Genomic DNA, 57,671 nt, shown 5'->3' with positions numbered 1-57,671 from the left:
TGTCTGACAGTCGGTGCGGCAGACGGGGTGACAGTCGATGCGAGTTGTGCTCACGGTTGTGGATCCCGTGCGGGGTGTGAGCGCCGACGTGATCGTGGACGCTGAACCTGACTCGAAGGTCGCTAGCGTCGTCCCGCGGCTGATCCAAGCGGTGAGCGGGATCAGCGCCGGACCGGGGACTGCCTCGGTAACGAGTCTGCTGGGCTGCCGGTGGATCCGGTGATCTACGTCGACGGGAAGGTTGTCGGCGCGACACTAACGCTGGCCAATTCGCCTTTGAAGGAAGGGGCGATCGTCAGCATCGGTGACTCCCGCGGATGCCTTCCGCCGGAGCCGCACGGACTCGTGGAGCTGCGGGTTGTCAGCGGTCCGGGAGCTGGTGCGGTGCATCGGATGGGGATCGGAACGTACACGATCGGAGCCGCAGCCGAAGCTGCTATCCGCCTCGGCGGCTCCGGCCTGCCGGACGTGATCGGCACGATAACCGTGTCGACGGTCGGCGAGGTCACCCTGAGGTCCGAGGTACCGGACTCCGCGCTTGGAATGGATCGGCCCGTCGACACCTCGGCCGGACCGATCGTCATTGACACCAAGGAATCCACCCAGACTCTCGAGTCCGGCAAGCGACCAGCCCTGCTCGAACTCAACCGCAAGCCGCTGGACTCCACGAGCAGATGGTCCGGTACGACGTGGCCGCCGGGCGCCCAACTGACGGTTGGCCCGGTCATCCTCGCAGTCGCGACCATCGAACCGCCGGACGCGTCGCTGTCCGCCAGCCCCGTGGGTGGCACTCTCGACTTCAACCGGCCGCCACGCCTGCTGGCGCCACCGCGACTGACCGAGTTCACCCTGCCGGCCGAGCCGCAGAAGCCGCACCGGCAAGGATTTCCGCTCGTGATGATGGCGCTGCCGCTGGTCGGATCGGTGGTACTGGCACTGTTCATGCGACAGCCCTCCCTCCTGCTGTTCGGCCTGCTCTCGCCGCTGATGTATCTTGGCCAGTTCCTGCAGCGCCGGCGCGAAGGGAAGACCTCGTACCGCCAGCAGCTGGCCGAGTTCCGCGAGCGGAAGCTCCGGATCGAAGGCGACGCGATCGCTGCATTGGCCATCGAACGCAACGCGCGGCGGCGCGACCTGCCGGACGCGGCCAGTCTGTTGCTCCTGGCAACCGGCCCGCGCGCACGCCTGTGGGAACGCCGACCAACAGATCCGGACTGACTCGAGCTTCGGCTCGGTACGGCGGACCTGCCGAGCGAGGTCCACGTCGAGGACTCGACCCAGGAGACCCATCTGCGCAGCCGCACCTGGACCGCACCCGACGTCCCGGCAACCGTGCCATTGGCAGCAGTCGGCGTCCTGGGAATTGCCGGGCCGAACGGCGACTCGCAGCGGCTGGGCGCCTGGCTCGCCGGCCAGCTGGCGACGCTGCACAGCCCGCGCACGCTGCGCCTGATGGTCCTCTGTCCGCCTGATGCGGCCGACGCGTGGCAGTGGATGCGCTGGCTCCCGCACACGCGCGGAACCGAGGACGACAGCTACCTGAACTGGCTGGGCAACGATGACGAGACCACAATGCGCCGCATCACCGAGCTCGCCGCGCTCGTGGAGGCCCGCCGCAAGTCCGTGGACAACCCGATGGCACCCCCGGCCATGTTCACCGAGCAGATCGTCGTGATCATGGACGGAGCCCGCAGGCTGCGCCTGCTTCCAGGGGTCGTCGGACTGCTCCGGGACGGCCCCTCCGTCGGCGTGCGTTTCGTTTGCATGGACGCCGATGAACGTCAATTCCCCGACGAGGCGCTGGCCGTGGTGACGCCATCCGGTCCGTGGTGGCGGCTTCGCCGGACCGGGACGACGACCGTGGACGGCATCCGGGCCGACCTCGTCACCGAACGGTGGCTGGATCGACTGTCCAGATCCCTGTCACCGATCCGCGATGTCTCCCGCAACGACGAAGCGACGGCCGTACCCGCCACTAGCCGACTGCTCTCGGTATTGGGTTTGGATCCGCCGCAGCCCGAACAACTCGCCCGAGCCTGGAGCGCCCGCGGCCGGACGACCCGGGCCCTGATCGGTGAAGGGGCCGATGGCAACTTCAGCATTGACATCGTCCGGGACGGCCCGCACGGCCTCATCGCCGGTACGACGGGTGCCGGTAAGTCCGAGCTGTTGCAGACGATCATCGCTTCCCTTGCGATCGGCAACCGCCCGGACGAGATGACGTTCGTACTGGTCGACTACAAGGGCGGCGCGGCCTTCAAGGACTGCAACCACCAGCCCCACACCGTCGGAATGGTGACCGACCTGGACGGCCACCTGACCACCCGGGCCTTGGCCTCACTGGCCGCCGAGTTGCATCGGCGCGAACGTCAGTCGAAGGAGGCGGACGCCAAGGACATCGAGGAGTACCTCGAGCGGATGAATCCCGGCGACGAGCCGATGCCCCGGCTGCTGATCGTGATCGACGAGTTCGCCGCGATGATCGCCGAGCTCCCCGACTTCGTCGCCGGCATCGTCGACATCGCCCGCCGCGGCCGCTCCCTCGGCGTCCACCTTCTTCTCGCGACGCAGCGGCCCGCAGGCGTGGTCACCAACGACATCAAGGCCAACACCAACCTGCGGATCGCCCTCCGCGTCACCGACACCGGCGACAGCACGGACGTGATCGAGGCACCGGAGGCGGCATACGTCGCCAAGTCGACTCCCGGCCGGGCGTACGCCCGGCTCGGGCATTCCTCGCTCGTGCCGTTCCAGACGTCTCGCGTCGGCGGCAGATCGCCCGCACTCGTCGCCGCGTCCGTTACCGCCCGGCCGATGCGCTGGGACGAACTCGGCCGGCCGATCATCGTTGCCTCCATCCCCGAAGAGGCGGACGACGCACTAGCTCCCACCGACCTGGCGCTACTGGTGCAGAGCCTGCAGGAATCAGCGCGCCTGACCGGGGCGACGACGCCTCCGAGCCCGTGGCTTCCACCGCTGCCGGACCGGGTCACACTCGACGAGTTGGAGGTCGACCGGACCGGCGACGACCTGCCACCGATCCCGTTCGGCCTCGCCGACCTCCCGCACGAGCAGGCTCGCGCGGTGGCGACGTACGACCTCGACTCCTCCGGACCACTCGCGATCATCGGCGCCCAGCGCAGTGGTCGGTCGGCGGTCCTCCGGGCCATCGCCGGCTCGATCGGCCAGCTGACCCATCCGAGCGACGTCCACCTGTACGGCGTTGACTGTGGCAACAATGCGTTGCTGCCACTCGTCAGCCTGCCGCACACCGGCGCGGTCGTAGCCCGTGATCAGCTCGATCGGCTGACCCGGCTCACCTCGCGGTTGCGAGCGGAGATCGGGCAGCGACAGCGACAGCTCGCGACGAGCGGCTTCGCGGACATCGCCGAGCAGCGTCGCCGCAGCGCACCCGACGATCGATTGCCCTACCTCGTCGTCCTCCTGGACCGATGGGAAGGCTTCTACGCCGCGTTCGAATCCACCGATGGAGGTCGGCTGGTCGAGGCGTGGTTTCACATCCTGCAAGAGGGCTCCGGGGTCGGTGTGAAGGTGATCCTGACCGCCGACCGGACCGCGATGATCGGCCGGATCTCCGCGCTGCTGGAGGACCGGCTGATGCTCCGGATGACCGATCCGTCGGACTTCATGGTGATGGGTCTCCCGGCCAAGGACGTGCCCCAGCACTTCCCACCGGGTCGCGGATTCCGCTCACGCGGACTCCGCGAAACACAGGTGGCCCTGCTCACCGAGGACGCCGACGGCACGGCGCAAGTCGCCGCACTGCACGAGATCGCGGCCCTGGCCACGCCGGTGACCGAGCTTCCGTTCAGCCGGCGGCCGTTCCGGGTGGATGCCTTGCTCGCCTCGATCGACGCAGCCGCAGCCGTCGCCCTCGGCCCCGAATCGCTGCGGCCCACCGAGGTTCTCGTCGGTGTCGGCGGCGACTCGCTCGGCCTGCGATCCTTCGACGCGTTCGAGCACGGTCCAGGGATCGTCGTGGTCGGCCCACCACGGTCCGGCCGCAGTACGACATTGCTCACAATGGCAGACTCGTTGCTCTCCCGCGGTTGGCAGCTTGCTGTCATCATGCCGAGGCGGAGCCCGTTGCGTGACCTGCTCGGTATCGACGGTGTAGCCGGCGTCTTCGGAGCCGATGCCGATAGCAACGAAGTGACCGCGGTCCTGGACGGTCTGAAGGCGCCGTACGCGATTCTCGTCGACGACGTCGAACTGCTCGGGCAGGACACCCCGATGGCCGAGCTTGTCGAGGCGCGAGTAGCGACGATGCGGGACACTGGCAATCTGATCCTCGCTGCCGGTACGACGGGTGACCTGGGCACCATGTACCGGGGGCCAGTGGCCGCTCTGAAGAAGTCCCGGTCCGGCATCGTGCTCGCCCCGGAGAAGTACGATGATGCCGAGATCTTCGGCATCCAGCTCCCCGTCGGCCTCCCGGCTGGCGCGCCGCCTGGCCGCGCCCTGCTGGTTGCCGCCGGCCAATGGCAACGCATCCAGGTCGCCCGGCCTCGGTGAGGCGCACGAAGTCGCTCCTACGACGACTCTTCGCAGGTCGCCGGGCCGGGGAGGGCCTCACCAGTTCCCGCCATCACCTTCTGAACGTTCCGCGCCCCATACGCCGAGGAGTCCCTCGCGGCTGCACACCAGGCTCTCCACCGCTTCCATGGCCTTCACCCTGATTTCGGGGGCTCGGCACTCCCTGCGCCCACCCTCACGGGCAGACCTGTAACGACGCCGCAGGCTTCGCTTGATGCTACGGACCACTCAGTCGCTCCCCCCTTGAAGGGCTCTCGACGCTGGGCTTCGACGCCGGACGTTTCCCTCCGACGCCGCCAGCCTGCTACCGAGCTTCCTGAAAGCTACCCGGACCGGACTCCCACCGGCAGGCGACGACGAGCTTGTCAACAGCAGATCACCTATCCACGACGACCTCCTGTCTCCTGGTCGCACGAAACGCCGAGCCTAGAATCGATAGGGTCACGCCACATCGTCTTCTGCGAGGTCGGGGGTGTTGCTTGGCCGTAGTGTCTTCACGAGGACGTGGGATCAGTGTGCGCCGACGGGATGGCCGCCGGGTCGGCCTCGTGGGGCAACGCCTTGGTGAAAGAATGTGGTGGGTGTGAGCGTGCGGTCGGGGCTGCCGCGTGGTCGGCCAACACTCCGATCCGTGACCGACCCCGCCGCTCGTACCAGTGTTCGGCGGGACTGCCGGTCTGCGTTTCGAGTATGAGGAGCCACCGGCCGCGCTCGGCCGCCGCCCGCTCCAGCGACGCCATCAGCCGCTGACCAAGGCCGCGTTCGCGCACCTGAGTGTGCACTAGCACCTTGTTCACGTCCGCCCGATGCCGGCCGGTCGCCTCCTGCGCCGGTCGCAACTGGACGACGCCGACTATCCGGCCGTCGTCGTCCCGGGCCACCCAGGTGACGTGCCCCGGGTCGGCCAGCGCGTGCGCCACCACTCGACCGCCTCCCCGAGCGTCAGGTCGGCCAGGAACCTGCACTGACACCGTCCGCCACAGCGTCGAGCAGGAGCGCGGCGAGGTCAGCGACCGCCGTCGCGTGGTCCTGCGTCTCGAGCACGCCCCACCTCGAAGGCCACCTCACCACCCTGACAGCCGGGCAAGCACTGGATGCTCGCTGACCATCCCCAGCGCACAATCGCTAGGGTGGGAGTGGAGCATGCGTGAGGAGGTGTGATGGCGGTCGACCATGAACACGCGGCGAGTGAACGCGACTACTACCTGGCAAGGGTCGGCGATGCCTTCGGCGGCGCCCGGCCCGACGCACGCATCGTCCGCACGGCCACCCTTGATGCGCTTGATGCCGCGCGCTGGGCGGCCGGCGCGGACGGCGACGACGGCCGGATCTCCAGCGCCTTACGGGATGCCGGACAACTGGGCGTCGCCTTGTTGCAATCTGTGCGGGGAGAGGTCGCAGGTGTGCCCTTCCGCGGCACGCTGGCCTCGGTCCCCGTCGGCCTCCCTGCAGACGGTTTTCACGCCGGGCTCTGGGCTGAGACGCTGCTAGCCGCCACCGCCGCCCAGGATGCCGCCAGCGCCGTCCGCCTCTCCCGCGTGCGGTTCGACGCCTTCACGCCCGGAGGATGGCCGGGTCAGGCGGAGATCGCCGCCGCCGTCGCCACGGTCTGGGCTGGGGATGGCGACATCGGCTCACATCTGGTGGCCGCCCTGGAACGCACCGACCCTGAACGACTGCCCGGCGACCAGGCCAACGCCGCGCTGGATCTGGTCGTTCCGCAGGCAGCCGTCCTCGAAGCACTGGCCGGTGACCGGCCCATCGATCCGCCGTTGCAGGACGGCGCGAACCGCTTCGTCCGGTACTGGGCCGCCCGGGACGACGCGGCACCCGAGAACCTACTGTCCGTCCCACTGAGCGGGCTCGCGGTGCTGGGTGAACTGCTCACCGGCGCTGCCGTGACCGGCCACGCGGTGATCCCCCCGGCCGTCGTCGCGCGCGAAGGCGGCAGCATCCTCGCCTGCCCGGCGTGCGCCGAACCCTTCGATCCGGCCCAGCCCGAGTGCGCCTGGTGTGATACCGATCTGACTGCCGACGCGCCGCTGGAAGTACCTCTGTCGCAGTGGCTTTCGGCCCGCCGCGAGCCGTGCCCGAACTGCGCCGTCCTGGTGCACCCGCAGGCGCTGCGCTGCTGGTCCTGCCAGACCCGCCAGGACCGCTGACGCCGCCCATCCGTCCGGCGGTACGCACGCGCTGCGCGTGACATCCTCGCGCGGCCTGGAATGGCGATCTAGGGGGTTACGGTGCCGGTGGTGGGAGCGGCGGCGGAGCCGAAACTGACGTCGAACTCCTTGACGCTGATCTCCGGCAGCGACGAGGTCAGCGTGCCGCCCGCGCTCGCGGCGGTCGACTCGATCGGCGCCGACGCGTGCAGGTACCGTATGGTCTTGCCGTCCTTCGCGGCCTTCTCCAGCAGGTCGGCCGCGTCGCGCAGCTCACCCCCGGACTTCCGCATGTTGCGCAGGATGTCGTCGTAGTACAGCGTGCTGCCCTGCTCGGCGCGCGGCCCGGTCCCGCCCTCGTCGACCCGGCGCGAGCTGAGATCGCTCGAACCGCCCTTGGCCTCGTTGACCAGCCAGACCTCCTTGCCGTCCTTCCCGGTGGCCTTCCAGACCTGGTCGAAGTCCCCGGAGCGGGACGGCGCGCCCGGCTTGGGGTAGATCTTCACCGGCGCGGGCGGACCTGGGTAGGTGCGGCGGACATAGACCGACGCCGCATGCTCGCCCAGTTCCCGGCTGGCCTGGATCATGTCGTACAGCGCGGCCTTGGCCGCCGGCTTGTCGGGCGGGATCTTCGCTTCGGCGGTGTCCCGGGCGTTCCGGGCGGCGTCACGCTTGGCCAGCAGCGACTTCGTGGTCGCCTCGTCGGCCGGGTCAAGCTTGACCTTGTTCGGCCCTTCCAAGGGGATCTTCTCCTCGCCGGGCTTGTACTTGGCCGGGACGTCAATCTGTTCGCGGTTGATGTCGACCAGGCGGCCGGTGTCCGGGTTGAGCCGCTTGCCCATGTCGTACCGCAGCTTGAGGTCGGCCTTGTCCAAACTCGATACGGGGTACCGGTTCTGGTAGGCCCGGAGGAACTCCTCGAAGGTCAGGGTGTACCACGACGGCGGGATCTGCGTGGTGGGCACCGTCTTCTTGGCGAAGAGCGAGGGTGGCAGTTCGAACTGCGGGTCGATCTCCCCCGGCTTGCCCCTGCCCTTCGACACGTGTGCCCGCACGCCGACCATCTCGGCCTCGCGGATCTGCAGGTTGTCCAGGTTCTGAAAGGCGTTGTCCACGAGCACCGGGTCGACCGGCTCACCCGCCTGGAGCTTGGCGTGGTACTCCTGGAGGATCCGGCGCTGGCCGTCGATCTCTAGTTCGAGCCGGGCCTCGTGCGCGCGGACCCGTTCCAGCGGAGTGGCCGTGGCCCACCGGCTGTTGATGTCCACCAGGTCGTTTGTGGCCTTGCGGGTTCGCAGCAGTTCCGCCTCGAGCGCTGGGTTGCCGGCGCTCATCTTCTTGATGTCGGCGGCGCTGCGCTTGCCCAGTGCGAGCTGTTCGAGGTGGATCGCCTCCTCGCGCATGCTGGAGGGGTGGATGCCGTCCACCACAACCACCCGCACCTTGTCGCCGGCCGCCTCGATCCGGGTCAGGCCGATCGACGATCCGGCCTCCTCCGGGCTGACGATCCGCACCCGGTCCGGCGCGAGCGTGGCCTTCGCCTCCGGGCTGAGGTGCTTCTCCAGCTCGGCGGCGTAGTCCCCCGCGCTGGCCCGACCCGGCACCAGCACTTCGTCGCCGGCCTGGATGATCCGGGCACCCGGCTTGCTCAGGGCGGTGTTCAGCTCGTGCAGGTTGCCCCGAACGCCGGCGTAGGTCAGCCCGGCCATCACGCCGAACTGCCCGATCGCCAGCGCGTATGCCTTGAGCTTGTCGCCGTCCGACATCGACGATTTGGCGATGCCTTCCAGCGACTTGATCGTCTGGCCGGTGGCCATCACGATCTGCACGCTGTCGCCTGCGACCAGAGTCATGGTCAGCACCCGCAGCGTCCCCACCGACAGCGGCACCAGCTTGGCCGCGGTGGGTGCCGCCTCGCCCGCGGCGAGGACGGCCTCGCCGGCCGCGATCGCCCTGGTGGCCATCACCATCCGGGCCGCGCCGATCGCCCTCGCGCCGGTTACCGCGCCACCGGCGATGCTGCCGATCAGCTGAGCCATGCCCATCACGATCTTTCCGCCGGTGAGCCGCCCCTGGTCGCTCTCGTGCACCATCTCGGCCACGGCGGACACCGCACCGGCGGCGGCGGACGCCGTCCACAGCAGCGGGATCGCCACCGCCGCTGCGCCTCCAGACAGCACCACCCCGGCGAGCAGGGCGGCACCGGCGAGGCCCAAGCTGATCCAGGTGGCGACCTTCTCGATCGTCCAGCCGTTGTCCCCGGCGGTCGCGACCACCCCGGCCCGGCCGGCCGGGCCGGGCAGCACGTACTGGATCCAGCCCTTGGGGTAGCGCTTCTCGTCGTTGAGCTTGTCGAACAGCTCCTTGGGCGGCTCGGTCTGGCCCGCGGCCACCGGCGCCTCGACGATCCCGATGCTGTCCTCGTTCGTCGGGTGGGTCAGGTCCTGCAGGTACCAGGTGGAGTCCTTCTGCCAGTAGTAGAGCCGCAGCGGCAGGTTGCCCGGAGTGCCTGTCTTCACGTACTCCGGCGCCGAATGGAACACGGCCGTGACCCGCTTGAGTTGCGGCTTGTCGGCAAGCTTCTCCAGCATCGGGGTGAGCGCTACCAGGCCCTGCACCTGGTCGGCCTCGGCTGCGAGGCCCTTCGACCGCAGCTTCAATGCCACCCAGTTGGCGACCCGCATGCCCAGATTGGCCATCAGAGTGCCGGAGCGCCTGAGGTCGCTCGCGCCGACCGCGTCGATGATGTCCTGGGTGACCACGCTGCCGGTGACGAAACCGTCGGTGTCGGAGTAGCCGGTGTAGACGTTCGAGGTGGTGTCGTAGGGTTCCTTGCCGCCGTGGTGCTTGTGGACGGTTGCGGACGCCGTCTCGGCCAGCCAGAGCGTGTGGAAGGCGGTGGCCGCCTCCTTCGCCTTCTTCCGCGCGTCGAGGCGGTCAGCCGCGCCTGCTGCCCCGGCCATGGCCAGCCAGGCCTCGACCAGCCGGTCGTACGCCTGGGAGACGGCGGCGGTGAAGCCGGCCTTCTCGACGGCGGTCTGCCGCAGCTGCTTCAACGTCGTCTGGGTACGCGCCAGGTCGGTCACCAGGTCGGGCACCTTGGCCGCCTCGACCAGGCCCTCGGGGGTGGCCGCGGCCGAGACGACGTCCATCTCGTCGGTGAGATTCACCGTCTCCCGGTCGTACTCGCCCTTGCGCACCTCCCGTCGGGATCCGGCGCCGAACTCACGGTTCCCACTTGAGTCCGTCACCGTCAGGCGCAGCTCGCGGAACTGCGCGGGGTCTTGCCTGAAGCTGCTCCTGTCGTAGTCGGCCAGGGGCGCCATCCGTTCGTATACCCGGATGTCGGTGCGGCCGTCACCGTTGAGGTCCAGTTCGAGCAGTGGTCCCCGGGCGCGGACGACGGCGACCCCGAGCGTTCCCGATGCTTCTACGTCGAGGGACTCGGTGCCGACGGCTGCCCCGCCGGACATCGGGCTGATCCCCACCCGGACCCGGTTCGCCGTCGGATCGGGCTTGTAGAAGGTGAACCGGTAGAGGTCACCGAACCGGCCCATGGTGACGTCGATGGCCCAGATCGAGCCCGCCTGCTGCGGCTTGCCCGGCAGGAACACCGGGAAGATGTCGTTCGGGTCGCGCGAGAACGAGAACGTCTGCTCGGTGCGGGTCTTGTCCTCGCCGTAGTCCTTGACCCGTTCGACGACGGTCCGGTAGTCGGCCTGGGCTCCGTCGGGGGACGGCGGGTGGATCAGCATCGTGGCGAACGGCACGTACAACCCGCCGGCGGCCTCGATCCGAGTCGGGCTGCGACCGTCGGTCCGCTGCTTCAGCTTGGGCCGGATGTTCCGCTCGGCCGACTTCCCGCTGATGTCGAAGGATTTCGTCTGCGCCCCGGTCGCCGAGGCGGCCGCTCCGGGGGTGTTGCCCACTCGGCTGGCGGTGACGTCTAGCTGCTGCGGGTACTGCCAGACGGTGCTGTCCGGCTTGCTGCCACGCATCGCCAGCTCGAGCTCGGCGGACTGGTCGCCGTCGCCGTCGATCGTCGCCCGGAACGCCCCGTCGCGGTAGTCGAACATCCCCAGCGTGTCGTAGAAGCTCTCGCCCTTGGCGCCGGCGTAGACCGGCGCGTTCGTCGTGGGCGCGGGCCCGGTCTGGCTGGTGGCGTAGATCGGGTCGTCGCCGCAGCGCTGCAGCCGTAGGCCCAGCCCTCGGCTCAGCCGTGGCGCGGGCGCGGCCGCGATCGCCGCCGGGTCGGCACCGCGGGCCCGAAAGGCGCTGTCGTGGCGCCCGGTCCGCGCGAGGACCGCTGCCGCGGCATGGTCGGCCTCGTGCTCGTGCCCGCCGTGCCCCGCTGCGGAGGGCGTGCCGGAGCTGAGCCCGGCCGGCGCTCCCTGTTGCACGACGTGTGCCAGCTCGTGCGCGAGAACGGCGTCGCCTTCGACCGTTCCGGGCCGGTAGCCGCTGGCCAGCGCGACCCGGTTGCCCTCGGTGGTGGCGCGGGCACCCTGGCTGCGGACGAAGGCGTCGGCGGCCGGCCCGGTGTGCAGGGTGACGCCGCTCAGGCTCGCCCCGTAGGCGGATTCGGCACTCGTCCGCAATGCGGCCGGAACCGCCTGCCCGGCGCCGAGAACCCGCAACCCGCCGGGCTTCGTCGGCCCCGCACCTGCACCGGAGCCTCGCGCCGGGCGGCGGCGGGCGGCCGATTCCGGTTCGGAATCGGCGCGCACCGCCCGGCCGGCGTGCATGCCTGCGACCTCCGCCTCTTCCGCCTAGCGGATCAGGTAGACGACGGCGCGGTGGCCGGCCGCGCCACCGACCGGCTCGCGGGCGACGGCGCGCCGGCCACCGAGCAGGCTGGTCACCCGCGATGCCCGCCGGACCTCGTCGGCGATCTTCGGCGCGTCGGCGGCCGGATGGACGAAGGCGCCTCGCGGCGGATCGGCCGTGATCTGCCCCCACCACTCGCGCACCTTCTCGGGCTCGGCGATGTCACCGCCGCTGTAGCTGACCTCGAGCACCGGGCTGTCCTGCACCAGCTCCCGCACTGCGGCGTCGTCCAGCGCCGGGTATCCACCCTGGGTCTTCGCGGCCAGGTCCAGCTGGGCCGCCTCGCCCTTGGTCAGGGCCACCAGCAACTGACTGGTGACCTCGATCAGCACCTGGTCGTCGGCACGCACCCAGAGCACGACCGCCCGGTTGTCGCCGGCGTCCGCGATCGGCTCGTCCACCGTGACCGGGGAGGCGGCCCCATTGGGCTGGTTCGCGCGATCCTTCTCCAGGGCGTCCTCACCGGCCGTGGCAACGGCCGCGGTCACATGCAGCACGACCTCGGCCGGTGGCGCCCCGCTGTTCGCGGCCCACCAGGTGTCGATCTCGTCCGGGTTCGTCGGCGTCTCCCCGACGAACCGGGCGGTCACCTGGTTGTTCAGGTCGTCGGTGATCGATCGCAGCTTCTCCAGCGTCACGGCCTTCCAGCCACCCAGCCGCACGGCTAGCCCCTCCAGCTGTTCGCGCTGGGCCGGGGTGACCGCGAACAGGGCCTGGGTGCCGGTCGCGACCGGAGCCCGGTAGCCGACGGTGAAGAGGACGCCGTCGATGCCGGAGCTGACGAAGTCCGGCGGGACGCCGGCCAGCAGCTTGGGTGGTTGCACCTGGGTGGTGTCGATCAGCCCGGCCACCGCACCGCGGTAGGCGGCCAGCCGGCTGGCCAGCACGGTGTCCCCGTCCCCGTTACCGGCGTCCGCGGCGAGCTGCAGCACCAGCGCAGTCCCCCGGTCCTGGACGGCGAACGCGGCCCGGACGGCGTCGATCGGGGTGACCAGCAGGCCGCTGCCTGGGCTGAACTGCACCACCCCGACCCGCTCGAATCCCTGCCCTGCGGAAGGATTCTCGAACCTGTCAAGGTCTTCCAGGTCGTCCACCACCACGTGGTAGACGAGGTAGGAGCGAGTCACCACCGGCGGCGGCGCGTCGCTGACGTAGCGGACGTCGCGGCGGCGGGTGAAGGCGACCCAGTCGCGGGTCGCGGTGATCGTCTGGGGCGCGTCGGGCAGCGCCGGCAGGAGCAGCCCCTGCGCCCGGGCGACGAAGCCCGGGTCCCGGTCGATTCCGGCCAGCCCGGCCCCAATCGACTCGATCACGGCCTCGGCCAGGTCGCGTTCGGTCCGGCCGATCGTGAGGGCTTCGTCGTCCCGGGTCAGCTCGAAGGTGGCCAGGGTCTGGTCCACACCGGGGATGGCAGTCGCCTTCGAACCGGCGCCGATCCAGTTGCCGACGATCCTGATGTTCGGCTGCACCCCGGAGCCGGCCGCGTCGCTGGAGCCGAGGCTGCCGGTCAACCCGAGCGCGGAGCGGGTGACCTCGGCGCCGAGCACCAGGCTGGCACGGGACTTCTGCTCCTCGACCACCAGTTTGGAGACGCCGACCAGCCGGGTCTGGCTACCGGTGCGCACGAAGGTCCAGTCGACCCGACCGGCGATCCCGTCGGAGCTGGTCTGGGTGGTGTCGGCGAACTCGCGCAGGGTCAGCGTGCCGGTGAACCGGGAGCTGATCACGGTGGTGGACGCCGCCCCGAACTGGCCGGCCTGGTCCACCCGGTCGATCACGGTCAGCTGGCCGTCCAGGGTGAACTCGATCGCCGACGGCGTCCGGCTCGCCCGGGAGTAGGCGGCGAGCATGCCCTGGACCCGGGCCTGGTCGCCGGTCTGCGCATCCGCGAGCGGCGCATTGATGGTGAAGTCGAGCCAGAGGTCCATAGTCCGGGCGTCGGTGGCCGCGATCGGCCGGTCGGGTGCGAGCTCCCCGGTGAGCTTGCTCGCCCCGCCGGTGGCGAGGTCCACCTGGGTGCGCCGGGCCCGGGCCAGCAGCCGCTCCCGGTTGAGTCGGAAGGCGAGGCTCGGCCGCGCCGCCGCCGCGTCCAGGCTGGCGTCGGTGGTGACCGGCACCTCGACCGGCCCGTCGCCCGGCTCGCCTCCCGCGACCGGCCCGCCGGCCGGGTCGGCCGGCGTCCGGCCCCGCAGCAGCGCGCTGACGGCCCGGGCGAACGGCACCCGCTGGGGGATCTCGGTGTGCCCCGCGGCCGCCCATGCCACGTTCTTGCTGGACAGGTCACGGGCCACGCCGGTGATCACGGTGACCGATCCGCTGGTGCTGCCGTCGGAGCGTTCCTGCGGCAGGATCCGCACCGACCCCGCATACGTGGGCAGGGTGACCGCGGTCCCGCCGCTGAGCGTGCCGTCGGGCACGATCACGTCGACGGGCGCGCGATCGGCGGGGTCGTCGAGGCCGGCGGTGAGCGAGATCCGGTTCAGATCCTGTGCCTGGCGCATGATCTCGGCCACCTGGTCGGCGGGTGCCGCCGCGTACCGCAGGTCGACGCCGGCGCCGAAGACGCCCGGCAGCTGCTCGGTCACCGGCCGGGCGACGTCGATCGCCAGGAACCCGAACGGCGGGAGCGTGACGATCCCGCCGGCCACCAGCGAGCCGGAACCGGCACCACCCGCCCCGCCGGCCGCCGCGCGGGGAGCGAGCCGCAGCAACTCCCCAGCCTCCAGGCGCAGGCTGAGCAGCTGCTCCACCAGCTCCGGCCCGAGTGCCCGCCGGGTCGCGATCAGCCGGTCCGGGTCGGCCAGAATGCCGCCCAGCCGTTCGGACACCCCGCGCACGGCAGCGGCCGCACGGCCGAAGCTCACCGGCTGGGCCGCGGCGGCGGAGCCGGAACCGGCCAGCTGGCACTGGAACTGGAGCACCTGGGCGATGAACATGTCCCACGGGCGCATCCCGAAGCGTCCCGCCCAGTACCGCTGCGCCGGGCCTTCCATCAGCTCCCGGCGGGCGGTCCAGAGGTCGAGGAAGGTGGTGGCCGTGCCGTTGCGGCCGAGGACGCCGATCGGCACCTCGTCCCCGGTACTCCCGGCCGCGCCGGCGCACCAGACCGAGCTGCGCAGCCCGGCCGCGGACCGGCGATCCGCCACCAGCGCCTGCTCGAGTGCGAAGTAGGCGCCGGCGACCTGGGACCGCAGATGGGTGGCCGTGAACGTGACGCTGGTGGACGACGGCAGCGTCCCGAGATCGAGCCGGTGCGCCTGCAGCCGGACGCCCTCTACCCGCCGGGGCCGGTCGGTCTCGGTCAGGCAGGCGTCGGTGCAGAGCTGGTCGAACCTCTCCTCCTCGCCGCAGAGCGCATCCTCGGTGGCGACGGTCAGCAGGTAGACCGGCTGATCGGTGAGCACAGCATCCGGGCCGGCCGGAGTGACCGCCGCGCACGGGCCGAAATCACTGTTCCCGCCGGTGCTTCCGGGAGCTACGGCGACGCCGTCGGTGCGGGCCAGCAGCTCGGTGATCGAGACGGTTACGTCGCCGGGCAGGTCGATCACCGATCCGGCGGCGCTGACCGCGAGCCCGCCGCGCAGCAGCAGGCCGTCGCCACCGGCCAGCTCGGCCTCGAATCCGGTGACCACGCCGGAGCCGGAGCCGCGGGCGGTCAGCGCGACCAGCATCCGCAGGTAGCCCTGGTCGAGCTGGAAGTCCGCCGCCCGGAGGAACTTCCCGTCGAAGTAGTTGAGCCGGGTGAGCGGCGTGGACGAGGGGACGATGGTCAGCCCAGGGCGGCCGCTGTCGCCCACCAGCACCGGGCCGGCGCCGCCGGTTCCCGCGGAGATTGTGGTCATCGTCAGTTCCTCACCATCAGCACGATGTCGTGGCCGTCATGAATGCTCGCCGGGGGTCCGCCGCGAACTCCGGCCACCAGCCGGCCGTCCGCTCCGAGCAGGGGGTTCGGCCCGGTGCCGGCACCGATCACCCGGACCGGCTGGCCGGCGTCCACCGCGTCCAGGGTGAGCACCACCGTCGTGTCGGCGTTCTCGGTGGCCGCCGTAGTGACGCCGACCGGCGTCCAGCCGCCCGCGCCCAGGGTGGTGACGGTGAACGCCGCCGGGACGACGGTCAGCGGGTCCAGCGTGGCATCCACCGCGAACCGGAACTCGGCCCCGGTCAGGGTGGCCGAGTCCGGGTCGGCGCGCGGGCCTTCCACCGAAGGCACCGGGCTGCCCGGGCTGGTGGCCGCGGCCGCGAGCTCCTGCACCACGGATGTCGGCACCAGGACCGGCCGGTCGTGCTGGTCGACCGCGCTCGGGTTGGCTCCGTCCACGACCAGCACGGCGGCGTCCCCGCTCCCGGCGAGCGTGACCGACACCGTGGCCAGCAGCACGCCCGCATCGTCCGGCACCGGGAAGGTGGCGCCGGGCTCGTCGGGGGTGCGGGCCAGCGCATCCCGGGTGGCGAACCGGTTGAGCCAGCGAACCGTGGCCGCGCCCTGCTCGGCGGGCGGCCTGGCGGCGATGGCGGCGTAGGCGTCGGCCACCGCGGTGGCGAGCTCGGCGTCGTCCACCGGGATCAGTCCGAGGAAGGCGCGCAGTGCGGGGTAGTCCACCGGCGCCGGATCGGGCACGTTGGGCCGGATCTCGAGTCGGGCGGTCTCCGTGCTGCGCGAGTAGGCGGTCTCGGTGCTCGCGCCGGCGCAGGGCTCGGCGATCGAGGGCACCGGCCGCTCCAGGCACTGCCGGGGTGAGGCGATGATGTGCACGACGAACCGGCGCTGGTCACCGTCCACCGTGATCGACAGCGTGTCCGGGGCGAGTTCGTCCAGCCAGCGCCCGATGTCGACGCAGTTCTCCTGGTCCAGGTACACCTCCCGCCCGGCCGACGTCAGTGCCAGCCCGGGAGCGACGACCATCTCCCGCCGCTCGGCGCGCAGGCTGACCTCCAGCCCCCAGACCGTGCCGGCGCCGTGCAGCCATGCGTTGTGCAGCCAGGTCTTGCCCCGGTGGTAGCCCTGATCGGCCTCCAGGTCGTCGACCCCGAGCAGCATCCCGAAGTGATAGTGGTTGGACCGGAACGGGTTCACCGCGACGGCGACGTCGCCGCAGGTCGGGCCTGCGGTCAGGACGACATCAGGACTCACGGTCATGGCGGCCTCCTCGGGCATCCCCGCGCACGTACTGGGCGGTGCGCAGCCCGCCCGTCCCGGCGAGCACCCCGGCGACCGCGGACCGCCGGGCTGCCTCCTGCGACACCACCGCCACCGCCCGGCGCCGCGAGGCGGCGGTGTCGGCCGCCGCGGCGTAGCCGTCGATGGCCGCATCGAGCTCGGTCACCAGCGCGGCCGCCGCCGCGGCGTCGCTGAGGTCGTCGAGAGCCGCCGTCGCGTCGTGCAGGTCGTGGACGGCGGCCCAGAGCCAGGGCGGCACCTCCGCCTCCCAGTCGTCCAGCGCGCCCTGGGCCGCGGCGTCGTAGGCGGTGCGGGCGTCGTCCAGCGGATCCGTGACCGCCGGGTCGTCCCGGGCGGCGATGGCGTCGATGACCGCCTGGACCCCGGCCGGGTCACGGTCCGGGTCGTCGGCCAGGGCGTCGAGCCGGGCGTCGTTCACCGCGCGGTCGAGCACCGCCCAGGCCGCGTAGGCCTCGGCGAGGTCCTTCTCCTGGCCCGCGGCGGTGACCGCGTCGGCCCGGGCCGCCTGGTCGATGGACGCGGCGGTTGCGGAGTCGAGGTCGGGCAGGGTGGCCAGCGCGGTGAGCAGTGCGGAGGCGCGGGCCAGCCGGTCCGGGGCGGTGCCTGCGTAGGCGCGGGCCCTGGCCTCGGCGGCCTCCAGGGTGACCGCCGCGACGACCAGAGCAGCCTCCGGTCCGCCCGATCCACTCGCCTGCGCGGCGGCTTTCGCCTCGGCATGGGTGACCCGGGCCTGCGCCTCGGTGTACGGCTGCGCGGCCTCCGCGTGGCGCTCGGTCGACCGGCTCAGCAGCGCCGCGGGCAGCAGGGCGGCCACCCGGTCGGCGGCGGCGGCATGCACCGGTCCGGCGCGCAGCGCGGCCGCATCGGCGGGCACGCCGGTAAGCGGGGCAGCGGCCAGGGCTGCCTTCAGATCGGTCAACCGCTGCTGCCTGGCCGTGGCCGCGGTGACGGTGGAACCTGCTGCCCGGCAGGCGGTGTCGGCTGCGGCCAAGGCGCCGGCGGTGCGCGCGATCTCGGCCCGGGCGACCCCAGCCCGCTCGGTGGCCGCGCGCAGCTCGACCCGGGCGCCCGCCTGAACGATCAGGTTCTTCCGCAGGTCCACCACCACCGGGTCGGCTGCGTCGGGGGACGGGACGCCGGCCAGCTTGGCCCGCAGCTCGCCCTCCCCGGCACGCGCATCGGCGTCGTCCAGGGTCGCCTGCGCGAGATGCTGCGCGGCGCCGAGCCGGCTGCGGCGCTCGGCCGGTGGCACCGCCGCGGGGTCGGCGACCCGGCGGTCGAGCTCGTCGTGGGCGGCTGCCAGTGCCAGCTGGGCCTCCGCGAGCCGCTGCTGGCACGTGGCCAGTTCGGCGTTGGCCCGGTCCTCAAGGTTTGCGGCCATGGAACTCTGCCTCTCGTGCGCCGGCGGGTGCCGGGTGTGGGCTGATCGATGCTTCGGTGCGCTCGGGTGCAGCGGGTCGGAGGGCCTGCGGGCGGCCGGGGAAGGACCGGCCGGCCTTCTCGTACTCGCGCTGCACGGCAGTGAAGACGTGACCGGCGGTGATCGGACCGCCGCCTGCCGCCGCCATGAACGCCGCGGCCAGGGCGGCGTTGCGGATCACGCCACCGGTCACCGGGTAGAGCTGGGCGAGCAGTTCGAAGCTGACGTCGGGCCCGATCGGCGCGGGCTCGCGCATGTGCTCGCGCCAGAGCCGTTCGCGGGCGGCCACATCCGGCTCATCGAAGCTGATCACGTAGTCGAGCCGGCGACCGAACGCGGTGTCGATGTTGGCCCGCAGGTTCGTGGCCAGCAGGGTGATCCCGGCGAATTGCTCGATCCGGCCCAGTAGGTAGGCGGTCTCCAGGTTGGCCCAGCGCGCGTGCGCGTCAGCCGTCTCGGTCCGGCGGGCGAAGATGGCGTCGGCCTCGTCGAAGAACAGCACCGCCTGACTCTGCTCGGCCGCGTCGAACACCGCGGCCAGGTTCTTCTCGGTCTCGCCCAGCCACTTGCTGACCAGGGCGGAGAGGTCGACAACGAGAAGGTCGAGACCGAGCCGGGCGGCAAAAACCTCGGCGGCATATGTCTTTCCGGTGCCGGGCGGGCCGGTGAAGAGCAGCCGCACGCCGCCTGCGCCGGGGCGGTCGCGCTGCAGGCCCCAGTCCTGCAGCACCCGCACCTGGTGCCGGCAGCGGGCCAGCGCCGCGTCCATCAGGTCGAGGCTGCGCCGATCGAGCACGAGGTCGGCCGCCGGTGCCGAAGGCCGCACCAGCCGCACCGAATGCGGTAGCTGATGGCGGGCCCGGTTGTGCAGCGCCTGCACCACCAGCGCGGGCGTGAGCTCGGCTCCCCCGGCGTTCGCCAGGTCTCGCGCGTCGGCCACCGCTTCGGCGGCGCGCACGGCACCGACCCGGTGCACCGCCAGTTCCGCCGCGGCAGCCGGCAGCCCGGGCAGCAAGGCGTCCCAGAGTTCGACCCGCTCGGCCAGGGCCGGCGACCGGGCTTGGACGGCGATCAGTGGCCGGCCGCCGGCGGCGACGACGGTGCCCGGCTCCCGGCAGACCAGCACCGGCCCGGGATGCTCCGGCAGCGGTTCGGCCACTGTGGTGCTGCTGCCGGCGGGCGCGAGGTCGGCCGCCGCCAGCACCGGCACCTCACCCCGCACCAGGCAGAGCAGCCCGGCCAGGCGCAGCAGGTCCGGATCGGTCAGGTCGCCGCGGACTTCACGGGCCCGCGCACCCGCCCAGCGGCACAGCGCCCCGGCCCGGGCGCGGGCCTCGCCGGCGTCGTCGGCGGTCACCAGCACGAGCCTCGGCACCGCCCCCGGTGCCGTCCCGGTCCGGAGCGCACCGACCGCGCGCTGGACGGCCGGATCGCGTTGCCAGCCGCCGGCTCCGAGCAGCGGCGGGATCGGCTGGGCGATCAGGCCGGGCGGCCAGCAGTCGAGGCCGCGCAGGGTCTCCCAGAGTGCGGGGGGCAGCTCCAGGGTGCGGGTAAAGAACGGCCCCGGGCCGAGCCGGACGAGGCCGGCGCCGATCAGCGGGCCACTGCTCAGGGCGGCCACCAACGCCGGCCGCTGGTCGGTCGCCTGGCAGAGCAGCGCCCCAGCCACGGCCGGGGTGGCGGCGGGCGTGCCGGCCGGGTGCAACTGCCCCAGCACGTCAGCCAGCCGCTCATGCTCGTTCACCAACCCGGCCAACACGATCAGGTCGCGCTCGAACGGCGACAGGCGCAAGCCGGCGACCAACCGCTGCAGGCGCGACACCGGTTGCGGATCGGGGGTGTCCGGCAGTGCAGCCCGCAGTTCAGCCGCGGTCTGGGTCAGCGGTGGCCCGGTGACCGTGATCATCGCTGCCAGCCGCTCGGCCAGATCGGCGGCGATGCTCGCGAAGGTTGCCGCGATGGGCAGGGAGGCGGGGTCAGACATAGCGGAACCTCACGACACATCCCAGGTGCGCCACGGCGCCCGGGTCGAGGTCGAGGCCGGCCCGGCGGATGGCGACGTCCACGCCGTCCAGTGGCAGTTCGGCCTCGATCCAGCCCGGGTCCAGCAGCAGCGGCGCCGTCCGCTGGATCACCGAGCGGCGCAGTTCTGCGGCCGGGAGTGCTCCCGGCAGCCGAGCGGCGAGTTCCTCGTCGCACCGGGCCACCCAGGTGCCGAGCAGCCGTTCGTCAGCGGCGGTGGTCGGCTCGGTGAGGTGGAGTTCCAGCGGCGCCCCGGTCAGCACGGTCGTCGCCAGCCCGGCGAACACCCGGACGGCCGGGTCGGCGGCATCGCATTCGGCCAGCCGGCAGCCCAGCGCGAGCAGGCACCAGGCCGGCCCGCGCACATGGACTGCTGCCCCTGCCGCGATCAGGCGCAGCGCGGCCAGGTTGAGGGTGAAGAGCAGGCCGGCGCGCGTCGTCCAGGCACCGGGTTCCGCGCCGTCGGGCGGATCCGGGGTGGCTGCTGCCGCGGCGGCCGCCGGCTCCGCAGCGGCACTGGCGGTGACTTCGTCCGCAGGACGCGCGGTTTCGATCACGCCGAGCGGTTCGTCGAACGGTTCCCCGGCGGGCCCGACCGGCAACTGCGGCGGCTCGGCCGGTGTGGTGGCCGCCGCGGGTGCCACCGGCCGCGCATCGCGGACCGGGGCGATCGGTGCCTCTGGGGCGAACAGCAGCCGCGCGGCGGCCGGCAGCTCGACCACCCGGACTCCCGCACCGGCGGCGGTCAGAGCGAGCGCGGCGATGGCGGTCCGGCTGCCGGCCGGCGGGTCACCCAGTCGCTGCCGGCTGCGCCGGATCTGACCGGCCAGCGGTGCGGAGGTCAGTGCCGCCCGGACCGGTGTCGGCAAGGTTCCTTCGGGGCGGGCCGGTTCGGGCACGGGTGCGGGCCCGGCGGGTAACCGCCCGGTCGAGGCGAGTTCATTCGCAGCCGGTACGACCGGCACCAGGGCGCGGGCCAACGCGTGCCATCCGGCCCAGGTCAGCGCGAGCGGTTCGAGCCATCCCTGCCCGGCCGCCCAGGCGAGCACGGGGACCGCGACGTCCGGGCCGCGCAGGCAGGCGCCAACGGCCAGCGTGGTCGGGTGGCCGCTGTCGGCGGGAGAGACCAGACCGGACTGCTCCCAGGCCCATCGGCGCCGCAGGTCGCCGAGCGCCACCCGACGGACCAGATCGGTCAGGGCCGCCGCTCGGTTCCGGTAGACCACTACCTCGCCGACGCCGGCATCTGGACCAGAGACAGAAATGCCGGTGGCATAGGCGTTTTCGACCGCCGCACTGATCGCCTCGGCCCAGGCCCGGGCCAGCAGGTCGGTATCCGCGAGCGCCAGCTGCCCTACCCGCAGCCGCACGGACAGCGAGCGCACGCAGATCAGCGTGCTGGGCGGCAGCCGCAGCTCGACCAGGACGCCGGGCAGCAGGCCGGTGAGCAGGTCGATGGCCCGGCGGACCTGCGGGCCGGGATCGCCGGCCCGGGCCAGGGCGGGCGGGAGCACGATCCGGTGCCGGAAGCGGCCGATCGTCACGGTGTTGACGGGCTGTGCGTTCATCGCTCGGCGTCCATCGCTCAGCCCACCCGCGCCTTTCCGGCCCGCGCCGCTTCGGCCACGGCACCCGGCAGTCCGCCGCCCAGGATCCCGGCCCCGCCGAGCTGGACCGTGCCGAGCATCGCGGGATCGAACCCGCCGGTCCGCCCGACCACCGAGGTCAGGCCCAGGTGCATCGAGCGGCCCACCCGCATGCCCGCATCCACCGTGCACAGCTCGTAGGCGGTGTGCGCGGGCCGCTCGCGCTCGAGCACGAGCCGGACGACGGCGTCCTGCACCTCGTCGAGCAGCCGCGGGACGATCACCGAGAACCGGTGCGCCTGCCGGGAGAACGGGGTTTGGCTGGCGTCCACCGCACCGGCCGACGCCGCCCTGGCCGGCGATCGGCCGGCCGTACCGATCGCGCCTCCGACCCGGTACCCGAACCCCACCACCGACTGGGCCCAGCCGGCCTCGGCCAGGCCTGAGCCCGCCGCCAGCCCGCGCAGCCGGTAGTGCTCCACGATCACCGGGGCCACGCCGAGGTACAGCTCCAGGTACCGGGACAGCGCCCCCAGGGTGCCGCGCCGCCGGTACAGGGTGGCCGCCTCGGCCAGCAGTTGCCGCCGGGCCGCCAGCGGCCAGCGCTCGTCCAGCACCATGCCGACGAACGAGGCGAGCCAGTCCAGCGCCTCCTCCGGTGCCGACGCCGGATCGAGCAGCAGCTCCCGCAGCAGCGAGCGCTGGTCGAGGTCGTGCAGTATCCCGTCGAACATGGCCAGGTACCGGTGCAGGAACGACTCCTGGGCCGGTTCGGCCGAGAACACCATGGGCAGGCGGCGCATCAGCGTGTGCGCCTCGGACTCGATCCGGACCGCGCCGACCAGCGGGGTGGCCCGGGTGTTGCCGGTGAGCCGGACCGCGATCCAGGCGTAGCGGCCGGCAGCCGATGACGGGTATCCCTCGTAGCTGGTCATGCAGTCGTCCGCGGCCGGCCGCCACCACGGCACCGGGCTGGACGGGCGCTCCTGCACCGCACCGGCGATCAGCGGGACGTCCAGGTCCAAGCGCGGCGGCGGCAGCGGTGGGGTGAGCTCGGGGCGGTATGGGTCGCAGCCCTGCGGGTCCGCCGGGATCGCCGCGACGGCCGCGACGGCCGCGGCGTCCTCGTCGTCCGAGGTGAGCACGGAGCAGCGCAGCGTCGTTCCCGGAGGCAGGTGGGCGTCGAGGAACAGCCGCCCCCAGCGGGTTCCGTACTCGCCGCTGTCCAGCCGGAAGGTGACCACCCGGCCGTCGCCGGCGTAGCGCAGCCGCCCGCGCACGGCCAGTCGGAACCCGGCCTCGGTGGTGTAGGCGATCCGCCCCTGGTGGGTGAGCGCGATGCCCCCGCCGTCGTAGCCGGCGGCATCCAGCGACTCGGCCGACACGAATCGCCCGGCCAGCACTGCGAATCGCTGCAGCGCGCGGCCGCCCGCCGCCGGGGCCACCACCACCATGCCCTCGGCGTCGGTGGCCAGATCGCTGGCCGGGCCCACCGCGAGCGCCGGGCGACCGGCGGCTACCAGAAGCCCCTCCCCGGAGGGCTTCTGGTAGAGCAGCACAAGAATGTCGCCGGCCACGGTCACGCGGCTGGGCGCCCATGCGCCGGGCACGCCGTCCGGGGCCGGGGTCTGCGAGGGCACCGGCAGCGGTTCGGTGACCGGCTCGCCCCGCCCGGTGAACCGCAACAGCCCGGCTGGGTTCCGGGTCGCCACCCAGACGTCCCGGCCAAAGGCGGCCACCCCCCAGGGTTCCCGCGCCGGGTGGTTCGGGGTGTCCAGCCGGATGGTACGCACGATCCGGCGGCTCCACAGGTCCAGCACGAGCAGCCGCTGCCGGCCGCGCTCGCTGATCACCAGGCGGTCGTCGGCGGTCACCACCACCCCGACCGGATCGTCCAACGCGGTGGCATTGACCGGCTGGGACGGCGCGAAACCGGTGTCTCCGCCAGCCGGTTCAGGCCCGCCGGCCAGCAGTTCGAGGGGCTGCGCCAGCGTGGCGTAGTCAACGCCGGCCCGGGTGTCGCCGAGCAGGGTGCGGGTGATGTTCCCGGTGACGCCCCGATACGCCCGGCAGAACCGGTCGAACGCCAGCCCGCGGGTCACGGCCGGCAGCACCACCCGGCCGTCACCGATGTCGTCGACGGTCCAGCTCAGCCCGACCCGGCCGGTCTCGCCGTCCACCGCCGTGTGCTCGTGGGTCGCCCGGACCCACTGGTCGCACCCGCTCACCCCACGAAGTTGCCTGCCCATCAGCACACCTCCCGTGGCGGGCGCACCGGGACGGCGCGGCCGGTCGGCGCGGGGGCGGTCGCGCCGGAGCCGGGCTCGGGCGCGTCACCCGGGACCACCAGGACGTCGGCCAGTTCCGGCACCTCGTAGCCGGCCAGGTCGAGGGTGGCCGGCGAGGTCAGCTCCGCCCAGCCGTCGTCCGTCTGCACCGCGAGCCGGATCCCGTTCAGGTACTCCAGGCCGTCCACCTGCAGCGCCGCCGCCTCCAGTTCGGGGGCGTGCACCCGGCGTCCCAGCGGCCAGCCGTTGCCCTCCGGCCCGTACGGCGGCAGCGGTGAGAGGTACTGCTGCAGAATCTGTTCCACCCAGCGACGGACCGCTTCGGTGCCGAAGCCGGGCTTGACCGCGATGCCCGCGCTGACCGCGATCCGCCGGTAGGTGGGCGGCGCCACATAGAGCTCGGTGGTCAGCAGCCGGCGCTCGTCGAGGTATCGGCAGACCGCACCCAGCTGCACCCGGTCGGGCACCGGCGCGGCCGGATGCTCCCGGTCGTGCCGTGGCCAGATGATCACAGTGACCGCACCCGGCACCTGCTGGTCCAGCACCGCCGGGTGGAACAACGGCAGGCTCTCGGCCCGGGCGATGTCGGCGCCGGGTGTTGCCTTCGCGAGTTCGGCGAAGTCGGAGGCGGTCACGGCCCGGTCGTGCCGGCGGATCTCGTCCGGGATCCTGGCCACGCCCTCCGCCGTGGTCTCGGCCGCGGCACCGCCGCGGGTAGGCAGCGGATTGGTGACGGTGACCCCGGTGAGCCCGCTCTTGCTGATCGCCCCGGGCGCGACCAGTCCCTGCACGCCGCCGCCGTAGCGGTAGGACCGCACCCGGATCCGCTCCCCCAGTTGCGGTGCCCGGCCGCGCAGCCCGTCGCCGAACCGGATCACGCCCGTTCGCGGTTCGAGAATCGCGTGCGGGTCGTCGATCCCGCTGGCGCGGAAATCGTCGACCAGTTGCCAGGGCACCCAGCGAGGGACGGCGGCCTGTTCCTCGACCTCGGGCACGAACCCGTCGGTGAGCACCGAGCCGTGCACCAACGGGTACTGCTGATCGGGTTGCCCGGTACCGGTGCCGAGCAGCTCGGCCGGTGCGGTGACGGCGTTCTCGGCGCGGGCGGCGTTGACGCCGATCCATTCGGTGGCCGGCAGCTGGCCGCCGCCGGGCCGGAAAACTCTCAGCCAGCATGCGATCCGCGGCGCGAAATCGTCGTCCTCGACCAGCGGTGGCTGGTCGCCGCTGCCGGTCTCGTCCGGATCCTCCGGCACGAACACGCCCAGGTCGTGGGTGTCCTCCGGCATCCTCAGGCGGACGATGCCGCTGACGGTCAGGCCGCTGGTGGTGTCCCCGGTGACGGTCAGCCGCCGCCACACCGGCTCGGTGCCGCCGTCCGCGCCGGTGGTGGGCGCCGTCGTCGAGATCTGCCACTCCATCGGCGGCGTCGCCGGGGCACCCGCCCCACCCGGGCATGCCGTGATGTCGCGCAGACCGGGGGCGGTCTGGTCGGGCACGAAACCGACGCTGAGCTCCCGGCCGGCCAGCGCGTCGAGCACGGGCAGGCGGGAATCCTCGTCGGTGGCCAGCAGTGCCAGGAACAGGGTGCCGTCGATGGAGGTGGTCGGGTCGAGCAGGTCCCCGCCCGGCTGGCTGGGATCGCCGGTGGCGAGGCGGGTCAGGTAGGGCGTGATGTCGCCGACCGAGACACCGAGGGCTGCGCTGGCCCGGGCCAGGTACTCGAACGACTCCTCGTCCTCCGGCAACTCGCTGGCCGCGCGGATCGCGGCCCGGCCGGTGACCGGCAGCACGACGGTCTCGTCCAGGGTCTGGAAGCTGACCGGGCCGACCGGAAGTGCCAGGTGCAGTTCGGCCAGCGGCGCGTCCAGCCGCTGCGTTTCGAAGCTGACCAGCCCGGTCGCGGCGACTGCGGGGCGCGGCGGGATCTGCAGCAGGTCGAGGAAGGCGAGCCGGGTGGCGTCTGGGATCTGGTTGAAACGGTAGAGCAGGTTCTCGCCCAGGAACGCGAACAGCTCAATCAGGGTGATGCCTGGATCGGAGGGGCTGTGGTCGGTCCACTCGGGGGCGTAGACCGGGATCCGGGCGAGCAGCTCGTCCCGCAGCTGCGCGTAGGAGCGGTCGTCGAGGATGGGGGTGCGCAGGGTCATCGGGCCTCCTGCAACTCGACGGGCAAGACGACGGCGTCGGTGCGGCCGGTGGTCTTGTGCTCGTAGCCGATGGTGATGATCACCAGCGCGGGGTCGTCGTCCCTGGTGTCGACCGTGACCGCGCGCACCTCCACCCGTGGCTCCCAGAGGTCGATCGCCCGGCTCACCTCGGCTTGGATCAGGGCCCGGGTGGCAACGCTGTTGGGCAGCATCAGGAACTGGGTCAGCCCGCAGCCGAAGGACGGGCGCATCACCCGCTCGCCGGGCTCGGTCTGCAGGATCAACCGGATCGACTGGCGCACCTTCTCCGCGCCGTCGCTGTAGCCGAGGGCGCCGCGGGCGACGTCCGGTGCGACCGGGTGGTTCCACCCGGCGCCCAGCCATTCGGAAAGCCGCAGGTCTATGGTCATGGGTGCACCACCTGGTCGCGGGTCACCCGTGGGCTGGTCGGCACCGTGGTCGGGTAGGCCGGTGTGGCGTTGTTCGGCCGGGCGAAGCCCTGACCGGCCAGCGCGGTCACCATCGCGCCGTTGCTGTAGGTGGCGCCCAGGGTGGTGCCGAGGGTTCTGCTCGGGTCGATCGTGTTGAACCCGTCGACCAGCGCGTCCCGCAGCTTCTGCTGGTCCACCCCGGGGGTCAGGTCGACGTCGATCTCCAGCGACGCCGCCACCTGGATGCCGCCGGGGATCACTGCGAGCTCGGCCGAGACCTGCGCACCCACCTCCAGGCTGGGCGGGATGCAGAGCTTGAGCTTGAGCATCCACCAGAGCCCGAACAGCAGCATGATGATCGGCAGGAACAGGTTGAGCAGGAACATCGCCACGATCGTGATCAGCGGGATCGCGAAGAAGCAGATCTGCTCGGCCGCCCCGGTTACCGAACCTGTGGTCGGCGGCACCTTGTCGGTCGCGAAGACCAGTCCCGAGCCGGGCGGCGTGCTCACCCGGACGCTGGGTAGCGCGGCAGACGCCTCCAGATCGGCGAAATCCGGCATCCGGACGTTGATCGGGCGCTGCGCCAGACCGGCGGGGTCGTAGAACGACGCCAACCTAAACGGGTCGGTGGGCTCGCTCCAGACCGGCGTGCTCGGGCAGTCGCCGTCGTCCACCGGCCGTGCGTAGCAGCGGATCTCGTAGAGGTCGGCGTCCCCGAACCGGGGCGACCCGTCGGGGGCGAGCTCCGCGCCGCAGGTCGGCACATAGCCGTAGAAGATGGTGCCCGAGCGGGCGGCCGAGTCGGGGTCGGCCGGGTTCGGGACCAGCCGGAACATCGGGTACGTCTCCTCCACGATCACCTCCGGCGCGTCCGGCATCGGCTGCCAGGTGCCGATCACCCCGTTCGGACTGCGGACCCAACCCTGGACAGTGGTTTCGAGCTGCGACTGCGCCGACCAGAGCGCGAGCTTGCGCTGCGCCAGCACCACCTCGCGCCGGGCGGCGACCAGCGCCTGGCCGGGATGGGCGACCTGGCGGCGGGCCCGGCTACCGATCGGAACCAGCCGCCGGGTGCGGTCCCGGGCAACCTCGATGGAGGCCCGCGCCTCCGCCAACTGCGAGCTGGCCGCCGACCGCTGCGCCTGCGCCACGGTGGCGCGTGCGACGGCCAGCCGGGAGAGATGGGAGTTGCCGGCCTTGACCTGATCCGGCGCGATCGGGGTGACCCGGCGGCGGATCACGAACCCGGCCTCGGCCACCGCATCCGGCTGCACCACCGGGAAACCCGGACGGTCGCAATGCAGCTCGAAGGCCACCAGGTAGTACCGGCTGTGCACCGGCAGGAACAGCTTGCGAGTATCGGTCTTGACCCGGGTGCGAGTGATCAGCCGGCGGACCTTGCCGCCGTTCGGGCCACCGACGATCGGGGGCAACGCGTCCAGCGCATCGATGCGGTAGTAGAAGTCCTCCTCGGTGAACGGCTGGGCCGACTGCGCGTCGGCCTGGAAGTCGTCGATGAAGTCCTCGTTGCCGAACTTGTGCAGCGCGGGGCGGCCGGCCAGCTTCGCGCGTTCGGGGTCCGGGTGGTCCTGCAGGTCCCACCGGTACCAGGGGGCGACCGCCCGCCATCTGGCCGCGTTCACAGGATGTTCCCCGCGCCGGTGGTGTAGAGGCTCGACACCGTGGCGTTGGTGATCACGCTCTCGCACTTGACCACACCCGAGCACTTCACCATCGGGCTGTCGATCTTCACGGTCGGCGCCGTGATGGACAGACTGGTCAGCGCGGTGATGCTGACCCCGCCACCGGAGGTGAGCTTGACCGTGGCCTTGCCCTTGGAGGTGATCTCGATGGTGTCCGCGGCGTCGTCAAAGACGATCTTATGGACGGTGTCGCTGGCCGCGCCGGCGACCGACAGGCTCACCGTGGCACTGCCTTTGGTGTCGTCGAAGACCAGCCTGCTGCCGGATCGGGTGCGCAGCACCCGCTGGTTGTTGTCGTCGGAGGGTGCCACCGGCATGGTCGCCTTGCCGGTCCACATCGCACCGACCAGGTAGGGCCGCTCGATGTCGCCCGCCTCGAACCCGACCACGACGGCCGAATCCTTCTCCGGCAGCGCCTGGAAACCCTGGTCATTGTCCGCGTAGAGCGACAGCACGGTGGCCCACGCGCGCACCGTCTCGCCGGCCTTCCCCAGCCACGGGAACCGAACCTGGATCCGTTGCAGGTGCAGCGGATCGCCGGTCAGCTGGGTGACCACGGCCGGGTACAGCCCGTAGTGCCGGGGGCCGCCGTCGGTGCCGCCGTCCCCGATGCCCATCCCCGGGCTCATCCCGGCGCTCATGCTGACACCGTCGCCCGCTCCGCGCTGAACCGGGTCCGGAACCCGACGCTGAGGTCATAGGAGTGGTGCACCGAGGTCGCGTAGTAGGCCGCGCCCTCGAAGATCGGGCCGACCCGCTCCAGCGTCAGCCGGGACCCGACGGTGAGGTCCGGCGTCCCGCTCGTGACGCCGTCCACCCGGACGAACTGGCGCGCCCGGCGCAGGTAGTCGGCCTCGGCCCAGGCGGTTGCCTCCTTGGCGTTCACCGGCGTCCGCCGGGCCCAGGCACCGGCCCGGGAGCCGAGCGCCGGCCCGAGGATGGAGACGCCGGTGCGCCCGCCGGTGACTTCGCGCTGGATCACACCGGCCTCGGCCTTCGACTCGATCACGTCCGCGGCGTCGTGGTCCCAGCCGGTGACCGTGACGACGTCGCGCTGGTGCGCCAAGTCGGCGCGAAGCTGCGCGTCCAGCAGGGTGTTTCCTTGCACCAGGGTGATCTGGGTGGCGGTTCGCTTGATCCGGCTCTGGAAGCACAGCGTCGTCCCCTGCGCCCAGACCTCGGCGTTCACCAGCGCCGCGCGCTCGCGCAGGAAGGCCAGATCGCTCTGGTTCCACTGCTGCACCAGGGAGTACGTCGGACCGTCGGCATCCACCGTCGCGGTCAGGCTGTGCTCCGTGGCGATCGCCTTCGCGATGTTCGCGTCGGTGGTGTCCTCATAGGTGTGCGAGCGCCGGGTCATCCGCAGCTTCATCAGCACGTCCTCGGCGTAGACGCTCACGTACGGCGTGCCGCCCTCGGTGAAGCTGACCTCCAGGGCGGAGATCCGGCCGTCGAAGATCTGGCGCTGCGCCTCGGGCGGGCCGATGGTGACTTTCAGGGTCTGACCGAACGTGACGACCTTGCCGTCCAGATAGGACAGCTGGCCGGTGCTGCCGTCCGACTGCGGCCCGACCGCGTGGAAGTGCCCGACGAAGGTGCGCAGCCCGGCGGTGTTCTCGGCGACGTCGATCCGCAGCACGTCCCGGCCCAACTCGCCACGGTGCGTGCCGTCGACGTCGAAGACCGGCGCGGTGCCCGCGTAGGGGTGCGGCTCAGTCATGGAAACCCCAGGCGGTGGTGCGGGCGCGCAGCTGGTGGGCGCGGCGTTCCTGCGCGTCGTGCTTCTCCTGCTCGGCCCAGCCGGACGATTCGGCCGCTGCCGCAGTGGTTTCGGCTGGACCCTCGACCGCGAACTCGCTGTCGAGCTCGCCGATGCTCACTGACATCCGCACCCACTCCTTCGAGGCGTGGAACCGGTGGCCGGCCGAGCCTTCGGCGCCGCAGCTGGGACGGCGGGCGGGACGGCGGGCGCGGCGGCGGGCGGGGAGACGGGCGTCAGGGTTGCCCGCAGGTCGGCCGCCGCGAGCGAAGCGGGCGCGAGCGGAGCGGGCGCGAGCGCAGCGGGCGTGGGCCGGATGGCCGAGCGGCAGCTGCAACCGCAGGCGTTCGCCGCCGATACCGAGGGGGCCGGGGCCGGCTGACGGGCGCCGATCACCACCCACGGGCTGCCGACGACCCGGACGTCCTCCGGCGTGATCCGCTCACGCAGCGGCAGCCCGGAGCCGTAGGTGCTGGCCCGCCGGTCGGCCGCGGGAGGCGCGGGTTGCGCCGAGGCGGGTGCCGCGGGCTGGGTCCGGGCGCCGGCGGTGTCCCGCAGCCGGGGCCGTTGTCCACCGCTCGCCGGCCCGGCCGGCCGCGCCGGCGCGGCGAACTTCTGCCGGTTCGCGTCGGCGGCCAGGCCAGCGGTGGTAACGGCCGCCGTCTGCACTGCGGCGGTCAGCCCGCCCGCCACCGACAGGGCGAAACCTGCCGGGTCCGGACCGCTTCCGCCGCCGGGGCGGGCGGCGTCAGCGGCCCCACCGGCTCCGCTGCCGGCTCCCGTTGAGACTTCCAGCCCGAGCGACGCCTCCAGTCCGCTGCCGAGCGAGAGTTCACCCCCGCCGATCGAGAAGCCACCCAGCGGCAGGTCGAGGTTGAAGCCGATCGCCTCGCCCGGCAGCAGGTTCAGCACGTCGGAGACACCGTCGGCGATCGAGCGCCACGCCTCGGGCAGCAGGCCCTGCCGTGAGAGGAAGTCGGCAACGCTCTCGCCGTCCATCGCCTCCGCGACCCGGTCGGCGGGGCCGGACCCGCCGCCGGACGTCCCCGGTCCGGCCGGTGCGGGCGTGCCGGAGGGCGGTGCGCCGGTGGACGGATTGGCCCCGGCGCCCTTCTCCAGGGCCTCGAACTTCGGGTCCTGCTCCTTGATCGAGACGCTGACCTTGGCCCGCAGCGGGACGCCCTCGGGTGAGAACAGATCGAGATCCTCGTTGGCGCTGCCCATCACGCCGATCAGCACGAACTTGCCCCAGCTGAACCGCACCCGCGGTGGCGCCGCCTTCGAGCCCTTGCCGCCGGGCAGCACGAACCGGGTGATGTCGGCGGTCAGGGTGCGCACGTCGACCGCCTCACCGTTGGCGTCCTGGTCGGCGGTGTCGAACTCGAGTTCCAGGGTGAGCGTGGTCGAACTGGTCCCGTTGTACTGCTGCACCTGCCGCCCGCGGGACTTTCCGGCGTCGATGCTGTTGCTGCGGTTGAGCTTCAGGGACGCCGGGTTGAACTGGACGGCGACCTCCTTGCTGGCCTTGCCCGAGCCGTCGACCTCGGCCAGCTTCGCCTTCTGTAGCGCGGTCATTGGGTTCCCTCCAGGAAGAGGCCCTCGTGGGCGATGTGCAGTTCCTCGAGCGCGACCTCACCGGACTTGGCGTTGAGCGTCGGACCGACGATCCGGGCGGGCAGGCCGCGGCGGAAGCTCCAAGTGGCCACCACGTTCCCGGTGCCGTCGAGGACGTCGATGGTGCCGTCGTAGCGCCGCACCGGGCGGACCCCGGCCACGACGTCCTGCAGCCACTGCCACAGGTCGGTGTCCGCGCCCGAGCCGGGGCTGAACATGCCGCGCTTGAGCACCAGCTTCTGGGAGTACTTGCCCCGGCCGATCCGCTGCACCACCCGGTCGTTGCTGCCGCCCTCGTAGAACTCCTTGAGGTCGACCTCGACCTGCAGGCCGGTCACCTCGGCGAAGGCGCCGTCGGTGAACGTGCCCGAGCCACCCGCCTCGGTGAGCGTGACCTCGAAGTTGAAGGTCTGCAGGAGCACCGGCTCAGCCATGGCTGCCCTCCAGCTGGACCAGGACCTCGGACTCGACGCTCAGTTGCAGCACCAGGTATTCCAGCGGTTGGCTGGGCGCGACACCGATCTCGGCGATCAGCCGGCCGTTGTCGAGGTCGGTGTTCGTCATCGTGTCGCGGCCGCAGCGCACGAAGTAGGACTGCCCGGGGGTGGCACCGGCGAGCGCACCGACCCGGTGCAGACTGTCGAGGTAGGTGCCGACGGCCCGACGCACCGCACGCCAGGTGGGCTCGCCGTTGGGCTCGAACACCAGCCAGGCCAGCTGCTGCTGCAGGGCGAGCCGGATGCTGGTGAGCAGCCGGACCACGCTGAGCTGCCGCAGGTCCAGGTCACGGCTGAGGGTGCGGGCCGCGGTCAGGCGGATGCCGTCCCGCTCGGTCCGGAAGACGTTGATGCCCACCGGGTGCAGCCGGTCGGCGGCGTCCGGGCTGACCGCCTCGCCCAGCCGGACCGCCCCGGCCGCCAGCACGTTCGCCGGGCCGACGTGGACGCCGTCGCGCAGCTCGCGCGCCGCGATGATGCCCGCGGCGAAGGCGGACGGGTTGATGGAGATCAGCCCCTCCCGGTCGTCGTCCGGCCGGGACACATCCAGCCAGGGGTGGTAGGAGGCGGCGAAAGCGCTGTCCGAACCGACCATTCCGAGCGATCCGCGCCAGGCGAGAGTGCGTTGCAGGCCGAGTCCGGGTGGCACGTCGAGCAGGACGACGAGATCGCCCCGCTGCACGGCGAAGCCGATCAGGTCGGTCTGGGCCGCCGTGATCGCGGCCAGGTCGGCCGGCACCGCGGGGTCAAGCCGCAGTCCGGCGAGTTCGGGCATCACCGGCACGGGTGGCGGCGGCAGCACCGGTTCCACGCAGGCGGCGAAGGCGGGGCCGGCCAGGGTGGGCGGGTCGGCGGGAGCCTCGACCGGCACGAGCGAGGACGGCGCGTACACGTCCGGCGCGAGCAGCAGCCCCACCTCGTCCACCTCGGCCAGGCACTGAATGCCTGAGCCGGGCAGCTCGTCACCGGGCAGCCAGGTGAGGTCGAAGAAGTCGGCGGGCACGATCTGGGCCGAGCGGTCGCCGCCGCCACGCAGCTGGGGTGCCGCGCCGCCGTCCCCGAGCAGGGTCAGGGCGGGCAAGCCCGGGTCGGGCAGGGCGATCGTGGCGCCGGCCCACTCGATCGCGGGCCACACCAGCGCGCTCTCAGTGATCAGCACCCGGGCCAGCCAGCGCGGATGATCGGCCCGCAGGCCCAGTTCGAGCAGTTGCTCGCGGCGGCGCAGCAGCGGGTCGTCGTCCACCACGGTGAGGTCGGCGGTGACCGCCTCGGCCACAACCGGCGCCGCCGCCAGGGGCGCGTCGAAGGTCAGCACCCGGTCGGCGCCACTACGGTCCGGGCGGAGCACGCGCTCGCTGCCGTCGACGAACTGGAGCGCCTGCGCCCCGCCGGCCAGGGTGAGCCGCAGCAGCGTGCCGACCGGCAGCCACTCCTGCACCGGCACGGTCAGCGTGCCCACCGTCGCCACCGCCATCGGCACCGGGCGGAATCGCCAGGACAGGCCGCCCCGCAGCCGGTTTCCCCAGGTGCCCTCGTTGCGAGCCTGCACCGTCACCGGTTGCCCGGCCGTGGTGAGGAGTGGCGCGGCGGCCGCCACCGCGGATGCGGGCCGGCCGAGCCAACCGGTCGCGCAGCCGGCGAGATCCTGGGCGGGGTCGGCATAGTCGTGCACGATCCGGACCACATGCGCCCGCCGCCCGCCCTGGGCGAAGAAGGCCGAGACGGCATAGGGCAGCCGCCCGGCGCCCTCGAAGCCGCCGAAAGTGGCTCGATAGTCCTGCCAGGAGTCCACCGGCACGGCCACGCTGCGCTGCCTGGGCGCACCGCCCAAGAAGGCCATCAGGTCCTCGTCCGCGGCCGGCGGCGTGACCGGGAGCCGGGCCGGCCCGCGCGGCGACACCCCGGCGAACGCCGCGACGTCCCGATGCACGCCGTGCAGCGGCACCGGGGCGACCGTGGTCGCGAAGCGGATCCCTGGCGCTCCCAGGGCGGTGACCGACATGGTTCTCCCAGCTGTCACGCGGTGACGAGATGAGCTGACTGTCAGGTGTATTCGATGCCCTCGTGGACCAGCACGAGCTCCTCCATCGCGACGTCGCCGCCGCCCTTACCACCCAGGGTCGGGCCGGTCCACTTCTTCGGCTGGGCGCGGCGCAGAGTCCAGGTGGCCACCGTCTCGCGGGCCTCGTCGAGCAGGCTGACGGTGACCGTGCGGGCGTCGGCGGTGCCGTCGCGCGCGGTGTTCAGCCAGGCCTTGAGGTCGTCCGAGCCGATCAGCCCGCGCTTGAAGGTGACGTCGTCGTTGGTGTGCGTGCCGGGGATCTTCCGTACCGTACTGACCTTCTCGTTGCCGTTGCGGTACTCGGCGTACTTGACCTCCATGCCGAGGCCGCTGACGTCGGAGAAGCCGCCCACAGTGGCGCCGAGATCGCCAGTCCCCTGATCCCCGCCCAGGGAGACGATGAAATTGAAGTTCGAGTAAGGGTTGTCGCGCAGTTCAGGCACGATCGTGCCTCCTTTCACGAGTGGGTGAGGGTCAGGTGCGGGCGTCGGCGGTCCACTGCCCGATCCGGAACACCACGAACTCGGCCGGCTTGGTCGGGGCGACCCCGATCAGGCAGACCAGCCGACCGTTGTCGAGATCGTTCTGGGTCATGGTGGTGCGGTCGCAGCGCACGAAGAACGCCTCGGAGGGCTTGGCGCCGAGCAGCGCGCCGGACTGCCACTGGACGAACAGGAAGTCCTCCACCGTGCGGCGGATGTTGCCCCACAGGCGAGCGTTGTTCGGCTCGAAGACGGCCCACTGCATGGCCTTGTCGATGGAGTGCTCCAGGAAGATGAAGAACCGGCGGACGTTGACGTACATCCATTCCGGGTCCGAACTGATGGTCCGCGCGCCCCAGACCCGATTGCCGCGGCCCTCGAAGAAGCGCAGCGCGTTGATGCCTTCGGGGTTGAGCACGTCCTGCCGAGCCTTGTTGATGTTGGCCTCAAACCGGGTCAAGCCGCGGACGATCTCGTTGGCGGGCGCCTTGAAGACCCCGCGGGCGATGTCGCTGCGGGCGTAGATGCCGGTGACGAAACCGGACGGCGGGAGCACGATCCGGCGCGGCGGCGCGCCCTGCGAGGGCCGCTCCAACGGGTCCAGCACCTCCACCCACGGGTGGTAGAGCGCGGCGTAGGTGGAGTCGAACTGCCCGCGGAAGCTGCGGATCTCGGTCAGCGACGAGCCCTGCGGCGCGTCGAACACGGCGATCCGGTAGCGCGCTCGCTCGGCGTGGCCGATCACCGCACCGGCCGCGGCCAGCGCGCGAACGTTGTCGTCGTCGATGTAGGTGCCGCCGTCCGGCAGGGCGACGATGGCGATGTCGTCGATCTCCCCCAGCGCCTCCAAGCCGGTGGCTTTCACGGTGGCGACGTCCGGGTCGGCCTCATGCCCGAGCAGGCCCTCCGGGGAGTCCGGCGGTGGCATCAGGCCGTCGTTGCCGCCGTCCAGCCGAATGCTCGCCGGGATCGGCGCCCCCGCCAGCGGCGTCTCCAGCGCGAGCATCAGCCCGATCGCCCGCTCCAGCGTGGCCGGGTCGGTCGGGTCGTCCGGCGCGCCGGTGTCCAGGTAGACGATGGCGTTCTCATCCTCGGGGTCGTCGGCCTGCAGGATCTTGCCGATCCAGCGCCGCTGGCCCGGATGCGCGGCCAGGTCGGTGTAGACGTCGAACCGATCGCCGTCGGGGTCGACGGTCACCTGAAGCACGACCTCCTTGATCACCGCGGCTGGATCGGGCAGGACGGTGCCCCCGCCGGCCTGCCGGAAGGTCTGCTGCCCGGCCGCGTCGGTGTCGACCACCGCCAGCGAGGCGGCCACCAGGTCGGAGCCGTCGGCCGGTGGGGCGGAGCCGCCGGGGGTGATCTCGACCACCGCGCCCCGGGCCAGCGAGCGGGCCTGCACGATCCCGCCGAAGCGCGGGTCCGCTATCGCGATGTTCCGCTTCCGCACCGCCCGCACGGTGATCAGCACGTTGCCGTAGGCGCCGGGCCAGCGGGCCCGCCAGACCGCGCTGTCGGCGGGGAAGTTCAGCACCGACGACGCGATCCCGTTGTCCGCTCCGGCGGTGAACACACGCGAGACGTAGAGCCGGGTGCCGCCGTTGAGGAAGAACGCGCGCGCGGCGTGCGCCAAGTAGTTCTCGCTGATCGGGATGCCGTCACCGCGGTCGACGGCCAGCGGTTCCAGCCCGCCGTAGACGCGCTCGAACTCGGTGAAGCTGGTAATCAGCCGGGGCTCGGTCGAGCGCGGCCCGGGGCGGGCTCCGTCGACGTACTGCACGGGTCCGAAGCGGGTCAGGCCGGCGTACCCGGTCGTGCTGGTGGCCACCCCCTCGATCGACTTCGCACGGAAGCTGACCTCTTCGATGTAGACGCCGGGGGCGAGGTACTCGGGCATGCGTGCTCCTTCAGGGCAGATCGAGGTCGACGACATGCGGCCGACCCTGCGCCAGCGGAATCGAGGCGAACGTGTGGGTGGCGAAACCGGTCGGGAAGGTGCGACCGTCGGTCACCGTCCCGGCAGGGTCGTCGGGCACCGGGAGGGCGAGGACCGGCTCCTCCGGCAGGTCCCAGAGTGGATCGACGACGACCCGCAGCGGGTCGTCGTCCGGTGGCACCGGGGCGGGGTCCTGGTAGCCGGCAGTGAGCGTGACCGGCACCGGGTCCGGGGTGAAACCGATCTGGTGCACCGGGTTTGCGATCGGCAGCAGGTATTCTCCGCGGTCGTCGGCATGCGCCCAGCCGGCCACCTCGCCGGTGCTGGTGAGGGTGGCCCGGACCCGCGCCCAGCGCACAGCCAGGCCGCCCCTGGTGATCCGGCCACGCACCTGCAGCCCGGCCACCTCAGCGGCCGCTCCCGGGTACAGGCTGGGCGTAAAGATCCGCGCGGCCGGGCCGATGTCGGGGATGGTCGGGTCGGTCTCGGCCGTCACCACCGCGTCCTCGTCGGCGATGCTGACCGCGAACCGGCGCGGCACGTACCGCCGTCGCGGATCGCTGATCCGGATCCGCTGCGTGGTGCCGGTCGCGTCGTCCAGAAGGCGCGCGAACCGCCCGGTCCCGTGCCGCTCCAACGCCGGCAGGACGTCGTCCAGCTGCTCGCCGGGTGCCCAGCGGCGCCACGCGCCGAGCGGGTCGGGGTGCTCCTCCACCGTGACCCGCAGCGGTGACAAAGCCCGGCCGCCGCGCGCCACGTCGCGTGGCTCGACACCGAGGGCCAGCCGGACGATCCGTTCGGCGTAGGGCGGCGGCGCGTAGAGGTTCGGCGCGTTGAGGTTCACGGCCGCACCGCCGCCGGGACCAGGCCGCGGACCGAGGTCAGCACCGGTGGGTACGCGCCGTCGTTCGGCTCGGCCTCGATCCGGACCACGCGCGCGAGGTAGGAGAGCGATGGGCGGAAGTCCCCCGGGAGGGTGTCGAAGGTGCGCAGCACGTCCTCGGTGCTCATGTCCTCGGCGGCCAACTGCACGGACTCCCCCGGCGACCAGCGGCCGGCCGGGTGCAGCGCGGTCCCGGTCAAGGTGGGCGTCTGCTCCAGGGTCAGCAGCACGTGGCCCAACAGGGTTAGTTCGGCCTCGGCGTCGCTCTCGAAGGCGGTGAGCAGGAAGTGCACGTCCAGCGGCAGCCGTACGGCGCCGTCCTCGTGCGCGCTGACCGCCGACCAGCCGGGGCGCGTCGTCGGGTCGACCGCGATGTGGTAGCAGAAGATCGAGACGGTGCCGTCGTCGATCGAGCCCTCGGCAGCCGGAGTGCTGCGGTCGAAGTTCTCGGTCTTCACCAAGCGGGCCTTGGGCTTTCGGTTGAACAGGTTCGGGTCGGCCGCGAAGGTCGCGTCGAAGCCGCGGTTCAGCAGGTTCGCGATGCTGAGGCCGACGGCGGCGATCGCGGTGAAAGCGCCCATGCCGGGTACCAAACCAGGACAGACGTCACCGCTGCGTCACGGCGCTGTTCTTCGCCTCCGGCCCGCCGGCGGTGACGTCGCGGTGACGGCAGGCGCCGAGGCTGGTCTCCATGGATCGGATCAACCACTGGTTCGACCAGCTACCGGGTCCCGTCGTCTGGATCACCGGGCGAGAACGGCCGGCCTTCCGGGTCGCGGGCGAGATCGGGCTGCTGGCAGCCATGCTCACCTTCCTGGCGGGCCTGCTGGTGCGCGGGCTCCCCCCGATGGTGGGGGCCGGCGTGGTCGCGGTGAGCGTGACCGGCTTCTTCGCGGAGGCGTTGCTGCGCCGGCTGGTCACCGGCCGCGAGTCGCTGGTGCTGCTAGAACACGTCTGGGTGACCATGGGCCTGGCCGCGGGCTACCTCGCTGCCCTGGGCGAGCCGGTCAGCTCCTGGCTCGACGTACTGGCCGTGGGCCTGACCGTGTTCCTCGCCGCGGGGCGGGTCGGGTGCCTGCTCGGTGGCTGCTGCCACGGCTACCCGTCCATCATCGGCCCGCGCGCGGCGGCGTCCGGCGACGGCTCGTGGCCGGTGATCCGGCTTTTCCCGCTGCCACTGGTCGAGGCGCTTGGGTTGGCGCTGCTCGCGGTGGCCGGTTTCGCCGGGCTGTTGCGGCTGCGCGCGGGCTGGACGGCGATCGGGCTGGGGTTGGCGTACGCCCTGTTGCGCTCGGGCACCGAACTGCTGCGGGGTGACCGACCGTACTCCCGGTTGCGCGTCTCGGCCGCTCGCTGGATGGCCCTGATCCAGCTGATCGCCCTGCTGGTGGTTGCCTCTGTCTGGTCTGGCAGCCGGGTCGACCTGGCCCAGGTGGCCGCTCCCGCGGTCGTTCTCACGGCTGCGACCGTGATCTTCGTGGTCGGGCGACGGCCACCGGCGCTGACCCTGGAGCTGGTCCGCCGGTTGCGGGCCGCGGCCGACCAGGCGTCGCCCACGCCGTCCACGGTGCCGATCGCGCGCGGAGTGACCGCCACCATCGCCCGGTCCACCGCCGGGCTGGAGCTCGCCGTGCACGGGTTGCCGCCCGCCGGCGCCACCCGGCTCGCGGACCTCGCTTTCGGCTCGATGACCGGATCCGACCAGCAGGCCGCGCGGCTCAACGGTTCCCGGATCAGCTACTTCGCGGCTCGCTAGCCGCGAACCAGATTGCGCGACGCCGCGGTGACGGCCAACAGATGGGATCAGGTCATGGTGAGCCCTGGCGAACCCGACGTGGGAGCAATGCCACCCGCACTCGGGATGATCGTGCTTCGGGTCTGGCGCGACCCGGATCAGCCGATCATCCACGGCCGTCTCATCTCCCCTCAGCTGTCCGCCCCCACGACCGGCAGCGACGACGACCAACTGCTGGGGCTGGTGGCGCGGGCGCTGCGCGCATTCCGCCAGTCCGGCGGCTAGCCCGAGGTATCTGCGGTCGACCAAGCTCGCTCTGAACAGACAAAGCCGAGCCTGAATCAACAGAGGAGGCGACGGCATGACTGCTGCCCTACCGATGGAGATGGCTCTTCACCGATCCGGCGCTGCGCCGGCCGTGCCTCGGACCGAGGTGCGCCTGCTGGGGGGTTTCGAGATCATCCACAACGCGCAGGTTCTGGACCTCAAGCCGGGAACGGAACGCCTGGTCGCCTTCTTGGCCCTGCTCGAGCGCGCGGTCGAGCGTCGTTACGCCGCCTTCCGGCTCTGGCCGGACAAGGGCGAGAACCGCGCCATGGCCAACCTCCGCTCGGCCCTGTGGCGGCTGCGACCGCTGCCGGTCACCCTGGTCGAGGCCACCAGCACGCACGTGCGACTGCGCCGCGATGTCTGGGTGGACGCCCGGCACGGTCTCGCCGACGCCGAGCTGAGCATCCTCGACGACCTCGGGCTCACCGGCGAACTGCTGCCCGACTGGTACGACGACTGGCTTGTCGTCGAGCGGGAACGCTTGCGGCAGCAGCTCCTGCACATGTTGGAAACCGCCTGCGAATGCGCCCTCCACGCTGAGCGGTACGGGCACGCCATCGACGTCGGGCTGCGCGCGATCGCCCTCGAACCGCTACGCGAGAGCGCCCACCGCTTGGTGATCCGCGCTCACCTGGGCGAGAGCAACATCCACGAAGCCCAGCGCCAGTACCGCCAGTTCGCCGATCTGCTACGCGGCGAACTCGGCCTCATTCCATCTCCCGGTCTCCAAGCCCTGGTCAGCGATCCCGGCTGAGCCTTGGATCCGGGGTTCGTGAGCTGAGCGACAACGACGGTCAACCGGCGCCATCGAGCAGCTCGAGTCGTCGCTGCTCCGTGGGACGTTGACAAGGGGTGCCGACAAACTCGTGTCGACAACCCTCGAGCAGTACGCCGAGATTGCTCGGATGCCCGCTACATCGGCGAACGCGATGGCTGGGTTGTCGACGAACTTGAGCGCATATAACGGGGCCACGGAGAACTCGGCTACGCAACGGCTGAAGCGGGCCTGCTCATCGACGTCCGGCGCGTCAGGACCGACCGAGTTCAAGAGCCCATTCCGCAGCGCATCGAGCTTCTCTTGCGGGTGCGTCGCTCGAACTGATCCACAACTAGCAAGACTGGTTCACTGTCGAGTTCAGTTAGGGTCGCATCTAATTGCTCGACTGGGTGAGCGCCGGGCGATAGGTACGCCACACTCTCATCAGGTATCTGCAGGGCTGGCACCAATCCGGCCATCACTAACGATGACTTTCCGCAGCCAGAAGCCCCGAGTACCGGCAAGAACGTATTTGCTACAAGCTTCTGCCTAAGCTTCTCGACAAGGGCTTCGCGACCGAAGAATCGCGGCCGAAGCCTACAAACTGACGGTTTTCACCAGTCCACAACCTGACAGTGAGGCAGCAACGAAGGTCGCAGCGATCGACGCCATCATCGTCGCCGCGGGCCACAATGCCTTGTACTACGACAAAGTCGGCGATGCAGCCGGTCAGACCGAGGCCAGACAAGCAGCCTGGGCAGACGATCAGGCCCGGCTCGCGGTACTTCGCGAATTCTACGGCACACTCGCCGGTACCGTGTCCGGTGGGACCACGATGGGCCTAGCTAAGACCGCGTTGACCAAGCTCCTCGACGAGGGTCTTACACTTCCCCAACCCGCTCCCGTTCTGCCAGGCAAGGTGCCGACCGGCGCCGACGCAACCGGCGTCCTGGTCGCCCAAGCCCGCGGCGCCCACGACTTCGCAGAGGCACGTCTCCGCAGCGGCCCGGCGAACCTCCCCAGCGAACTATTCACAGCTGGCGCCAACGGGCATCCGCAGCTCAAAGAACTCGCGACCATGACCGGACAACAGCGAACAATGCTGCGCACTTGGGCGCTAAACAACGGCGGCGAACGATACGTCACCGCCTACGGATCCCTCTTCTTCGACACCTACTCCCAAAGCGAGAAGATCGATGACGGCCAAGCAGTCATGAACGACTTCACAGATAACCCGTCGCAATGAGGTCACGACTCCTGGCAGCCGGTGTACTGGTCACAGCCCTCGCCGTCGTCGGCTGTGATCCCGGCAGTTCGACCAAGAAGCCGACGACGACCCCGCCATCACCGACCGAGGCCCCCACCGCGATGCTGGCGTCGAACGTCGATGTGATCATCAGGCCGCCACGCGGTCAGCTCTCGCCGCAGCAACAGCAGATCCTTGCCGTCTACAGCAAGCTCATCAACGCCCGCTACCGCTTCTACTCACATCCCTTGATCATCGACCCAGAATTCGCACGCGGCGTGCTACCCACCTCGCCCTTCGCGCCAACCGAGCCCGACACGATCGGCTTGATCGGCCCGGTACCGATCGACGGCCTCTCCATCACCTTGACAACAACCAACCAGGCCACGGTCGACACCTGCGAGGACCGTCGCGCCCTCCGGTACCTAGGCCGCGACGGTGCGATCGACATCACCGGCCCAGCCGGCGACCGTCTTCGAGGCGACGTCGGCCGCGAAAGCGTCGAGTTCGAAAAGACGACCGCCCCAGCAGCCGACGGCGCAAAGGCCACGACACCCCGCTGGCTCGCCTCGAGCGGCGGATCGTCGGCAGGCACACCTGAGTGCAAGGCGTTGGCCTCGACAAGTCCCCCCTCCTCCACCCCGCGAGCGCCAATCACCGCAACCCCATGAATCCAACGAACCAAAGATCAGACCGCTCCGCCTGCTTGGTTGGCGCCATGAAACACATCCCCACCACGAGGTATGCCGCGCTCGGGGCGAGGTCAAGTCGACAACACCCGGAGCAGAGCGCACAGGAAGCGCGAGTGAGTCTCGACAGACCGTGCTGAGCCTGCTCGCGCAAGACCGTGCTATTCGGTGCGGGCGGCTTCTACACAAGTTGACTGACAGACGATCAGTTTGCGGCGAAGGTGGCTAGGGATCATGCGACTGGCTGGGCGCCAGCCTCGTCAAGCATCACATCGGGGCCCGGACCGTTTCGGTCACCGTGTTGATAGGGCTCCACCACGTTGGACCGCTGGGCCATCGCCCGAAGGCTGCGACCAGGCGGTCGCGCTCACGGGCTGACCTCCAAGGAAATCTCGCGTTCGTCCGAGTTGTAGCTAGCGACCACCGTCCGCCAGCGCCGCCGCTACGCAACACCTTCTTTCGGCAATACAGACCCGAGAAGGCCTTCCCCCAGACCGAGGGCCTGAGCAAGCAAACCCTTATCGTCGACCCACAATTTGTCGCCAAGATGCTCGTACCAATTCATTTCCTTCGGCAGACGCTGCAAGGCGACTGTGTAGTGCGGATGCGCTCGTGATACCAGAGCGGTTTCCGTGAGGGCCCACTCAGCGCCAACCAGTTGGATGAGCTTTCGCATGGAGTACTCGCCACGCTTTCGGGCATTCAATCCAAAAGCATAAATATCAGCCAACCCCGCGAGCGTAGTTGCGCCGTGAAATTCGCCAACCGTCGGCCAAGAAGCAGTTAATCTCAGCCTACGGGCAATCTCAGTGAACGCATCTGATGGAGCGACACCAGGGCTCCACTCATAAACCATAATGTTCGCAGTGAATCCGTCGTCTATGGCTAACCGCAATACACCGTCCCGTACAAGGTAACGAACATAAAGCTCGCCACCGGCGACACCTACTCTGGCTCCATACGAACTCGCGATCAGCCAGTCCTGGGCGAACGCCACCGCTGCCTTCACGTCCTCCTGACTAGGTGCGGAGCGCAATGCCTCGAATAGTTCAGTCGCCCGGTCAGCGTCATCTGACAACCGGGTCTGAACGCCAGCATCGATCTCATCAAGCGTCTTTTTGAGCCGCTGTTGCGACGCATCGATCTCTGCTTCGACATCTTTGATCTGCCTATTAACCGATCGCTCAATCCTGCGAGTCAGATATATGATTGGCGCCAGAAGCATCACTGCCACGCCAGCATTGAGCAACATGTCTGACAGCCACTGCGAAACTTCTTGCGTCGCAAAAGAGGCGACGATGACAGTCACGCCGATGACCGTGGCTAATGCACCCCAGTGCTCTCGGATTGGAAGAGTCGACATTGGCAGCGATGGCACCTCTGTCTTTGATTCGGTTGCCTGAAGGCGACTCTTGGTTGATCCGGGATAAATACCATTCATGACTCCCCCAACATGGCTGTTGCATCGCAGACTGTCCGCCGACGGACAATCACCGCCGCAGCCGTGACGCTACATTGCGGGCGGGCGAGGCCGCCAGGTTCGACATAGGCCGTACCTCGGCTCCGAACGGCCCGAGGTTGCTGGCAGCCGGGGTCCGGCACGTGGCGCACTGGCCGATGCAGTCCGGCGTTCATCGAGCCCGCGGCTGCAGACCTCGGTACCTCACCCCCGCAGTTCGCTCTGCCCCACCCGATCGTGGAGTGACACCTTTTGGCCTGCACGGCGCAACCGGCGCCCGCAGCCCAGAGGTGCGCGCGGCGGAGATCGTCGACCGGAGGTCGCAAGGCTGGGCCGCGCTGCGCGCCGCTTCGGCGCGCCTTGATCCATAAGAGCCGTGTCCGGCAGGCTCGACGTGAACTCTACGCCGACAAGGGGCGTGTCCCCGACAGATCCACACGCGGCTCGGCTTGTCGGAGACCATGGCCCACTCATGGAACACTTTCTGGAACGAACTGGTGAGTAACAGAGTTGCCCGAGTCGAGAACGGGCGAACTCAGCGTGGGTCGTGAGGCTCAAATCGACCCCTGTCAATGCGGTCCGGCGGCCTTCTAAGCCGTTGGTCAGAGACTCGAATGCTGATCAGCCGCGAGGTGCTGACCTCTGTGACGTCTTTGGTGCCAACCTACGCGCGGCTAGAGACCGACAGGACGCCGACATCGAAGACAGGTCGGCTTTGACCGTGGCGGCTCAGTTGGTCCAAGCATTGCGGTCGACGAGGCCGGCGCTTAGCAAATGGGCGGTGAAAACTTGTTGACCACGCTGCTTATGCAACAGATTTATAAGACGGAACAGATTCTTACCCGACCGTGAGCGGATCGGCCTGAGCGCGATCAAAGGCCGGCGTCATCCATCCGCTTGAGCAGACTTGGCTTGCGGGCGTGATCGTGACGCAGCTGGCGTATGCGCGCGCGGAATTCTTCTCCATCGCCGCTGCGATCCTCCGCCGCCCGCAGCCGCTTGAGCTTAGTGACAGCCTCGTCGTACTGCCTGGGCCGACGGGTGCGAATGAGCGCCGCGATGTCGTCCCAGGCGTCGCCCGGTTGGCCAGCAACGTCGCTCGGCGCGTCCAGCTCGTGAATAGTCAGCCCCAGCAGCAACAGCGGCCGCGGGAGCGCGGCTGTGGGCTGGAAGCTGCGCTTCTGGGATTCAACGTCCCATCGACCGAGATCGAGGATCCGCCCCCACGGCAGCGACCACCGGACATAGCGGACCGGCGGGCATCCTTCGAGAGTGTTGACGTGTAGGCGGCCGTAACCGAGAAGTGCGCCGAACGGCGATTGGATACAGCTCACGTCGGCGATGTCGGCGAGCGGCACCTCGACGCGGAGCGGGTCATTTCCAGTCGTGCTCCGACCGAACCGGTCCGCGATGATGAGTCGTTGGTCGGTGATGATAAAGAACCTCTTGCGCCAGTCCAGGAACCAGACAAGTAGCCAGGCAGCGCTGGCCAGCAGCGGCACCACCACGACGACGACTTGTGGGCGTGCCCCTGTTACTACCAGGCAGCAGAGCAGTCCGGCCAGCCCGGCGGTGACCAGTGCGGCCGGAGCCAGCCGCGCCAAGTGCAGGCGTGTCATGGCGACGCCGACCTCGCTATCTCGCAACAGCCGGCCGGCCTCCAGGTCGTGCCACGCAAAGTCCTCCAGGTCGTCTCCGATGTTGAGGCGCTTGCCCACGAATCGCCGCGCAGCCGACGCCGAAATAAATCTCCGTCGAATCCTCGCTTGCAGCCGGACGGACAGGTTCAGCTGGTCGACCCGCGCTACAAGTGCATCCGCGTGATGCATCGCCGCGCGGGTCTCGTCGTCCGCCACCAGGTCGCCGACTGCACGCCTGCGGTCCAAGCGTGCAGGTAGACCAGAGTCGCGGAACCGTTGTGTGTTCCACTGCACATGCTCAACCATCAGCCCAGCCGCCCGCGCCTCCCTACCCGCCGCGTGCACCCTCTCGACGGACACCAACCACCGCGACAAGCGCGCGATGAATGCAGCGGTGCTCCCTGTCCGGTACGGAAACTTCGCCGCCAGGTGTTCCTGAAGGCGCACGTGTCGGAACTGGTATACGGCACCGATCTGCCGGAGCACGCCGTGCTCGTGTGCCGTTGACAAGAAGGCCATTGTGCGCCACGGCAGATGGCCAGTCATGGCGAGCCAGAACCGCGCGCCGGCATAGGACTGGCTCGCGTTGTGATCCGGACTAATGGCTGGGGTGCCGAGAGTGAGTCGCAAAAGAATCGCGAACATTGCGTAACCCAGGTAGGCCCCCGCCACCCACTGGCCGCCGATCAATCCAAGGAGTACAACGGTTCGCGTGGTCTGATAGACAACCTTCAGGTGAAAGGCTTGGCGGTCCAGGCGCAGGACTTCGGGCGAGCTAACGGCGCGGGAGACATCGACGGGCTCGGCGACCGGCGGTGTCCAGGTTGTCACCGCGAACAGCAGCACCCATGGCACCAGTGTCAAGAGCGACTCCCCGGCGAACGCTCGCTCGACCGCGTCGCGGTCCGCGGACACCGCGACGGTCAGCACAAGCCCGCCTACCAGAAGCAGCAGGACGATGAACCCAAGGACCTGTTCGGTGATTGCGCGGAGCAAGCGGAGCGGCCGTACTCGCACCGCGACGGGTTGTCCGTCCACGTTGGCTGGGTGGGTACTGAAGTCGATGAGGGCGACAGCTGCAGCGAGGAGGCCGAGGCCTAGTACAAGCCAGGACGCGATGCCGGGTCGAATGGCCGAGAAGACATCATCGACGAGGTCGTTGGGCCAACCCGTTCCGTCGAAGAAGGCGTCAAGGACCGGGGCCAGGAGCTGCCCGACGGGGCCGCCGAGGAAAACCTCGAGCAGGCTGCGTTCGCCGCCGTTTTGGCCGGCGAAGGTGCCATCACGCCAGTACCCGTGCTGTGCGAGCAGCCAGACAAGGGCTACCCAAGCGGCCGTGACCCGCAGCGCAACTCGAATTCCAACAGCGATCGGGAGCCAGCCGCGCAGCGCGCGGGGGAGCCGCCACCATGCCACCTCCGGCGGACCGGCGCGCTGAAGGTGCGCGGCCAAAAAGGCGAGCCAGCGCTCGGCACGCCGCCCGCGCAGCTCTCGTCCATACAACGCCGGCACGAGAGCATCGAGCAGATGCGCCTCGAGCTGCGTACGTACCCAGTGGTCAGCGGCAAGCTCGGCTGGGTCGGAGTCCGGCGGGCCGTAGACCTTCCGAGCCAGCCATAACAGAAGTGGGTTGGTAAGGACCGTGCCGAGTGGACCATCGGGCTCGCAAGCCAAGCGCTCAAAGACTGGCCTCCAGCGCTCCGGGCGGCCGGTCGCCTCTTCGAGATAGCGCTCGGCCTCCGGTAGTTGCAGCGGGCGCAGCTCGAGAACCGCGGCTATAGAGACCGCGCGGCCTCCAGCGACCGCAACGCGGTATTCCTCCGGCCGGCTGGCCAACACCAGCGGCTGATTGGAACCGTGCGCGTTGACTGCCGCGAGGGCCCGCTGCCGCAACGCCGGTGGGAGTTCGTCGAACCCGTCAAGGAGCGGCAGAATTCTGCCCTGCATCAGCAGGGCGTCGGCGAGCGAGACCGTATCCCCTGTCGCCAGCCGCACGGGATCAGCGAGCCCCGGATTCTTACTAGCTAACTGGCCAGCAAGCCAGTCATCCAACATATCGTCGGGATTCCAGGTCGCCATCGAGACGATCACTGGCACCGGCTCACCCGGTCGGCGGGTTTTCAACAGATCGTGGGCAAGTCGAGCGAGCAGCATAGACTTGCCGGCACCTCCGGGACCTAGGACAACCAGTCGGCGAGCACGGAGCCGGTCGAACACCTGCAGGATTTGCTCATAGTGCCCGTCGAGGCCTTCCTGCGACTGCGAAGTGACGTCCCAGCGGATTGGCAACGGATTAGGGTTATAGATCTCGCGTAGTTTCTCCTCCTTGTCGAGCTGGTGGCGCAGCGTCATCGCGAGGCGCTCCATCTCCCCCGGCACATCGGGGTCAGCTAGCGGTGCTCGTGACAGCATCCGAACGACCCGACGAAATGCCGGCCAGAGGACCGCTACCCCGACGGCGAGCAGGAATGAGCCGACGCTGGAAGCCTTATCCGACCACTCAAGGCCCTTGCCAGTCGCGAGTGGGACCAGCAGATAGGCGCCGATGGCCAATAGAATGGCGAGCAGTGCTATCGCGCCGAGTCGTATCACGAACCCGCGGCGTACCCCGTCACGACGGATCAGCAAAGCTATTCCCCCCGGATCAGCCTCGAGCCTTAGACAGCCACTCTCACCAAGCGGCTACACAGTCGCGAAGTTGGCGACAGCGGGTTCGGCTGGCAACCGCTCATGCACTAGTATCCCGCAATTTCGACCGGTTGCTCATCGCCGAGCTCCGAAATGAAGTCGGAACCAGCTACAGCCGGAGAGCTTGGCTGCCAGACGCTGGAGGTAGGTCACCGCGTCCTGGCGACGACTGGCTGCGCCGAAGGAGTCGAGGCGGAGCTCCTCACTTCGCCAGATGGCCAGCGCACTAAGCTCGCCTGGACCATCACGTCTCGGAGTGGCATCAAGTACTCAAGCCCTCCCTTGACCGCCGGGTCTGCACGTGAAAGTAGATGAGGCTCGGGTCTCGTTCAGTCGGTCGAGGAGTGTCTTGGGTCCTCCGGCTGCCCGGTCCTGAATTCCTGATCGATGCAGGGAGAGGTGGCCCGCCGGGTTGACCCGGATCATCGTGCTCGCTCCGTGCTCGGCATCCGGCGTTCGTAAGTGGTCGGCGTCGACGACGACGGTGTCTGCGGTGAACTGCCGGCGTGCTTCAGATGCGGACGCCGCCGGTGCCTCGCCGGTCTGGTTGGCGCTGCTTCCATACAGAAAGGGGAAGCGGTGCCACAACGACGCCAGTGGAGCCCAGGATCCATCGAAGAAGGCCAGCCAGCCGTCCTGCGCGGCCGGCGACAGCCACTCGGGAACCGCGACACCTGTCCGGATCGGCGCGAGTACGGAGATTCGCTCGCCGAGGGCGAAGTCGATGACTGCGATCTTGTTGTCCTGAACATCGAGAACCCGAAAGACCTGTTGTCGGGTGGGGGCAGAGTGGACCGAGATCGCGACTGCTTGGTCGACGGGGCGTTGTTTCAGAAGGTTTACCGCGTGGGCGTCACGTGCGACTACGCCGTACGTCATCGGACTCGGGTTGGCGACCACGACGGCGCCATCACCGTCCAGCACCTCGATCGCCCGAGTCAGCGTCCGCTCGAATCCCACCGACGATCTGTTCTGCATCTGCCAAGTATCGGCCCTACTTCGGTCAGGCTGGAGCGCGGCCGCACGGGCAACGTCATCACCTCGGACCAGCACGCCGCCCTGCCACACCGATGTACGGACGCTGGTTCGGCAGCGCCACCGTGATGCCCTCGGAGCCTTCCGCCCGCCGCGCACGGAACAGGAAGGGTGATGAGTCCGGCGTTGGCGGCGTGGTTCGAGGAGTTGCTGCCGGCGGTCCGGATGGGGTCGCAGATCCGTGCGCTGCGCAGTTGCTAAGGAACGTCACCATTTCGGGGTGTGTGCCGCGATCAGCCGGTGCCCAATTCGCACCAGCTCGGCGCGTACGGACGCCGGTTCGAGCACTTGCACGCCTTCACCGAGGTAGATCAACTCGCAGGCGGCCTCCCGGACCGAGCTGAAGGTCGCTGTGAATCGGCGCGTCGCACCAGCTTCGCCGTCGGTCGGTCGGAGCTGGGTATCTTCGGAAAGTGCCAAGGTGATTCGGCCGAGATCCTCTGAGCGAACTTGGAACTCGACCTCAACGCTAGTGCTGGAGCAGGGCACTCGGCGGCGGGTGACGTCCTCCCAGGCCCGGATGAGGTCGAAGTCGTCCGGCCGCTCGACGGCGTCGGAGGTGGCGTCGGCGTTGGTGGCCCAGGAGACACGAAAGGTTCGCAGACCCGCGTCCGCACCGGCAACGAGGTACCAGATGGCGTTTTTTGAAACCAGTCCGTACGGATGAACGCGGTGGATCGCCGTATCGGCTCCTGGTGGAGCGTAGGTGAGGTCAACCTGGACTCCGGCGATAACGGCGTCCCGCAACGGCACTAGCGTGGCGGGCGCGGGTTGTGCGGTTCGGCCCCATCGGGTGGGGTCGATGTGAATGGCCTGTCGAGTCCGGTCGGCATGCTCCCGGGTGGTCGCAGGGAGGGCTTCGAGCAGCTTCCGGACTGCCGAGGTGACCCCCTGTTCCAGCCCGAGGCCGGCCAGCAGCTCCGGCCCGGTCACCAGGAACAGTGCTTGCGCCTCCTGCGCGGTCAGCGCCGAAAGGTTGATCGCAGGACCGTCCAGCAACGCCCATCCACCACCGCGGCCGCGTTCGGAATACAGCGGCAGGCCGGAGAGCAGCAACGCGTCCAGGTCACGGCGGATCGTTCGCTCGGATACATCGAGGCGCCGCGCCAGCTCAGGCGCGGTCAGCTTTCTGTGAGCTTGCAGCAGCAGCGCGATGGCCACCAGACGCTCGGCGCGCATAATCGCAAATTAGCAGAAAAACAGGACATACAGGTGGCCGGTTATGTTTCGTACGGTCTCACACATGTCCGAGCGATCCGGCAGGACATCACGGCGGGGAGAAGGAGACAACCCATGACCACACAGGTGCTGACCGGGGAGCAGATCGCCGCAGCGGATCTCGACGGCTGGGCCCTGCTGCTGTCGTTCGGGCAGGGCGGCCTGGAAACACGCATTCACACCGAGAGTTTCCCCCAAGGGCTGCGGCTCGTGGAATCGATCGGGCAGGCTGCCGAGGCTCTCGGTCATCAGGCAGAGCTCGATCTGCGGGCCTTTCAGGTCGATGTCCGGCTGGCCAGGCGAGATCGCGGCGGCGTGACCGAAACCGACGTGACCTTGGCGCGTCAAATCACCGACATCGTCGCCGCCGCCGGCGCTGAACTCGAATGCAGCAGCCTCACCCGAATCGAAATCGGCCTGGACACGCCGGCCTACGACAAGATCGCACCGTTCTGGTCAGCTGTGCTCGACTCCCAGCACGTCATCGGCACCGAGGACTGGGGCGATGTCGGCGATCCCCGGACCGGACTACCCATGATCTGGTTCCGGACCGCAGATACTCGATCAATACAGCGCACCTGGCATCCGCACATTTGGGTCGACCCAGCGCAGGTGCGACCACGGATCGACGCGGCGTTGGCCGCCGGCGGCACACTCGTCAGCGACCAGGGCGCGCCGTCGGCCTGGGTGCTGTCCGACCCCGACGGCAACCACCTTTACCTGTGCACCTGGCAACCCGGCGACAGTTCGCTGTGCGATTCGCAATATCGACCCGGGGGAGTTAACTGGATCGACCGCAGCTGATTCAGAGCGGCCTCGGCATCGGTCGACGCAAACTGTCCAGCGGAGCCAACTGGGTCAATACGTCGCGACAGATGGCGTGAATGGCCACGGCCGTCCTGGCTCGGGGTGATGTGTGCGGCTCCCAACGCACGCGCCCGACTCGGATGCGGCTGTTGCTGAGGATTACTGGCGATCGGCTGACCCGCCAGCTGGCGGTATCTTCATCGAACCGGATGCTTTCGGGTCTGACGGTGGCCGGTTCCACCTGGCCGATTCGCGCCGACCGCAGGACAGTGACGATCGGATGATCGGATGAGAACACCCACTTATCGCGCTCCCTTGCGTTCGCGCCGAGACGACGTCCCCGACGGCGTGGTCATCGACCGTGCACTGACCCTCGGGCTTTGTGGCCTCGGCGGTCGCCTCGACCCTCCACCGCACGATCTCGACGAGGCTCTTCGCGCGACCGCTCACAGGTACGACGACCGCGCGGCTCGCCGCCTGTGGAGATTCACCGAGGTTCCGGACGGTGCCTTCGTCTGGGCTCGTGAGCCGGACGGCCTCTTCCACCTCGGTCGGCTCACCGGCCCTTGGCGTTACGACCTGGACCCCGCAGCCGTCGCCGTGGATCTTGTTCATGTCCGTGATTGCCAGTGGCTGCCGGAGCCGTTTCCGGTGACCGCCGTGCCCAGCGGGACGGCGTACACGTTCTCGCGGGGTGGGCGGAACTTCCAACGCATCCATGACGCTGTCACCGAAGAGCGCACGGCCGAGCTCTGGGAGTCACGGATGTAGGGCGTCGAAGGTGTTGAGGGCGGTGGCTGAGCGGGCCGCGATTTGGATCGGGGCGTCGGTCCATTGCCAGAGCGACGAGGTGCGGGTGAAGTTGATGTGGCCTCGGGTGCCGTCGATGGAGATGTCTGCCCAGCGTCTGTCGGTACGCAGGTATTCGGCCAGAACGCGGATCGCGTCGTAGCCCTCCAGCGCGACGAATGACGGCGGCTCAGGCAGCAGTTCGCGCAAGGCCGCGGTGACTCGATCGCCGAGAGGGGTAAGGGTCTCGGGCAGGTATCGCAGGAAGGGGATGTCGGCGCGTAGTGGTGTGGCCCACTCGGCGAACTCGGGCTGACCTGCTGGCGCGCCGATCAAGATCTCGGCCGTGCGGGGGTCACGACGGACTGAATCGACGATCGACAGCGCTGGTTCGGGGTGGCCGGTCAGGAGCAGGAGCACCGTCGCATCGGTCTGCGCGATGTCGTCACAAACGTTGTCGGCGCTGACCTCGAGGATCGTGCCGCCCTGTGAGCTGAGTCGGTCCCGCACGATCTGGATACCTGCTGCCCAGTACGGACTCGCCTGAGCAACTACCGCGACTCGGTGGTGTCCCGCGGCGAGCAAGAAATCGGCGTACGCACGCCAACCGCGCGACTGCGGAGGAGACAGGCGTGCGACCCAATCGGTCGGCTCGTCGGTCAGCGCGTCCAGTACTGCTGACGAACACAGGAACGGCAGCCCGAGATCACTTGCTCGCGAAGCTACCGCGCGAGCGACGACGCTGTGGTATTCGCCCACCAAGGCAGCCACGTGCTGGCCGGCCAGCTCGTCCACGGCCGCCACGGCACGATCCGGATTCGCGGCGGTGTCTCGAACGATCAGTTCCAGCGACGAGTCGGCAGAGTTGGCATCGCGCACACCAAGCTCCAAGCCTGCGAGCAGGTGGCGACCCGCCTGGGTCCAGCCGGGAGCAGTCAACGGAACAAGAGCGCCAATCGTGACCATGCGGTCATTACAGCCCGACGCAAGGTCATCGACCGAGCACGCGTTCTCGGGCCGTCTGACCGCCGTTCCGACGGGCGTCCTAGTGCATGCCGTGCTCGCAGGACGAGCACCAAACTAGTCCCGCGTGTCCTCCAGCTACGGAGCCTTCTCCCCGGCGTTCATGTGGCGAAGGCCGTCCTCACCTGGCCTGTGGTCACCACGACGTCGCTGCGCTCTGACTCCGCCGGTGCTGACGTCCTCGGGAGTGTGAACCGGTTCTGGCTAGTCTCGGCTCGTGCCCTTCGACCTGCAGCCGACGCTCTGCGGCGACCTCGTCGGCGCCAGGCCACTGCGCCGGACCGACTTCGACAGCCTCTACGAGGTCGCATCGGATCCGCTCATCTGGGCGCAGCATCCGGTCAAGAACCGCTACCAACGGGACGTGTTCACGCGCTTCTTCGACGAGTCGATGGCGTCTGGTGGCGCCTTGGTGGTCACCTCCGCCGCCGGAGCGATGATCGGATCGTCGCGGTTCCACGGGTACGACGAGGGACGCAGCGAGATCGAGATCGGGTGGACGTTCCTGGCCAGGGCGTCCTGGGGTGGACCGGCGAACGGCGAGCTCAAGTCGCTCATGATCGACCACGCCTTCCGGTTCGTGGACCGGGTCGTCTTCCTGGCTGCTTTCGACAATCGACGGTCTGAACGTGCCCTCGAGAAGATCGGGGCGATGCGCGCGGGCACCCGACCTGACGCGGCCGGCAACGAGAGCACGCTGTTCGAACTTCGCCGCCCCATCTCAGCGTCCTAGCCCGCGACCGCCGAGCCGGTCGCGGCCTAGCTGAGGAGGCGTAGCGCGGCGAGGGCGTAGGCGCGTGCCGCGGTGACGAGTCCGGCGGAACTTGGCTTGTGATTTGTGGCCTCGACATCTCATACCTCCAACCGGGGTGATGGTTGGCTGCTCAACGCCGACAACTCCGACGCGATCACCAAGCGCCCTCTGGCCGACGATCATCGCGATTGCGGGGCTCCGTCGTCGTCCGGGGTGTCGAAGGGACCTGACGCGCCAACCCGCCAGGCGAGCGCCTGGTGGTGGGGAGCCGCCGACGTTCAAACTCCGAGCCAGACTTTGGCCGGGTGGGCCCGGGCGGCTGCCGTGCAAGCTCCGCAGCCGTGCGTTCGCTGCAAACTCCCGCAGGTCACGCGTGGAGACCGCTCTGCGGGTCGGGAATGCCCGCCCAGCGCCGAGAGCGCCGAGAGCGTAGTCTCAGAGGGCAGTGTGCGATTGGCAGTGAACCGTGAGCAGTGAGCTCGCGGCCTGCAGGCAGCGCGCATTGTCGATGAGAGGGAAGCTGATGAATGAGCTACCCACACCTTCGGCGCGGCCCGATGATTCAGGCAGAGCAGATAAGCGCGAGCACGACGCCGACTCGAGAGATGCGGCGTTGGACACGCGGGAGAGAGCGGCGGACGCCAGGGAGTCCGCCCAGGCGGGCAGTGACCAGGCGAATCAAGCCATCCTTGCGGCCGCCGACGAGCGCGACAAGGCGGCTGACGTCCGCGATGCGCTGGCCGATGAGCGTGACAGGGCTGCCAGCCTGGACTCATTTCTTCGTGACGCTGACTACGGCCCTGGACACAAGGCAAGGATGTCAGCCGGCATGGACCGGGTGGATTCGAAGGACGACCGAATCTCGGCCGCCGATGACCGTAGCAATCTGACCCGAAACAGCCGGGAGCGGTCCGAGCTCGACGATGACTAGCTTCGCCGGGCAGACACAGGAACCGGTCGAAACTCCCCGGAACCCGGTGCGGTTGTCCCGGCTTTGGCTGCGGCTTTCACTGACCGCGGCACTGCTCGCGGGAGCGGGTAGCGTCGCGGGGCTGGCGGCTCCCGGCGTCATCTACGACCAGGAGACGGTCGCGCTTGCTGATTCCTCCACGGCGCAGGACATCGTCAATCTCTTTCTCGTCGCACCGCTGATGGCTGGGCTTGCGGTGTGGGCGTCGCGCGGGTCCCTGCGGGCCTACCTATGCTGGTTCGGCTTCGTGGCGTTCACCGTCTACAACTACGTCATTTACACCTTTTCGATCCATTTCGGACCGCTGTTTCTGATCTGGGTCGCCGTTCTCGGTCTGTCGCTGTTCGCGTTGATCGGCGGCCTGACAACACTGGACACTGCATCGGTCAAAGCGAGGTTCGGAGCTAGAAGCGCGCCGCTGCAGGCCTGGTTTCTGATCGCGGTCGCGGCGCTGTTCGCGCTCCTTTGGCTGAGCGAGATCGTGCCAGACCTGCTGGTAGGAGACCCGTCCACCAGCGCGAGTGACATGAATGTCCCGACCAACCCGGTGCATGTGCTGGATCTGGCCTTCTTCCTTCCCGCTGCCTTGGTCAGTGGCGTGTTGGTGCTGCGCCGCCACCCGCTTGGCTACGCCACCGTTGCCGGCCAGCTCAGCTGGGTCGCCCTGATATGCCTGCCGATTCTGGTCACCCCGCTCGTGGCAAACAGCCGCGGCCACCAACCCGGCTGGACAGTCATGGTCCCCGTGGGTTTCCTTTTCGTCCTCACACTCACGGTTCTGGTGCTTCTTCTGCGGAGGCAAGGCCCGCCCGGTCACGGTGCTTAGTCGACGTGCGAGGTGCTCTCCGTTACTGTCCGGCGAGGTTGGCCACGACCGGTGCGAGTGTGTCGGCGAAGTTGGCGCCGACGACGAAGTAGGAGAAGCCGATCTCGTCGCGACGTCGTTGGATTCTTCGGCTGCTGCCGCGGGGTCACTGGAGGATACGGCTCACTCATCACGTGACGTCCCGGGTGTCGTCGCCATTGTGCGGGCGCAGGTTGGGGCAAGCACGGCATGCCCCGGTGGAGCAAGATTTGGGCTGAAGTAGGACGGGTTCCTTCACTGAGCCTGTCAAGTTGTGTTCGCCTCACCTGCCGGACGCGGCGCGGGCGGGCAGCTGTTGTCGAGGACGGCGCTTTGATGTCTACGGCAGCGGCCAGCGGGTGAGGATCAGCCAGTCGGCTTCGTCTGCCAAGGACAGGCCATCGGCTCGGGCGAGGTCGGCGATCAGCCGGGTCGCTTCGGCCGGGCTGATTCGGTATCGCTCGAGCAAGATGCCTTGGGCAATAGCGATCGTTGTGTGGCAGTCGAGATCCATGGTGCAGCCTCACTCCCCGAGGCGAGGATGTTCGGTGGGCCAGGCCGGCGGGGCTTTGCTACTGGGCAGCGCCCCGGCGGATCCCTGGTCGGGCCCTAGCCCTGTTCCCGCTTCTGCTCGTTGATACGCAGTGCTTCGGCGAGTTGGTCTTCCAAGATGATGATCCGGCAGGCCGCTTCGAGGGCGGTGCCTTGGTCGACGAGCTCACGGGCGCGGGCGGCCAGGCGGAGCTGGTAGCGGGAGTAGCGGCGATGACCGCCCTCGGAGCGTTGCGGGGTGATCAGCTTCGCCTCGTCGAGGCTGCGCAGAAATCCTGGCGTGGTACCGAGCATCTCCGCCGCGCGGCCCATGGTGAAGGCGGGATAGTCATCATCGTCGAAGTGGGCCTGCCCGGCAGGCTGGGGTGAACTCATCGGGGTCTCCGTGTGCAGGTCTGGGGTCATCGAACCTCCATGCCGAAGGGCCCCGGTGCCGAAGCACCGGGGCCCAGGGTTGTTGGATTGTCACCATCTACCAGCCGTAAGGCCGGCCTTGCATGTCCGCAGCGCGCCACGTGAAGGCTGTCACTGCAGGGATCGCTGAATGCGTAACCGAAGACCACCTTCCCATCCGATGGAGCTACGGCACCCGCCCGGCGAAATGCTGGCACTGGCGGGCGATCCGACGGTGTAATCCCTTCCCTTCTCTCTCGAACAACAACTACTTACTGCTACCTCAACTACAAACAGCAACTACTACTGCTGGTACGGAACTGCGACTTCAACCGCTGACTACAACTGCGAACTGCAACAGCTACTTCCAACCGTCAAGCCCGGAACCCCTTCCGACCACTGGCTCCAGTGACTCTGACCGGATCCTGGCGGGAACCCGAGCCCTTTCACTGATCGGCCCGGCGGAATCCGCCGTCGTACGTACTTCGCAATCACACTCTTGGACAGAACGGTAGCTGTCCAAGTCAGCTTCGCTGTTCTTCTCTGTCAACACGAGGAACACTACACACTTCGCAGCCGAATGTCTAACTCCATCACCACAGATATTGGGGGTGCCGCGGGAGAGGTTCGAACTGCTAGCGCTAGGTGGCGTGCCTGGCTGTGCGGTGAGGGCATGCGGTCGGGATGGTGGGCATGCCGCGGTTGACTGCGCGGTGGGAGTCGGGAATCTCTAGGCGTCTGACGAGTTGGCGGCTTGGCGGTGGAGGCGCCGGCGGTGTGCTTGATCTTGGTTAGGACGGCGTCGACGCGTGGGGTGGTGGCTTCGCTGATGCGGAGTTCGCCTAGGGCGGGGCGGACGTGGTTCTTGATGACGCGGCGGTAGGTGTCGAGCGAGGTAGGTGAACGCTTCCCGTCGGCGACTAGCCCTTCGAACCTCTTCTCCCAGAGGTCCAGGACGTGGGTGATCTTGTGCATGGCGCCGAGTTCGGCGGACTGGCTGGTGCGTGCGCGATTCGGCTTGCCGTTCGTGCTGGTCTTGATGACCTTGGTGGAGATACGTCCCCAGTTGCCGATGGGCAGAGGTTGCCTCGACATGTCACGCCCCAACCGGTGTGATGGTTGGCTGCTCAACGCAGACCGAAGCCGCAGACCAGAGAGAATGGCAACGCTGCGAAGGG

At 69.8% G+C, this 57,671-nt stretch carries 42 protein-coding genes and 1 pseudogene; 13 read left to right on the top strand and 30 right to left on the bottom strand.

From position 1 onward, the window contains the following. Nucleotides 1-210 precede the first annotated feature (210 nt). Together AB0L70_RS35895 and AB0L70_RS35890 are read left to right on the top strand one after the other, a co-directional pair. Complete coding sequence (locus AB0L70_RS35895) at nt 211-1,218, top strand: hypothetical protein (RefSeq protein WP_363691287.1); 1,008 nt, start codon at nt 211-213, stop codon at nt 1,216-1,218. 114 nt (nt 1,219-1,332) lie between these two features. Continuing rightward, nucleotides 1,333-4,536, top strand: a complete 3,204-nt coding sequence (locus AB0L70_RS35890) for an FtsK/SpoIIIE domain-containing protein (protein ID WP_363691286.1) — start codon at nt 1,333-1,335, stop codon at nt 4,534-4,536. Nucleotides 4,537-5,051: 515 nt separating this feature from the next. Here AB0L70_RS35890 and AB0L70_RS35885 read toward each other — a convergent pair. Then, nucleotides 5,052-5,480 carry a GNAT family N-acetyltransferase gene (locus AB0L70_RS35885; protein WP_363691285.1) on the bottom strand — a complete coding sequence of 143 codons (429 nt, stop codon included), beginning with the start codon at nt 5,478-5,480 and terminating at the stop codon, nt 5,052-5,054. A 237-nt stretch (nt 5,481-5,717) separates the two neighbouring features. On the opposite strand from AB0L70_RS35885, the gene AB0L70_RS35880 reads away from it, so the two are divergent. Then, on the top strand, nt 5,718-6,719 hold the full coding sequence (locus AB0L70_RS35880; RefSeq protein ID WP_363691284.1) for a hypothetical protein: 1,002 nt from the start codon (nt 5,718-5,720) through the stop codon (nt 6,717-6,719). A 68-nt stretch (nt 6,720-6,787) separates the two neighbouring features. On the opposite strand, the gene AB0L70_RS35875 is transcribed toward AB0L70_RS35880, so the two are convergent. The 20 genes from AB0L70_RS35875 to AB0L70_RS35780 are packed head-to-tail and all read right to left on the bottom strand — an operon-like array spanning nt 6,788 to nt 38,145. Continuing rightward, nucleotides 6,788-11,464, bottom strand: coding sequence for a DUF4157 domain-containing protein (locus AB0L70_RS35875; RefSeq protein ID WP_363691283.1), 4,677 nt, complete (start codon nt 11,462-11,464; stop codon nt 6,788-6,790). A 24-nt stretch (nt 11,465-11,488) separates the two neighbouring features. Continuing rightward, nucleotides 11,489-15,388 (bottom strand): hypothetical protein, encoded by a 3,900-nt coding sequence (locus tag AB0L70_RS35870; RefSeq protein ID WP_363691282.1) that lies wholly within the window; start codon nt 15,386-15,388, stop codon nt 11,489-11,491. A gap of 2 nt (nt 15,389-15,390) precedes the next feature. Beyond that, on the bottom strand, nt 15,391-16,686 hold the full coding sequence (locus AB0L70_RS35865) for a hypothetical protein (protein WP_363691281.1): 1,296 nt from the start codon (nt 16,684-16,686) through the stop codon (nt 15,391-15,393). Continuing rightward, nucleotides 16,670-18,109, bottom strand: a complete 1,440-nt coding sequence (locus AB0L70_RS35860) for a hypothetical protein (protein WP_363691280.1) — start codon at nt 18,107-18,109, stop codon at nt 16,670-16,672. Before AB0L70_RS35860 ends, AB0L70_RS35865 begins: the two co-directional genes overlap by 17 nt. Further along, on the bottom strand, nt 18,093-20,132 hold the full coding sequence (locus AB0L70_RS35855; RefSeq protein WP_363691279.1) for an ATP-binding protein: 2,040 nt from the start codon (nt 20,130-20,132) through the stop codon (nt 18,093-18,095). Before AB0L70_RS35855 ends, AB0L70_RS35860 begins: the two co-directional genes overlap by 17 nt. Then, nucleotides 20,125-21,738 carry a hypothetical protein gene (locus AB0L70_RS35850; protein ID WP_363691277.1) on the bottom strand — a complete coding sequence of 538 codons (1,614 nt, stop codon included), beginning with the start codon at nt 21,736-21,738 and terminating at the stop codon, nt 20,125-20,127. The genes AB0L70_RS35855 and AB0L70_RS35850 overlap by 8 nt, the downstream gene beginning before the upstream one ends. 17 nt (nt 21,739-21,755) lie before the next feature. After that, the gene (locus AB0L70_RS35845) at nt 21,756-24,005 is read right to left on the bottom strand and encodes a phage tail protein (protein WP_363691276.1); all 2,250 of its coding nucleotides are present in this window, start codon (nt 24,003-24,005) and stop codon (nt 21,756-21,758) included. Continuing rightward, on the bottom strand, nt 24,005-26,194 hold the full coding sequence (locus tag AB0L70_RS35840) for a putative baseplate assembly protein (RefSeq protein ID WP_363691275.1): 2,190 nt from the start codon (nt 26,192-26,194) through the stop codon (nt 24,005-24,007). Before AB0L70_RS35840 ends, AB0L70_RS35845 begins: the two co-directional genes overlap by 1 nt. Continuing rightward, nucleotides 26,191-26,604, bottom strand: coding sequence for a GPW/gp25 family protein (locus tag AB0L70_RS35835; protein WP_363691274.1), 414 nt, complete (start codon nt 26,602-26,604; stop codon nt 26,191-26,193). Before AB0L70_RS35835 ends, AB0L70_RS35840 begins: the two co-directional genes overlap by 4 nt. After that, nucleotides 26,601-28,271, bottom strand: coding sequence for a hypothetical protein (locus AB0L70_RS35830; RefSeq protein ID WP_363691273.1), 1,671 nt, complete (start codon nt 28,269-28,271; stop codon nt 26,601-26,603). The genes AB0L70_RS35835 and AB0L70_RS35830 overlap by 4 nt, the downstream gene beginning before the upstream one ends. Next, nucleotides 28,268-28,972: a phage baseplate assembly protein V gene (locus AB0L70_RS35825; protein WP_363691272.1), complete on the bottom strand. Its 705-nt coding sequence runs from the start codon at nt 28,970-28,972 to the stop codon at nt 28,268-28,270. Before AB0L70_RS35825 ends, AB0L70_RS35830 begins: the two co-directional genes overlap by 4 nt. Then, nucleotides 28,969-30,051, bottom strand: coding sequence for a contractile injection system protein, VgrG/Pvc8 family (locus tag AB0L70_RS35820; protein WP_363691271.1), 1,083 nt, complete (start codon nt 30,049-30,051; stop codon nt 28,969-28,971). Before AB0L70_RS35820 ends, AB0L70_RS35825 begins: the two co-directional genes overlap by 4 nt. Next, on the bottom strand, nt 30,044-30,217 hold the full coding sequence (locus tag AB0L70_RS35815; protein WP_363691270.1) for a hypothetical protein: 174 nt from the start codon (nt 30,215-30,217) through the stop codon (nt 30,044-30,046). The genes AB0L70_RS35820 and AB0L70_RS35815 overlap by 8 nt, the downstream gene beginning before the upstream one ends. Next, complete coding sequence (locus AB0L70_RS35810) at nt 30,208-31,665, bottom strand: hypothetical protein (protein ID WP_363691269.1); 1,458 nt, start codon at nt 31,663-31,665, stop codon at nt 30,208-30,210. Before AB0L70_RS35810 ends, AB0L70_RS35815 begins: the two co-directional genes overlap by 10 nt. After that, complete coding sequence (locus tag AB0L70_RS35805; protein WP_363691268.1) at nt 31,662-32,138, bottom strand: phage tail protein; 477 nt, start codon at nt 32,136-32,138, stop codon at nt 31,662-31,664. The genes AB0L70_RS35810 and AB0L70_RS35805 overlap by 4 nt, the downstream gene beginning before the upstream one ends. Next, the gene (locus AB0L70_RS35800) at nt 32,131-34,203 is read right to left on the bottom strand and encodes a phage tail sheath subtilisin-like domain-containing protein (RefSeq protein WP_363691267.1); all 2,073 of its coding nucleotides are present in this window, start codon (nt 34,201-34,203) and stop codon (nt 32,131-32,133) included. Before AB0L70_RS35800 ends, AB0L70_RS35805 begins: the two co-directional genes overlap by 8 nt. Nucleotides 34,204-34,244: 41 nt before the next feature. Beyond that, nucleotides 34,245-34,706: a phage tail protein gene (locus AB0L70_RS35795; RefSeq protein ID WP_363691266.1), complete on the bottom strand. Its 462-nt coding sequence runs from the start codon at nt 34,704-34,706 to the stop codon at nt 34,245-34,247. Between the two features lie 31 nt (nt 34,707-34,737). Then, a complete protein-coding gene (locus AB0L70_RS35790) occupies nt 34,738-36,642 on the bottom strand; it encodes a phage tail sheath subtilisin-like domain-containing protein (protein WP_363691265.1) in 1,905 nt (634 codons plus the stop codon). A 10-nt stretch (nt 36,643-36,652) separates the two neighbouring features. After that, complete coding sequence (locus AB0L70_RS35785; RefSeq protein ID WP_363691264.1) at nt 36,653-37,525, bottom strand: hypothetical protein; 873 nt, start codon at nt 37,523-37,525, stop codon at nt 36,653-36,655. After that, nucleotides 37,522-38,145, bottom strand: a complete 624-nt coding sequence (locus AB0L70_RS35780; RefSeq protein WP_363691263.1) for a DUF4255 domain-containing protein — start codon at nt 38,143-38,145, stop codon at nt 37,522-37,524. The genes AB0L70_RS35785 and AB0L70_RS35780 overlap by 4 nt, the downstream gene beginning before the upstream one ends. 110 nt (nt 38,146-38,255) lie before the next feature. Between AB0L70_RS35780 and AB0L70_RS35775 the strand changes: the two genes are divergently transcribed. From AB0L70_RS35775 to AB0L70_RS35765, 3 genes are all read left to right on the top strand, one after another. After that, nucleotides 38,256-39,320: a prolipoprotein diacylglyceryl transferase family protein gene (locus AB0L70_RS35775; protein WP_363691262.1), complete on the top strand. Its 1,065-nt coding sequence runs from the start codon at nt 38,256-38,258 to the stop codon at nt 39,318-39,320. Between the two features lie 87 nt (nt 39,321-39,407). Then, on the top strand, nt 39,408-39,584 hold the full coding sequence (locus AB0L70_RS35770) for a hypothetical protein (RefSeq protein ID WP_363691261.1): 177 nt from the start codon (nt 39,408-39,410) through the stop codon (nt 39,582-39,584). 76 nt (nt 39,585-39,660) lie between these two features. Beyond that, nucleotides 39,661-40,383, top strand: a complete 723-nt coding sequence (locus AB0L70_RS35765; protein WP_363691260.1) for a BTAD domain-containing putative transcriptional regulator — start codon at nt 39,661-39,663, stop codon at nt 40,381-40,383. A gap of 290 nt (nt 40,384-40,673) precedes the next feature. On the opposite strand, the pseudogene AB0L70_RS35760 reads toward AB0L70_RS35765, so the two are convergent. Beyond that, a pseudogene (locus AB0L70_RS35760) lies at nt 40,674-40,964 on the bottom strand (hypothetical protein); the annotation flags it as partial. 119 nt (nt 40,965-41,083) lie between these two features. Between AB0L70_RS35760 and AB0L70_RS35755 the strand changes: the two are divergent. Next, entirely contained in the window at nt 41,084-41,632 is a 549-nt protein-coding gene (locus AB0L70_RS35755) for a hypothetical protein (RefSeq protein ID WP_363691259.1), read from the top strand. Continuing rightward, entirely contained in the window at nt 41,629-42,303 is a 675-nt protein-coding gene (locus tag AB0L70_RS35750; RefSeq protein ID WP_363691258.1) for a hypothetical protein, read from the top strand. The genes AB0L70_RS35755 and AB0L70_RS35750 overlap by 4 nt, the downstream gene beginning before the upstream one ends. Nucleotides 42,304-42,763: 460 nt before the next feature. Here the strand turns inward: AB0L70_RS35750 and AB0L70_RS35745 are convergent, their stop codons facing one another. The 4 genes from AB0L70_RS35745 to AB0L70_RS35730 all read right to left on the bottom strand — a co-directional run bounded on the left by AB0L70_RS35745 (nt 42,764) and on the right by AB0L70_RS35730 (nt 50,322). Further along, nucleotides 42,764-43,630 (bottom strand): hypothetical protein, encoded by an 867-nt coding sequence (locus tag AB0L70_RS35745; protein WP_363691257.1) that lies wholly within the window; start codon nt 43,628-43,630, stop codon nt 42,764-42,766. A 1,022-nt stretch (nt 43,631-44,652) separates the two neighbouring features. Continuing rightward, on the bottom strand, nt 44,653-48,048 hold the full coding sequence (locus tag AB0L70_RS35740) for an NACHT domain-containing protein (protein ID WP_363691256.1): 3,396 nt from the start codon (nt 48,046-48,048) through the stop codon (nt 44,653-44,655). A gap of 330 nt (nt 48,049-48,378) precedes the next feature. Further along, nucleotides 48,379-49,086, bottom strand: coding sequence for a Sua5/YciO/YrdC/YwlC family protein (locus AB0L70_RS35735; protein ID WP_363691255.1), 708 nt, complete (start codon nt 49,084-49,086; stop codon nt 48,379-48,381). A gap of 264 nt (nt 49,087-49,350) precedes the next feature. Then, the gene (locus AB0L70_RS35730; RefSeq protein WP_363691254.1) at nt 49,351-50,322 is read right to left on the bottom strand and encodes a WYL domain-containing protein; all 972 of its coding nucleotides are present in this window, start codon (nt 50,320-50,322) and stop codon (nt 49,351-49,353) included. A 114-nt stretch (nt 50,323-50,436) separates the two neighbouring features. On the opposite strand from AB0L70_RS35730, the gene AB0L70_RS35725 reads away from it, so the two are divergent. Beyond that, nucleotides 50,437-51,165: a VOC family protein gene (locus AB0L70_RS35725; RefSeq protein WP_363691253.1), complete on the top strand. Its 729-nt coding sequence runs from the start codon at nt 50,437-50,439 to the stop codon at nt 51,163-51,165. Between the two features lie 291 nt (nt 51,166-51,456). After that, nucleotides 51,457-51,939 (top strand): GAF domain-containing protein, encoded by a 483-nt coding sequence (locus AB0L70_RS35720; protein ID WP_363691252.1) that lies wholly within the window; start codon nt 51,457-51,459, stop codon nt 51,937-51,939. Here the strand turns inward: AB0L70_RS35720 and AB0L70_RS35715 are convergent. Then, nucleotides 51,928-52,923 carry an ABC transporter substrate-binding protein gene (locus AB0L70_RS35715; RefSeq protein ID WP_363691251.1) on the bottom strand — a complete coding sequence of 332 codons (996 nt, stop codon included), beginning with the start codon at nt 52,921-52,923 and terminating at the stop codon, nt 51,928-51,930. The genes AB0L70_RS35720 and AB0L70_RS35715 overlap by 12 nt on opposite strands. Before the next feature lie 274 nt (nt 52,924-53,197). Between AB0L70_RS35715 and AB0L70_RS35710 the strand changes: the two genes are divergently transcribed. From AB0L70_RS35710 to AB0L70_RS35700, 3 genes are all read left to right on the top strand, one after another. Further along, nucleotides 53,198-53,713, top strand: coding sequence for a GNAT family N-acetyltransferase (locus AB0L70_RS35710; RefSeq protein ID WP_363691250.1), 516 nt, complete (start codon nt 53,198-53,200; stop codon nt 53,711-53,713). Between the two features lie 487 nt (nt 53,714-54,200). Beyond that, entirely contained in the window at nt 54,201-54,665 is a 465-nt protein-coding gene (locus AB0L70_RS35705) for a hypothetical protein (RefSeq protein ID WP_363691249.1), read from the top strand. After that, nucleotides 54,658-55,530 (top strand): hypothetical protein, encoded by an 873-nt coding sequence (locus tag AB0L70_RS35700; protein WP_363691248.1) that lies wholly within the window; start codon nt 54,658-54,660, stop codon nt 55,528-55,530. Before AB0L70_RS35705 ends, AB0L70_RS35700 begins: the two co-directional genes overlap by 8 nt. Before the next feature lie 358 nt (nt 55,531-55,888). On the opposite strand, the gene AB0L70_RS35695 is transcribed toward AB0L70_RS35700, so the two are convergent. From AB0L70_RS35695 to AB0L70_RS35685, 3 genes are all read right to left on the bottom strand, one after another. Further along, nucleotides 55,889-56,062: an ANTAR domain-containing protein gene (locus tag AB0L70_RS35695; RefSeq protein ID WP_363691247.1), complete on the bottom strand. Its 174-nt coding sequence runs from the start codon at nt 56,060-56,062 to the stop codon at nt 55,889-55,891. Between the two features lie 95 nt (nt 56,063-56,157). Continuing rightward, entirely contained in the window at nt 56,158-56,475 is a 318-nt protein-coding gene (locus AB0L70_RS35690) for a MerR family transcriptional regulator (RefSeq protein WP_363691246.1), read from the bottom strand. Between the two features lie 579 nt (nt 56,476-57,054). Continuing rightward, a complete protein-coding gene (locus tag AB0L70_RS35685) occupies nt 57,055-57,588 on the bottom strand; it encodes a hypothetical protein (RefSeq protein WP_363691245.1) in 534 nt (177 codons plus the stop codon). Nucleotides 57,589-57,671: the final 83 nt, after the last annotated feature.

Origin of the sequence: Kribbella sp. NPDC051952 (genome assembly GCF_040680855.1) — a bacterium.
Lineage (GTDB): Bacteria > Actinomycetota > Actinomycetes > Propionibacteriales > Kribbellaceae > Kribbella.
This window is presented reverse-complemented; position numbering and strand designations above follow the sequence as displayed.

What these genes read in the sequence shown, in the direction of transcription:
- AB0L70_RS35880 (WP_363691284.1), top strand. Translation starts at nt 5,718, where the DNA reads ATGGCGGTCGACCATGAACACGCGGCGAGTGAACGCGACTACTACCTG.
- AB0L70_RS35875 (WP_363691283.1), bottom strand. Translation starts at nt 11,464, where the DNA reads ATGCACGCCGGCCGGGCGGTGCGCGCCGATTCCGAACCGGAATCGGCC.
- AB0L70_RS35870 (WP_363691282.1), bottom strand. Translation starts at nt 15,388, where the DNA reads ATGACCACAATCTCCGCGGGAACCGGCGGCGCCGGCCCGGTGCTGGTG.
- AB0L70_RS35865 (WP_363691281.1), bottom strand. Translation starts at nt 16,686, where the DNA reads ATGACCGTGAGTCCTGATGTCGTCCTGACCGCAGGCCCGACCTGCGGC.
- AB0L70_RS35860 (WP_363691280.1), bottom strand. Translation starts at nt 18,109, where the DNA reads ATGGCCGCAAACCTTGAGGACCGGGCCAACGCCGAACTGGCCACGTGC.
- AB0L70_RS35855 (WP_363691279.1), bottom strand. Translation starts at nt 20,132, where the DNA reads ATGTCTGACCCCGCCTCCCTGCCCATCGCGGCAACCTTCGCGAGCATC.
- AB0L70_RS35850 (WP_363691277.1), bottom strand. Translation starts at nt 21,738, where the DNA reads ATGAACGCACAGCCCGTCAACACCGTGACGATCGGCCGCTTCCGGCAC.
- AB0L70_RS35845 (WP_363691276.1), bottom strand. Translation starts at nt 24,005, where the DNA reads ATGGGCAGGCAACTTCGTGGGGTGAGCGGGTGCGACCAGTGGGTCCGG.
- AB0L70_RS35840 (WP_363691275.1), bottom strand. Translation starts at nt 26,194, where the DNA reads ATGACCCTGCGCACCCCCATCCTCGACGACCGCTCCTACGCGCAGCTG.
- AB0L70_RS35835 (WP_363691274.1), bottom strand. Translation starts at nt 26,604, where the DNA reads ATGACCATAGACCTGCGGCTTTCCGAATGGCTGGGCGCCGGGTGGAAC.
- AB0L70_RS35825 (WP_363691272.1), bottom strand. Translation starts at nt 28,972, where the DNA reads ATGAGCGCCGGGATGAGCCCGGGGATGGGCATCGGGGACGGCGGCACC.
- AB0L70_RS35820 (WP_363691271.1), bottom strand. Translation starts at nt 30,051, where the DNA reads ATGACTGAGCCGCACCCCTACGCGGGCACCGCGCCGGTCTTCGACGTC.
- AB0L70_RS35815 (WP_363691270.1), bottom strand. Translation starts at nt 30,217, where the DNA reads ATGTCAGTGAGCATCGGCGAGCTCGACAGCGAGTTCGCGGTCGAGGGT.
- AB0L70_RS35810 (WP_363691269.1), bottom strand. Translation starts at nt 31,665, where the DNA reads ATGACCGCGCTACAGAAGGCGAAGCTGGCCGAGGTCGACGGCTCGGGC.
- AB0L70_RS35805 (WP_363691268.1), bottom strand. Translation starts at nt 32,138, where the DNA reads ATGGCTGAGCCGGTGCTCCTGCAGACCTTCAACTTCGAGGTCACGCTC.
- AB0L70_RS35800 (WP_363691267.1), bottom strand. Translation starts at nt 34,203, where the DNA reads ATGTCGGTCACCGCCCTGGGAGCGCCAGGGATCCGCTTCGCGACCACG.
- AB0L70_RS35790 (WP_363691265.1), bottom strand. Translation starts at nt 36,642, where the DNA reads ATGCCCGAGTACCTCGCCCCCGGCGTCTACATCGAAGAGGTCAGCTTC.
- AB0L70_RS35780 (WP_363691263.1), bottom strand. Translation starts at nt 38,145, where the DNA reads ATGGGCGCTTTCACCGCGATCGCCGCCGTCGGCCTCAGCATCGCGAAC.
- AB0L70_RS35775 (WP_363691262.1), top strand. Translation starts at nt 38,256, where the DNA reads ATGGATCGGATCAACCACTGGTTCGACCAGCTACCGGGTCCCGTCGTC.
- AB0L70_RS35770 (WP_363691261.1), top strand. Translation starts at nt 39,408, where the DNA reads ATGCCACCCGCACTCGGGATGATCGTGCTTCGGGTCTGGCGCGACCCG.
- AB0L70_RS35765 (WP_363691260.1), top strand. Translation starts at nt 39,661, where the DNA reads ATGACTGCTGCCCTACCGATGGAGATGGCTCTTCACCGATCCGGCGCT.
- AB0L70_RS35750 (WP_363691258.1), top strand. Translation starts at nt 41,629, where the DNA reads ATGAGGTCACGACTCCTGGCAGCCGGTGTACTGGTCACAGCCCTCGCC.
- AB0L70_RS35735 (WP_363691255.1), bottom strand. Translation starts at nt 49,086, where the DNA reads ATGCAGAACAGATCGTCGGTGGGATTCGAGCGGACGCTGACTCGGGCG.
- AB0L70_RS35730 (WP_363691254.1), bottom strand. Translation starts at nt 50,322, where the DNA reads ATGCGCGCCGAGCGTCTGGTGGCCATCGCGCTGCTGCTGCAAGCTCAC.
- AB0L70_RS35725 (WP_363691253.1), top strand. Translation starts at nt 50,437, where the DNA reads ATGACCACACAGGTGCTGACCGGGGAGCAGATCGCCGCAGCGGATCTC.
- AB0L70_RS35720 (WP_363691252.1), top strand. Translation starts at nt 51,457, where the DNA reads ATGAGAACACCCACTTATCGCGCTCCCTTGCGTTCGCGCCGAGACGAC.
- AB0L70_RS35715 (WP_363691251.1), bottom strand. Translation starts at nt 52,923, where the DNA reads ATGGTCACGATTGGCGCTCTTGTTCCGTTGACTGCTCCCGGCTGGACC.
- AB0L70_RS35700 (WP_363691248.1), top strand. Translation starts at nt 54,658, where the DNA reads ATGACTAGCTTCGCCGGGCAGACACAGGAACCGGTCGAAACTCCCCGG.
- AB0L70_RS35695 (WP_363691247.1), bottom strand. Translation starts at nt 56,062, where the DNA reads ATGGATCTCGACTGCCACACAACGATCGCTATTGCCCAAGGCATCTTG.
- AB0L70_RS35690 (WP_363691246.1), bottom strand. Translation starts at nt 56,475, where the DNA reads ATGAGTTCACCCCAGCCTGCCGGGCAGGCCCACTTCGACGATGATGAC.
- AB0L70_RS35685 (WP_363691245.1), bottom strand. Translation starts at nt 57,588, where the DNA reads ATGTCGAGGCAACCTCTGCCCATCGGCAACTGGGGACGTATCTCCACC.